The 57,671-nt window shown below is 40.7% G+C and carries 57 protein-coding genes and 3 tRNA genes (1 of these 60 running past the window's edge); 55 read left to right on the forward strand and 5 right to left on the reverse strand.

Annotation, left to right across the window (positions count from 1 at the left end):
• The 19 genes from hisD to KKH91_04015 form a co-directional block, all read left to right on the forward strand.
• A partial coding sequence (gene hisD, locus KKH91_03925; protein MBU0951960.1) for a histidinol dehydrogenase occupies positions 1-1,052 on the forward strand: 1,052 nt, incomplete at its 5' end.
• Between the two features lie 13 nt (positions 1,053-1,065).
• Positions 1,066-1,647, forward strand: coding sequence for an imidazoleglycerol-phosphate dehydratase HisB (gene hisB, locus KKH91_03930; GenBank protein MBU0951961.1), 582 nt, complete (start codon positions 1,066-1,068; stop codon positions 1,645-1,647).
• An 11-nt stretch (positions 1,648-1,658) separates the two neighbouring features.
• Positions 1,659-2,375 (forward strand): 1-(5-phosphoribosyl)-5-[(5-phosphoribosylamino)methylideneamino]imidazole-4-carboxamide isomerase, encoded by a 717-nt coding sequence (gene hisA / locus KKH91_03935; GenBank protein ID MBU0951962.1) that lies wholly within the window; start codon positions 1,659-1,661, stop codon positions 2,373-2,375.
• A gap of 12 nt (positions 2,376-2,387) precedes the next feature.
• Complete coding sequence (gene hisI, locus KKH91_03940; protein MBU0951963.1) at positions 2,388-2,780, forward strand: phosphoribosyl-AMP cyclohydrolase; 393 nt, start codon at positions 2,388-2,390, stop codon at positions 2,778-2,780.
• Between the two features lies 1 nt (position 2,781).
• On the forward strand, positions 2,782-4,278 hold the full coding sequence (gene trpE, locus KKH91_03945; GenBank protein MBU0951964.1) for an anthranilate synthase component I: 1,497 nt from the start codon (positions 2,782-2,784) through the stop codon (positions 4,276-4,278).
• Positions 4,279-4,288: 10 nt separating this feature from the next.
• A complete protein-coding gene (locus KKH91_03950) occupies positions 4,289-4,882 on the forward strand; it encodes an aminodeoxychorismate/anthranilate synthase component II (GenBank protein MBU0951965.1) in 594 nt (197 codons plus the stop codon).
• On the forward strand, positions 4,879-5,898 hold the full coding sequence (gene trpD / locus KKH91_03955) for an anthranilate phosphoribosyltransferase (protein MBU0951966.1): 1,020 nt from the start codon (positions 4,879-4,881) through the stop codon (positions 5,896-5,898). Before KKH91_03950 ends, trpD begins: the two co-directional genes overlap by 4 nt.
• 10 nt (positions 5,899-5,908) lie before the next feature.
• Positions 5,909-6,688 carry an indole-3-glycerol phosphate synthase TrpC gene (trpC, locus tag KKH91_03960; protein MBU0951967.1) on the forward strand — a complete coding sequence of 260 codons (780 nt, stop codon included), beginning with the start codon at positions 5,909-5,911 and terminating at the stop codon, positions 6,686-6,688.
• Positions 6,689-6,909: 221 nt separating this feature from the next.
• Complete coding sequence (locus KKH91_03965) at positions 6,910-7,605, forward strand: phosphoribosylanthranilate isomerase (GenBank protein ID MBU0951968.1); 696 nt, start codon at positions 6,910-6,912, stop codon at positions 7,603-7,605.
• A gap of 99 nt (positions 7,606-7,704) precedes the next feature.
• On the forward strand, positions 7,705-8,001 hold the full coding sequence (locus KKH91_03970) for a nucleotidyltransferase family protein (protein ID MBU0951969.1): 297 nt from the start codon (positions 7,705-7,707) through the stop codon (positions 7,999-8,001).
• 71 nt (positions 8,002-8,072) lie between these two features.
• The gene (gene trpB / locus KKH91_03975) at positions 8,073-9,248 is read left to right on the forward strand and encodes a tryptophan synthase subunit beta (protein ID MBU0951970.1); all 1,176 of its coding nucleotides are present in this window, start codon (positions 8,073-8,075) and stop codon (positions 9,246-9,248) included.
• A complete protein-coding gene (gene trpA, locus KKH91_03980) occupies positions 9,241-10,050 on the forward strand; it encodes a tryptophan synthase subunit alpha (GenBank protein MBU0951971.1) in 810 nt (269 codons plus the stop codon). The genes trpB and trpA overlap by 8 nt, the downstream gene beginning before the upstream one ends.
• On the forward strand, positions 10,040-10,888 hold the full coding sequence (accD, locus tag KKH91_03985; protein MBU0951972.1) for an acetyl-CoA carboxylase, carboxyltransferase subunit beta: 849 nt from the start codon (positions 10,040-10,042) through the stop codon (positions 10,886-10,888). The genes trpA and accD overlap by 11 nt, the downstream gene beginning before the upstream one ends.
• Positions 10,885-12,192 carry a bifunctional folylpolyglutamate synthase/dihydrofolate synthase gene (locus KKH91_03990; GenBank protein ID MBU0951973.1) on the forward strand — a complete coding sequence of 436 codons (1,308 nt, stop codon included), beginning with the start codon at positions 10,885-10,887 and terminating at the stop codon, positions 12,190-12,192. Before accD ends, KKH91_03990 begins: the two co-directional genes overlap by 4 nt.
• Entirely contained in the window at positions 12,189-14,165 is a 1,977-nt protein-coding gene (gene lptC / locus KKH91_03995; GenBank protein MBU0951974.1) for an LPS export ABC transporter periplasmic protein LptC, read from the forward strand. Before KKH91_03990 ends, lptC begins: the two co-directional genes overlap by 4 nt.
• Positions 14,166-14,249: 84 nt before the next feature.
• Positions 14,250-15,470, forward strand: a complete 1,221-nt coding sequence (locus tag KKH91_04000; protein ID MBU0951975.1) for a 2,3-bisphosphoglycerate-independent phosphoglycerate mutase — start codon at positions 14,250-14,252, stop codon at positions 15,468-15,470.
• A 120-nt stretch (positions 15,471-15,590) separates the two neighbouring features.
• Complete coding sequence (locus KKH91_04005; protein MBU0951976.1) at positions 15,591-16,103, forward strand: TlpA family protein disulfide reductase; 513 nt, start codon at positions 15,591-15,593, stop codon at positions 16,101-16,103.
• A 64-nt stretch (positions 16,104-16,167) separates the two neighbouring features.
• A tRNA-Gly gene (locus tag KKH91_04010) sits at positions 16,168-16,240 on the forward strand.
• A gap of 26 nt (positions 16,241-16,266) precedes the next feature.
• Positions 16,267-16,905, forward strand: a complete 639-nt coding sequence (locus KKH91_04015) for a radical SAM protein (protein ID MBU0951977.1) — start codon at positions 16,267-16,269, stop codon at positions 16,903-16,905.
• 1 nt (position 16,906) lies between these two features.
• On the opposite strand, the gene KKH91_04020 is transcribed toward KKH91_04015, so the two are convergent.
• Positions 16,907-17,053, reverse strand: a complete 147-nt coding sequence (locus KKH91_04020) for a hypothetical protein (GenBank protein MBU0951978.1) — start codon at positions 17,051-17,053, stop codon at positions 16,907-16,909.
• A gap of 164 nt (positions 17,054-17,217) precedes the next feature.
• Here KKH91_04020 and nrdR point away from each other — a divergent pair, with 164 nt between their 5' ends.
• The 16 genes from nrdR to carB are packed head-to-tail and all read left to right on the forward strand — an operon-like array spanning position 17,218 to position 35,713.
• Positions 17,218-17,676, forward strand: a complete 459-nt coding sequence (nrdR, locus tag KKH91_04025; protein MBU0951979.1) for a transcriptional regulator NrdR — start codon at positions 17,218-17,220, stop codon at positions 17,674-17,676.
• Positions 17,677-17,729: 53 nt separating this feature from the next.
• Entirely contained in the window at positions 17,730-20,090 is a 2,361-nt protein-coding gene (locus KKH91_04030) for a vitamin B12-dependent ribonucleotide reductase (GenBank protein MBU0951980.1), read from the forward strand.
• A gap of 9 nt (positions 20,091-20,099) precedes the next feature.
• A complete protein-coding gene (locus KKH91_04035) occupies positions 20,100-20,660 on the forward strand; it encodes a dCTP deaminase (protein MBU0951981.1) in 561 nt (186 codons plus the stop codon).
• 19 nt (positions 20,661-20,679) lie between these two features.
• Positions 20,680-21,840: a GuaB3 family IMP dehydrogenase-related protein gene (locus tag KKH91_04040; GenBank protein MBU0951982.1), complete on the forward strand. Its 1,161-nt coding sequence runs from the start codon at positions 20,680-20,682 to the stop codon at positions 21,838-21,840.
• A gap of 8 nt (positions 21,841-21,848) precedes the next feature.
• The gene (guaA, locus tag KKH91_04045) at positions 21,849-23,399 is read left to right on the forward strand and encodes a glutamine-hydrolyzing GMP synthase (GenBank protein ID MBU0951983.1); all 1,551 of its coding nucleotides are present in this window, start codon (positions 21,849-21,851) and stop codon (positions 23,397-23,399) included.
• 9 nt (positions 23,400-23,408) lie between these two features.
• A complete protein-coding gene (locus KKH91_04050; protein MBU0951984.1) occupies positions 23,409-24,305 on the forward strand; it encodes a phosphoribosylaminoimidazolesuccinocarboxamide synthase in 897 nt (298 codons plus the stop codon).
• A 1-nt stretch (position 24,306) separates the two neighbouring features.
• Positions 24,307-24,777, forward strand: coding sequence for a phosphoribosylformylglycinamidine synthase subunit PurS (locus KKH91_04055; GenBank protein MBU0951985.1), 471 nt, complete (start codon positions 24,307-24,309; stop codon positions 24,775-24,777).
• Positions 24,774-27,164, forward strand: coding sequence for a phosphoribosylformylglycinamidine synthase subunit PurL (gene purL / locus KKH91_04060; GenBank protein MBU0951986.1), 2,391 nt, complete (start codon positions 24,774-24,776; stop codon positions 27,162-27,164). The genes KKH91_04055 and purL overlap by 4 nt, the downstream gene beginning before the upstream one ends.
• 55 nt (positions 27,165-27,219) lie before the next feature.
• Positions 27,220-28,005 (forward strand): phosphoribosylformylglycinamidine synthase I, encoded by a 786-nt coding sequence (gene purQ / locus KKH91_04065; GenBank protein ID MBU0951987.1) that lies wholly within the window; start codon positions 27,220-27,222, stop codon positions 28,003-28,005.
• 30 nt (positions 28,006-28,035) lie between these two features.
• Positions 28,036-29,364: a phosphoribosylamine--glycine ligase gene (gene purD, locus KKH91_04070; GenBank protein MBU0951988.1), complete on the forward strand. Its 1,329-nt coding sequence runs from the start codon at positions 28,036-28,038 to the stop codon at positions 29,362-29,364.
• A gap of 22 nt (positions 29,365-29,386) precedes the next feature.
• Complete coding sequence (gene purM / locus KKH91_04075; GenBank protein ID MBU0951989.1) at positions 29,387-30,349, forward strand: phosphoribosylformylglycinamidine cyclo-ligase; 963 nt, start codon at positions 29,387-29,389, stop codon at positions 30,347-30,349.
• A 2-nt stretch (positions 30,350-30,351) separates the two neighbouring features.
• Positions 30,352-30,978, forward strand: coding sequence for a phosphoribosylglycinamide formyltransferase (locus tag KKH91_04080; protein ID MBU0951990.1), 627 nt, complete (start codon positions 30,352-30,354; stop codon positions 30,976-30,978).
• Positions 30,978-32,348, forward strand: coding sequence for an adenylosuccinate lyase (locus KKH91_04085; protein ID MBU0951991.1), 1,371 nt, complete (start codon positions 30,978-30,980; stop codon positions 32,346-32,348). The genes KKH91_04080 and KKH91_04085 overlap by 1 nt, the downstream gene beginning before the upstream one ends.
• The gene (gene purE / locus KKH91_04090) at positions 32,333-32,827 is read left to right on the forward strand and encodes a 5-(carboxyamino)imidazole ribonucleotide mutase (GenBank protein MBU0951992.1); all 495 of its coding nucleotides are present in this window, start codon (positions 32,333-32,335) and stop codon (positions 32,825-32,827) included. Before KKH91_04085 ends, purE begins: the two co-directional genes overlap by 16 nt.
• 19 nt (positions 32,828-32,846) lie before the next feature.
• Positions 32,847-34,151, forward strand: a complete 1,305-nt coding sequence (locus tag KKH91_04095; protein ID MBU0951993.1) for an adenylosuccinate synthase — start codon at positions 32,847-32,849, stop codon at positions 34,149-34,151.
• Positions 34,136-35,713 carry a carbamoyl-phosphate synthase large subunit gene (gene carB / locus KKH91_04100; GenBank protein MBU0951994.1) on the forward strand — a complete coding sequence of 526 codons (1,578 nt, stop codon included), beginning with the start codon at positions 34,136-34,138 and terminating at the stop codon, positions 35,711-35,713. Before KKH91_04095 ends, carB begins: the two co-directional genes overlap by 16 nt.
• Positions 35,714-35,723: 10 nt before the next feature.
• Here carB and KKH91_04105 read toward each other — a convergent pair whose 3' ends face one another.
• From KKH91_04105 to ald, 4 genes are all read right to left on the reverse strand, one after another.
• Complete coding sequence (locus tag KKH91_04105; protein MBU0951995.1) at positions 35,724-36,668, reverse strand: ROK family glucokinase; 945 nt, start codon at positions 36,666-36,668, stop codon at positions 35,724-35,726.
• A gap of 6 nt (positions 36,669-36,674) precedes the next feature.
• A complete protein-coding gene (locus KKH91_04110) occupies positions 36,675-38,252 on the reverse strand; it encodes a GAF domain-containing protein (GenBank protein MBU0951996.1) in 1,578 nt (525 codons plus the stop codon).
• On the reverse strand, positions 38,249-39,349 hold the full coding sequence (gene ugpC / locus KKH91_04115) for a sn-glycerol-3-phosphate ABC transporter ATP-binding protein UgpC (GenBank protein ID MBU0951997.1): 1,101 nt from the start codon (positions 39,347-39,349) through the stop codon (positions 38,249-38,251). The genes KKH91_04110 and ugpC overlap by 4 nt, the downstream gene beginning before the upstream one ends.
• Before the next feature lie 68 nt (positions 39,350-39,417).
• Complete coding sequence (ald, locus tag KKH91_04120) at positions 39,418-40,527, reverse strand: alanine dehydrogenase (GenBank protein MBU0951998.1); 1,110 nt, start codon at positions 40,525-40,527, stop codon at positions 39,418-39,420.
• An 82-nt stretch (positions 40,528-40,609) separates the two neighbouring features.
• On the opposite strand from ald, the gene KKH91_04125 reads away from it, so the two are divergent.
• The 20 genes from KKH91_04125 to KKH91_04220 form a co-directional block, all read left to right on the forward strand.
• The gene (locus tag KKH91_04125; protein MBU0951999.1) at positions 40,610-41,143 is read left to right on the forward strand and encodes a dihydropteroate synthase; all 534 of its coding nucleotides are present in this window, start codon (positions 40,610-40,612) and stop codon (positions 41,141-41,143) included.
• A gap of 77 nt (positions 41,144-41,220) precedes the next feature.
• Positions 41,221-41,292: transfer RNA gene (locus KKH91_04130), tRNA-Cys, on the forward strand.
• A 12-nt stretch (positions 41,293-41,304) separates the two neighbouring features.
• Positions 41,305-41,378 (forward strand) — tRNA-Val (locus KKH91_04135).
• A gap of 50 nt (positions 41,379-41,428) precedes the next feature.
• Entirely contained in the window at positions 41,429-43,138 is a 1,710-nt protein-coding gene (gene thrS, locus KKH91_04140) for a threonine--tRNA ligase (GenBank protein MBU0952000.1), read from the forward strand.
• Positions 43,139-43,199: 61 nt separating this feature from the next.
• A complete protein-coding gene (gene infC, locus KKH91_04145; protein ID MBU0952001.1) occupies positions 43,200-43,730 on the forward strand; it encodes a translation initiation factor IF-3 in 531 nt (176 codons plus the stop codon).
• A complete protein-coding gene (gene rpmI, locus KKH91_04150) occupies positions 43,727-43,924 on the forward strand; it encodes a 50S ribosomal protein L35 (GenBank protein MBU0952002.1) in 198 nt (65 codons plus the stop codon). Before infC ends, rpmI begins: the two co-directional genes overlap by 4 nt.
• 60 nt (positions 43,925-43,984) lie before the next feature.
• On the forward strand, positions 43,985-44,341 hold the full coding sequence (rplT, locus tag KKH91_04155) for a 50S ribosomal protein L20 (GenBank protein ID MBU0952003.1): 357 nt from the start codon (positions 43,985-43,987) through the stop codon (positions 44,339-44,341).
• 18 nt (positions 44,342-44,359) lie between these two features.
• On the forward strand, positions 44,360-45,439 hold the full coding sequence (gene pheS, locus KKH91_04160; protein ID MBU0952004.1) for a phenylalanine--tRNA ligase subunit alpha: 1,080 nt from the start codon (positions 44,360-44,362) through the stop codon (positions 45,437-45,439).
• An 8-nt stretch (positions 45,440-45,447) separates the two neighbouring features.
• The gene (gene pheT / locus KKH91_04165) at positions 45,448-47,835 is read left to right on the forward strand and encodes a phenylalanine--tRNA ligase subunit beta (protein MBU0952005.1); all 2,388 of its coding nucleotides are present in this window, start codon (positions 45,448-45,450) and stop codon (positions 47,833-47,835) included.
• Positions 47,836-47,868: 33 nt separating this feature from the next.
• Positions 47,869-48,105: a hypothetical protein gene (locus tag KKH91_04170; protein ID MBU0952006.1), complete on the forward strand. Its 237-nt coding sequence runs from the start codon at positions 47,869-47,871 to the stop codon at positions 48,103-48,105.
• Complete coding sequence (locus KKH91_04175) at positions 48,105-48,389, forward strand: cell division protein ZapA (protein ID MBU0952007.1); 285 nt, start codon at positions 48,105-48,107, stop codon at positions 48,387-48,389. Before KKH91_04170 ends, KKH91_04175 begins: the two co-directional genes overlap by 1 nt.
• Positions 48,390-48,491: 102 nt before the next feature.
• Positions 48,492-49,823: a replication-associated recombination protein A gene (locus KKH91_04180; protein MBU0952008.1), complete on the forward strand. Its 1,332-nt coding sequence runs from the start codon at positions 48,492-48,494 to the stop codon at positions 49,821-49,823.
• A complete protein-coding gene (locus tag KKH91_04185; protein ID MBU0952009.1) occupies positions 49,808-50,377 on the forward strand; it encodes a 5-formyltetrahydrofolate cyclo-ligase in 570 nt (189 codons plus the stop codon). Before KKH91_04180 ends, KKH91_04185 begins: the two co-directional genes overlap by 16 nt.
• Positions 50,371-51,924 carry a ribonuclease Y gene (gene rny / locus KKH91_04190; protein MBU0952010.1) on the forward strand — a complete coding sequence of 518 codons (1,554 nt, stop codon included), beginning with the start codon at positions 50,371-50,373 and terminating at the stop codon, positions 51,922-51,924. Before KKH91_04185 ends, rny begins: the two co-directional genes overlap by 7 nt.
• Positions 51,924-52,715 carry a TIGR00282 family metallophosphoesterase gene (locus KKH91_04195; GenBank protein ID MBU0952011.1) on the forward strand — a complete coding sequence of 264 codons (792 nt, stop codon included), beginning with the start codon at positions 51,924-51,926 and terminating at the stop codon, positions 52,713-52,715. The genes rny and KKH91_04195 overlap by 1 nt, the downstream gene beginning before the upstream one ends.
• On the forward strand, positions 52,712-53,581 hold the full coding sequence (locus tag KKH91_04200) for a polyprenyl synthetase family protein (GenBank protein MBU0952012.1): 870 nt from the start codon (positions 52,712-52,714) through the stop codon (positions 53,579-53,581). Before KKH91_04195 ends, KKH91_04200 begins: the two co-directional genes overlap by 4 nt.
• A gap of 141 nt (positions 53,582-53,722) precedes the next feature.
• Positions 53,723-54,859 carry an alanine--glyoxylate aminotransferase family protein gene (locus KKH91_04205; GenBank protein MBU0952013.1) on the forward strand — a complete coding sequence of 379 codons (1,137 nt, stop codon included), beginning with the start codon at positions 53,723-53,725 and terminating at the stop codon, positions 54,857-54,859.
• Positions 54,859-56,439: a phosphoglycerate dehydrogenase gene (gene serA, locus KKH91_04210; GenBank protein MBU0952014.1), complete on the forward strand. Its 1,581-nt coding sequence runs from the start codon at positions 54,859-54,861 to the stop codon at positions 56,437-56,439. The genes KKH91_04205 and serA overlap by 1 nt, the downstream gene beginning before the upstream one ends.
• A gap of 5 nt (positions 56,440-56,444) precedes the next feature.
• Positions 56,445-57,173 carry an ABC transporter ATP-binding protein gene (locus KKH91_04215; GenBank protein MBU0952015.1) on the forward strand — a complete coding sequence of 243 codons (729 nt, stop codon included), beginning with the start codon at positions 56,445-56,447 and terminating at the stop codon, positions 57,171-57,173.
• Positions 57,170-57,671: the 5' portion of an ABC transporter permease subunit gene (locus KKH91_04220; protein MBU0952016.1), read on the forward strand. It continues 263 nt past the right edge of the window; only the first 502 of its 765 coding nucleotides appear in the window; it begins with the start codon at positions 57,170-57,172; its stop codon lies off the right edge, out of view. Before KKH91_04215 ends, KKH91_04220 begins: the two co-directional genes overlap by 4 nt.

Raw genomic sequence — 57,671 nt, forward strand, 5'->3', positions numbered from 1 at the left:
ACAAAATAGACACAAATTTAAAACACGCCATAAATCACGCCGCAGAAAATATCGAATTCTTCCACAAATGCGAGCGCAATAAAATCACAAAATCCTGGAAATACTCAAACAAGGGTAAAACTGTCGGGCAGATTGTAAAGCCGGTTGAAACCATTTGTGTTTACATCGCCGGAGGTAAATACGCCTATTACCCTTCTATTGTGCTGATGACAGTAATCCCTGCCAGGATAGCTGGGGTTAAAAATATATACATCGCTACGCCACCGGCGAACATTACCCCGTCGGTATTATATGCTGCAAAAGCAGCAAAAGTTGACAAAGTATTCCGTGTCGGAGGCCCGCAGGCCATCGCGGGATTTGCTTTTGGAACTGAGGCCCTGCCGAAAGCTGACATGATAATAGGGCCGGGCAGCAGTTATGTCACTGAAGCTAAGAGGCAATTATTCGGTAACGTCGGAATTGATTTAATTGCCGGACCCAGCGAGGTTGCATTAATCTGCGATTCATCTTCAAATCCGGTATATATTGCCTATGACCTGCTAGCCCAGATAGAACATGCTCCTGATGCAAAAGGATATTTGTACTGCGACTCAAAGAGAGTAATAGAAAAGGTAAAAAAACTTATCGAGAAAGAAATAAAGAAAAACAAGGAAGATATTCCTCATTTATCCGTTAAAAGACAAATAATCATGGACTGCTGCAGCCTGCAACAGTCTATTGATAAAGTAAATAAAATTGCTCCGGAACACTTGCAGATAATGCACAGAGGAGCAAAAAGTATAGTATCGAAAATAAAAAATGCAGGGGCGGTATTTATCGGCAAATATTCACCGGTTGCCGCAGGCGATTATTATGCAGGGCCCTCTCATACCCTGCCTACCGCAGGAACAGCCAGGTTTTCTTCCGGGCTGTCAGTACAGACATTTATGAAAAAAACCAGTTATATCGAATATGATAACAAAGCCTTGAAAAGAGATTCAAAAGACATTATTCAGCTTGCATACACAGAAGGCCTCAGAATGCACGGAAAGTCTGTAAAAGTCAGAACATAGAAGTAGGGGAATTATGAAAGCAAACATAGAACGCAGGACAAAAGAAACTGCTATAAAGATGCTGCTGAACCTCTCGGGAAAAGGGAAGCATAGCGTTAGAACATCCATCGCGTTTATGGATCATATGCTCACCTTGTTTGCACATCACGGGAATTTTGACCTAATTGTATCCGCAAAAGGCGATACTGAAATAGATGACCATCATTTAGTTGAAGATATCGGCATTGTGCTGGGGCAGGCAGTAAAAAAAGCGCTCGGCGACAAAAAGGGGATTCAAAGGTATGGAAATTTCCTGATGCCGATGGATGAAGCATTATCCTATATAGCAATAGACATTTCCGCAAGGCCCTGCCTGGTTTATAAGGTAAAATTCGCAAAATCCTTCGCGGAAAAATTTAATTACAGTTTGCTGGAAGAGTTTTTTCAGGCATTTGCAAATAACGCAGGGGTCACTCTTCATATCTCCATGAAACATGGAAGGAACAATCATCATATTGCTGAATCAATTTTTAAAGGTTTTGGAAGGGCTCTTGCGCAGGCAGTAAAAAAAGACGCTAAAATAAAAAGAGTGCCTTCAACAAAAGGAAAACTTTAAGAGGTACAAAAATGATAATTATTCCGGCGATTGATATTCATCTGGGCAAATGTGTAATGTTAACCCAGGGTAAAATAGAAAAAGAAACGATTTATTCAAACGATCCTGTTTTCATGGCAAAAATGTGGCAATCTAAAGGCGCTAAAAGGATCCATATAGTTGACCTTGACGGCGCATTCCGCGGCACTCCCCAGCACGTAGATTGTATTGCCCAGATAAGAAAATCTTTCATCGGGATAATCCAGCTCGGCGGCGGAATAAGGGACGAGAAAGCCATCAGTCATTTTATTGAACTGGGCATAGATAAGCTTATTCTTGGAACTTTGATGGTTTATAACCCGGAACTGACAAGAAAAACAATAAAAAAATACGGCGATAAAATCATAGGCGCGGTAGACATAACTGACGGAAAAATAGCCATCGGCGGCTGGAAAGAAATTACGGAAACGAATGCGGTCGATTTTGCAAAGAAACTTAAAGATAACGGCATGAAAGAAATTATAGTAACTGATGTGACAAAAGACGGCACTTTGGAAGGCGCAAATATCGAAGAGATAGGCAATATCGCCCGTACCAGCGGGCTTAGTGTTTTCGCTTCCGGCGGCATCGGCTCGCTTGAAGATGTAAAAAAAGTCAAGGAGATAGAAAAAGACGGAGTTGCCGGGGTAATAATCGGGAAAGCGCTGTATAATGAATCCGTAAAATTTGAAGACTTGTTGAAAATATAAGGGTTTTTAAAAATGAACAACAAAATAGCTGATTCACTGAAATATGACGCAAACGGGCTGATACTAGCCATAGTTCAGGATTATAAAACCGGCAAAGTATTGATGGTAGCTTATATGAACAGGGAATCCTTCCTGTTGACCTCAAAAAACAAAAAAGCCTGTTTTTTCAGCCGTTCCAGGCAAAAACTATGGCTTAAAGGCGAATCATCAGGCAATGTCCAGCTGGTAAAAGAGATATTTGTAGATTGCGACGCAGACTGCATTCTGTTAAAAGTTAAACAAATCGGCGGTGCCGCATGCCATACGGGATACCAGTCCTGTTTCTATAGAAAAATAGATAAAAACTTATTGAAGGTTACCGGAAAACCATTGTTTGACCCGAAAAAGGTTTACGGTAAAAAGTAACATGTTCTACCCTCCCTTAGAAGAATTCAAAAAAATTGCCGTAAACCATAACATTATTCCCGTATATAAGGAAATTCTTGCTGATTGCGAGACCCCTGTCTCTACGTTTGCAAAATTAGCGCTGGAAAAGGATTATTCCTACCTGCTGGAAAGCGTAGAAGGAACCGAAAGGTGGGGGAGATATTCTTTCATTTCCTGGGATCCAAAACTTATATTCAAATCCAAAAATAAAAAGTACGAGATTATAGAAAATAAACAAGTTTTTAAGTCAAACTCTGAAAATCCTTTATCGGAACTAAAAAAACTTATGGCGGCCTATAAGCCCGCGGTTATCAAGGGCCTGCCCAGATTCTGGGGCGGGGCGGTAGGCTATATTGGCTACGAGATGATCCATAACTTTGAAGATATAGCGAGGATAAACCAGAACCTGGAGCAGCTGCCTGATGCTATCCTGCTTTTTACGGACACAATAATTATTTTTGACCATTTCACGCATAAAACAAAAATCGTTGCCTGTGTCGACCTTGCGCAAAAAAATGTAAATTTAAACAAACAGTATTCTGACGCCTGTAAAAAGATAGATTCAATAATCAAAGAACTACGCAATAAACGCAATCTTGATATTTCTAATTTTCTTGATTTCAACCGGGAAAATAAGCATGTTGTCGAGCCTAAATCAAATAACACAAAAACAGAATATATGGATAATGTAAAAAAAGCGAAGGAGTATATCCGGGCTGGTGATATTATCCAGACAGTAATATCTCAAAGGTTTGAAAAGAAAATCAGTGTTCACCCTTTTAAAATATACCGTGTTCTTAGGACGGTCAATCCTTCACCCTACATGTATTATCTCAACTTGAAGGATTTTCAGCTGATAGGGTCGTCTCCTGAAATACTTGTGAGAAAAGAAGACGATATGGCTGAACTCAGGCCCATTGCCGGCACCAAACCCCGGGGCAAAGACGAAGCGGAAGAAAAAAAATACGAAAAAGCGTTATTGGCTTCTCCAAAGGAAAAAGCAGAACATATAATGCTTGTGGACCTTGGAAGAAACGACCTGGGCAGAGTTTGCGATTTTAATTCTATCAAAATACCAGAATTGATGGTTATAGAGAGATACTCGCATGTGATCCATCTGGTTTCATTCATAATAGGAAAACTTAAAAAAGGCATGGACGCTTTTGACCTTTTTGAAGCCTGTTTCCCTGCCGGCACGGTTTCAGGCGCGCCGAAAATAAGAGCCATGGAAATAATTGCCGAGCTTGAGAAAACTCCCCGCGAAACCTACGCGGGCTCAGTTGGATATTTCTCTTATTCCGGAAACATGGATATGGCAATAACGATAAGAACTATTTTATTTAAAGATAAAACTGCATATGTCCAGGCGGGAGCGGGCCTGGTAGCTGATTCAGACCCTGAAACAGAATTTTACGAAACGCAAAATAAGGCAAAAGCGCTTTTTTCAGCCATTGATTTAGCTGAATCATCAAACTAAAGGAATCAATATGATACTTGTAATAGATAACTACGATTCATTTACCTACAATCTTGTCCAGTATTTAGGGGAAATAGTCGCTGGAAAAGCGGGAACCCGGCAGTCTATTGCGGTTTACCGCAACGATAAAATAACGGCTGCTCAAATTGAAAAAATAAATCCGGATTACATAATAATTTCACCCGGGCCTTGCACGCCGAAAGAAGCCGGCATTTCGGTTGAAGTTGCTAGAAAATTCGCAGGTAAAATACCTATTCTGGGAGTATGCCTGGGGCATCAATCGATAGTCTACGCTTTCGGCGGCAAAATTGTAAGAGCCAAAAAACTTATGCACGGGAAAACCTCGCAGGTTTATCATGATAAAAAAACGATATTCAAAGGAATAGCCAATCCTTTTGATGCCGCCAGGTATCATTCGCTTCTGGCAGAAAAAAAATCGCTTCCAAAAATGTTCCAGATAACTGCCTGGACTAAAGACGGTGAGATTATGGGAGTGAGAAGCAAAATACATAAATGCCCGGTTGAAGGAGTACAGTTTCACCCGGAGTCAATTTTAACCATAGAGGGCAAAAAGCTTTTAAGGAACTTTTTGAAACTAAAATGATCAAAGAAGCCATACAAAAAGTAGTCATTGGAAAGAACCTTACGGAAAAAGAAGCATCTGAAGTTATGACTGAAATAATGTCCGGGCAGGCCAGCGAAGCCCAGATTTCTTCTTTTATTACCGCTTTGCGCATGAAAGGCGAAACAATCGATGAAATTACAGGATGCGCAAAAGTAATGCGCCAGTTTGCGGTTCCGTTTGTGTCAACAGTACCCCGTTCAGAAAGAATACTTGATACCTGCGGTACCGGAGGTGATTCCAGCAAAACCTTCAACATATCAACTGTAACAGCGTTTGTTGCGGTTGGCGCGGGCGCATTTGTAGCGAAACACGGAAACAGGTCGGTTTCATCATCCTGCGGAAGCGCTGATTTGATGGAATCATTAGGGATAAAACTTGAGCTTACCAGAGAACAGGCCCAGCAGTGTTTAACAGAAGTAGGTATCGTTTTTCTTTTTGCTCCCGCCTGGCACACAGCAATGAAATATGCTGTCGGGCCGCGCAAACAAATCGGTATAAGGACAATTTTTAATGTATTAGGCCCTTTATCCAACCCAGCGAGCGCATCCGCCCAGCTTTTAGGCGTATATGCTTCTGAACTATGCGAGCCGCTTGCCTATGCTTTAAAAAATATGGGGGCTAGACACGCATTTGTTTTTCATTCAGCGGATAATTTAGACGAAATTTCTATTTGTGATGAAACAAAAATTTATGAATTATCAAACAACAAGATCAAAAGCTACACCATCAGGCCGGAAGATTTTGGCATTGAAAGGTCACAGCTCATCGAAATTGTTGGCGGAGATGTGAATGAAAATACAAAGATAACCATTGAAATACTTTCAGGGCAGAAAGGCGCGAGGCGTAACGCAGTCATTTTAAATGCCGGCGCGGCCCTGGTGGCCGCAGGAAAAGCAAAAGACATTAAAGAAGGGATTAAACTTGCCGAAAAATCAATCGATTCAGGCAAGGCGCTTAAAAAAGTGGAAGAACTTAAACAATTTACAAATAAGTGAAAACATACAAATGGAAGGTTTCCTAACTAAAATATTAACCGAAAAGAAAGAATCTGTTCTGCAAAAAAGAGCAAAGCTTCCGCTGTCAAAACTTCAGGAAATGTTAAAGAGAGTCTCTCCTGCCAGGAATTTCAAAGAATCAATTTCAAAAAAATCAACTTTCAACATAATCGGGGAAATAAAGAAAGCTTCTCCTTCAGCGGGAATTATCCGCCCGCTTTATGACGCAGGCAAACTTGCAAAAGAACTTGCTGACGGGGGCGTTTCCGCTATTTCTGTGCTGACAGAGGAAAAACATTTCCATGGGGATTTATTTCATTTAATAAGGGCTTATGACAGCGCGCCCATCCCTATTTTAAGAAAAGATTTTATTATAGATGAATACCAGATTTTTGAAGCCAGGGCCTATTTCGCTGATGCGGTTCTGCTGATTGCAGAATTACTGAGCGAACAGCAGTTGTGCGACTATTTAGCTGTTTGCAAAAGCATCGGCCTTTCTGCTTTGGTAGAATTGCATAATGAAAATCAGATAGATAAAGTAATCAAAGCAAACCCGGATATTATAGGAATAAATAACAGAAATCTTGATGATTTTTCAGTTGATATTAGTTCTACTTTCAAGATAAAGAAGAAGCTTCCGGAAGGCAAGATTGTTGTTTCTGAAAGCGGTATAAAGACAAAGTATGATATTTTCAAGCTGAAGGATGCGGGGATAAATGCTGCGCTTATCGGCGAAACGCTGATGCGTGCAGAAAACATAAAAAGCAAGTTAATTGAATTGATAATGTGATAAAGGAAATTTGATATGAAAAAACACAATTCCTCTCTCCCCGAGATATTTCCCCTGCACATAAGGGCAGGGACGGTTCAAAAACCTAAAATTGACAAACTCCTCCCTGTGGTCGTCAAACATGTCAATTTTTTAACGGTTTTTTCACCTAAATATCTCAATGTCGTTCGAAATCGTGTTTTTCCATATCAATTCTTAAATGATTCTATAGGAGATATTTAATGACTAAAATTAAAATTTGCGGGATTACCAATTTTCAGGATGCATCCGATGCCGTTATGCTCGGCGCCGATTTCCTCGGATTTAACTTCTACAAAGACAGCAAAAGAAAAATCTCCGTGAAAAACGCCGCTGATATAATAAAGAAACTACCACCAGTATTTATCCCGGTCGGCATCTTTGTTGATGATGTAATAGATAACATCGCTCTGACAGTAAAAAAATCCGGTGTAAAACACGTTCAACTGCATGGCAATGAGCCGCCTGAATATTGTACTGAGTTAACAGCCAAATTGGCCGGCCAGGATATAAAGATTATAAAAGCTTTCAGAGTAAAAGGGGAAGAAACCCTGAATCAAATTGAGCTGTTTAAGGATGTTGTGGATTATTTCCTTTTAGACAGCTATGTTGAAGGCGAACTTGGGGGTACCGGTGTTTCTATGGAGGCCAATATTTCTTCTGAAGAGATTGATTCTGAAGTCAAGCCGGCTGTTTCGGGCTGGGATATTGCAATAGAAGCAAAAAGGTATAATAAGCCTATATTTCTGGCCGGGGGGCTTACTCCGGAGAATGTGGAAGAGGCAATTGAGAAAGTCCTGCCATTTGCGGTGGATGTAGCTTCCGGCGTTGAGCGCCTCCAGCGCCGCAAAGATTACGAAAAATTAAAGAAATTCATCACCTCCTCAAAAGCATATTAAAATTCCATTCCATCCTTAAACCTGTTTAAACCACAGTTCTATCAATTTCATGAATAAATTTAATAAATAATTTGCTATAATATAGCAGAGGGAAATGATATGACAAATAGGTTAAAATATATCACAGAAACGACCGGGAAAATAATACCTGTTTTGAAAGAAAACAATGTAACAAAAGCGGGGATTTTTGGGTCTTTTTCAAGAGGGGATTCCAGGAAAAACAGCGATGTTGATATTCTTGTAGAAATTAAAAAGAACATCAGCCTGCTTGATTTTGTTGATTTAAAGCTAAAACTTGAGTCAAAAATTGGCCGAAGAGTTGACCTTGTTGAGTACGGTGCAATAAAGCCGTTATTGAAGAAACGGATTTTAAGTGAAGAAACGCGAATAATATGAAAAACATCCGGACTAGCTTAAAACGCAAAATCAAAGAAATCCTAAATAAAATCTAACCACAAACAAAAACTATGAATCCTACTAAAAAAGGCTATTTTGGGCAGTTTGGCGGAAGGTTCATTCCTGAAACATTATTCAGCGCAATAGACGAGCTCACAGAAGTCTATTTCCGGATGAAAAAGAACAAAGCTTTCAATAAAAAATTAGCCTATTACCTCGAAAACTTCGTAGGCAGGCCGACCCCACTCTACTTCGCAGAAAACCTCACCAAATACCTCAAAGGCCCAAAAATTTATTTCAAAAGAGAAGACCTCTGCCATACCGGCTCTCATAAAATCAATAACACCATCGGCCAGATACTACTCGCCAAAGAAATTGGCAAAAAACGAATCATTGCTGAAACCGGCGCCGGCCAGCACGGCGTAGCCACTGCCACAGCCGCCGCTTTATTCGGGCTCAAATGCGAAGTATATATGGGCGAAGAAGACATCCGGCGCCAATCAGTAAACGTAGAAAGAATGAAGTTGTTGGGAACGAAAGTAGTTCCAGTCAAATCCGGTACAAAAACCCTAAAAGATGCCATAAATGAAGCTATGCGCGATTGGGTAACAAACGTTGAAGACACCTTCTACGTTATCGGTTCAGCTATAGGCCCACACCCTTATCCTTTAATGGTAAGAAATTTTCAAAGCGTAATAGGAAAAGAAGTAAAAAGACAGATATTTAAAGCCGAAGGCAGATTACCTAATTACCTTCTCGCCTGTGTAGGAGGAGGGTCTAATTCCATCGGTTTATTCTCGCCATTTTATAACGACAAAAAAGTGAAATTTATCGGTGTAGAAGCGGGCGGTTACGGCATTAAAACCGTAAAACATTCTGCAACGCTCAGCGCCGGTTCCGTAGGAATACTCCACGGCACAAAAACATATATCTTGCAGGATAAAAACGGCCAAATCCTGCCGACACATTCAATTTCGGCAGGGCTGGATTATCCCGGAGTCGGCCCTGAACATTCCTTTTACAAAGACTCAAAAAGGGCTGAATATGTATCAGTAAACGATAAAGAAGTTTTGAAAGCTTTCCATTTCTTTTCGGAACTTGAAGGCATCATCCCCGCTCTTGAATCCACCCACGCAATTGCGTATCTTTTAAATAACAAAAACCGGTTCTCTAAAAACGATATCCTGGTAGTAGGTTTGTCAGGCAGAGGGGACAAAGATTCAACAATAGTAAACGAAAATGAATAGATTAGAAAATAAACTGCATCAATTAAAAAGACAGAATAAAAAAGCGCTGATCAGCTATATGACAGCAGGTTATCCTGATATTAAATCTACCGAAAAAATAGTATCATACCTTGAAAAATACGGTTCAGACATAATTGAGCTTGGCTTGCCTTTTTCCGACCCTATAGCGGACGGCCCCGTAATTCAAAACTCTTCCTTCAAAGCACTTCAAAAAGGAATGACCGCAAAACTGATACTGAAAATAATTTCCAACATCAGAAAACGCACGCAAATTCCTATCATAATAATGACCTATCTAAATCCGGTACACCGTTACGGACCGGAAAAATTCTTTGCTGACGCGAAACAAGCCGGGGTTGACGGCCTTATTATCCCTGACATTACTCCCGAAGAAGGCAGGTTCATAATAAATCTCTCAAAAAAATACAACATTTCCGTGATATTTCTTATAACGCCCACAACCGCAAAAAGCAGGCAGAGTTTTATCCTGAATAAAAGCCGCGGGTTTGTATATGTTGTTTCTATCACCGGAGTGACAGGCTCCAAGAAACAATTTCACCCGGCAATAATAAAGTTCATAAAAGAAATACGCAGAAAAACCCATAAACCTCTGATGCTGGGTTTCGGCATATCTGCTGCCGGCCAGGTCAGCAATATAAAAAAGCTTGTGAATGGAATTATAATCGGCTCCGCTATCGTGAAAATTACGGGAGAATCAAAAGCTTCCGAACTGGAAAACAATCTAAGCAAATTTTTAACACCGTTTCGAAAGGAATTGGGAGGAGAACCCCATGGCAATTGAGCAGGAAATAAAAATAACAGCGCCGAAAATACCTACGCCGGTAGCGGTGCACGACGGGTTATGGACAAAATGCAAGAAATGCGAACATATAATTTACAATAAAGCCCTTGAAGAAAACTTCAAAGTATGCCCGAAATGCGGCTATTACTTCAGAATGGGCGCTAAAGAAAGAATCAGCCTTTTATGCGAGCCGAAAACCTTTAAGGAATTCGACGAATCGATGGCATCCGTAAATGTGCTGAATTTCCCGGATTACACAAAAAAACTCGAGTCCTCGCGCAAAAAAATGAAAATGAATGAAGCGGTCATAACCGGCGAAGGCCAGATGGGCCCTCATAATATAGTAATCGGAGTTCTTGATTTTGATTTCAGGGGCGGCAGTATGGGTTCTGTAGTAGGGGAAAAAATAACCCGCGCTGTTGAAACCGCTATAAAGAAAAAATACCCGGTAATTATAGTTTCTGCCAGCGGCGGCGCAAGAATGGAAGAGGGTATATTTTCGCTTATGCAGATGGCTAAAACTTCCGCCGCTTTGGCGGAATTAGCAAAAGAAGGGCTGCCTTACATCTCAGTTATGGTTGACCCTACGACGGGCGGCGTGACAGCTTCTTTTGCCATGCTTGGCGATATTAACGTTGCAGAGCCCAAAGCCCTGATCGGTTTTGCCGGTCCCAGGGTAATAGAGCAGACTATCCGCGAAAAACTTCCTCACGGTTTTCAGCTGTCTGAATTTGTTTTACAGCATGGAATGGTTGATTTGATTGTAGAAAGAAAAGAAATGAAAAATACGCTGATAAAACTGCTTAATTTCCTCTACAAGCCAAAAAATGTGAAATGAACTATATCCCATGGCTTAACAAATTAGCGGAAAAAGAATACACAAACCAGAATCCCGACATTTCAAACATCAAGAAAGAGCTTGCCAGATTAGGAAATCCCCAGGATAAATTCCCAGCCGTACATATAGCCGGCACAAACGGAAAAGGTTCGACGGCCTGCATGATCTATGAAATATTAAAACAGGCGGGATTTTCTGTTGGAATATACACGTCTCCTCATTTGTTAACTTTCCGGGAACGCATAAGAATAAACAATTCCCTGATTACTGAAAATGAAGTCAACGAAATCATCGGATTTTATTTAAAAAAGAATAAGCAATACGAGAATGTCCAGAATTGCCCCCTGACCTATTTTGAAATTCTAACTCTTATGGCTTTTGTTCATTTTAGCTGGCAAAAAGTTGACATTGCCGTCATTGAAACCGGGCTTGGCGGCAAATTTGACGCTACCAATACCATTAAAAAACCCTTGGCCAGCCTTATTACGCCGGTAGATTTTGACCACACAGAATTGTTGGGGAAAACCATTACTGCTATTGCCAAGGAAAAAGCTGGAATTATAAAAAAAGGAGTCCCTGTAATTTCAGCCGCTCAGGAAGATGCAGTACTGCAGACTATCGCTAAAACAGCAAAAAATCATAAAAGCGAGCTTTATGTTTATGGAAAAGATTTTAAATGTTTCTATGTAGATACGGATTGGGCCAATAAATGCCAGTATATATCCTACAACGATAAAAAACATTTTTATACAAACGTTCCTTTAAGCCTTTTGGGCAGGCACCAATTGATGAATGCGGCCATGGCATTAAAATTCATGGGAATTCTCCAGGAAGAAGGTTACGAAATAGCTGAAAACGCTATTCATAAAGGATTAAGGAGCGCTTATTGGCCGGCTAGATTTGAAATTATAAATCAAAGAACAGGCAATACCCTGATAATTGACGGCGCCCATAATCCGCACGGAACGGCTACGCTAGCAGCCACATTGAAAGATTCACCCTTTAAAAAAAGCAGGATAACTTTTGTTATGAGCATTATGAAGGAAAAGAATTACCGTAAAATGATTCAATTGCTTTCAGGGCTTGCAAAAAAAGTTATTTTGTTCAAAATGAACAATCCCCGCGCCGCAGATGTAAACATACTGCGAAATAACTGGAAAAGATACTTGAGCCCGAGCAACATCAGGATAGAAAGCAGTTTTAAAGACATTTTCGGCCTTATTAAAAAAGACCAGGTTGTTTGCTTCACGGGTTCCCTGTATTTCTGCGGAGAATTGTTGAAATACCTGAAAAGGAAAATATGAGAAAGCTTGGAATAATATCGGTTCTTTTATCCATTTTAACTGCCGGATTATTTGCTGATGACAAGGTTAATATAAAAGCGGATAAGCTCGACTACGATGAAAGCACAAAAAACATTTTTGCCCGGGGCAATGTTGAAATCAGTTCCGGAAATTTTAAAATGTCCGGGAAGAAAATGGACATAAATTTAGATCGGCAGTTTGCCCTGGCTGAGGGTTCGGTTTCTATAAAGGACGGGGACTCGCTGATATTAGGAAGCAAATGCGAATATAATTATTCCCAAAGCACCGGGAATATTTATGACGCTTACGGATATTATTACCCCTGGGGTTTTAAAGGCGACAAAATTTTCAAAAGCAACCAGGACCTTTACCTGGGTAAATCAGACTTTACTACGTGCAACGCAAAAGTGCCCCATTACCATCTGAGGGTTAAAAGCGCGTCGTTAAAACCGAATAAAGAGATGGTTGCCAAAAACGTGGTTTTGAAAATTCGCAATATTCCTGTTTTCTATTACCCGGCTTACGCTTATTCTATGAGCGAGAGGGTCAATTCCCTCGAAATTTACCCAGGGTACAACACTTATGACGGAATCCAGATAAAAACAGTCTACGGTTTTCCGGTATCGAAATACACTTATTCAAAGCTTTGCGTGGATTTGTTTCAAAACCAGGGAATCGGCACCGGACTGGAATATAACTACAATAACCCTGATAAAGTAAAAGGAAGTACCTACCTCTATCATATAAAAGAAGACAAAAGCATGCGTGAAAGATATACTGTCAGGTCGTCTCACTGGGAGAAGCTGTCAAAAACATGGTCTTTGCAGGGAAATTTAAATTATCAAAGCGATGAATATTTCAATCAATTCTATTTCGGCGAAAACTGGAACCGACTGACCAGTGACTTCAGGTCTGATATAGCGCTTACAAAACAAACATCTTTGACAAATTTTCAAATTTCAAGCAACAGACGCGATGTTTTTGACCCGGCAGCGAAAAGTTTTGTGTTGGACGAATACGACGCGCCAAAAATGGATTTTACTGTTTTTCAGTTTAAACCCAAATATTCGCCCCTATATGCCGGCTTCAGCACCAACCTATACAGAAATTACTCAAGCAAAGCAGGTACCGTTACCTGGAATTCATCTTCGGATTTTTATTTAACCCGCCAATTCCCAGTATCGCTAAGAACCACGATTACACCAAAAATCGGCGCAATTGAAACCTGGAGATTATTGCTTGATACCCAAACTTTTATTACCAATTATTATTCCGCATTATCCCTAAGACAGCGGATAAACTGGTTCACTTACATGGAATTTACTCATAATTACAAAAACCGGTCAATAATCAATTCCCAGGAAATAGACACTTTCGCCAATGATTATGGTATTGAAGGAAATAATATCGCTGCAATGTTATATGTCTCTCAGATAAGCTCCAGGTACCTGCGCATGAGCACAAGTTACGATTTCAGGGAATTCAAAACACCTGGCTACACAAATAACCTCGCAAGGTATTCTCCTTTAATTACAGAAATAGGCACGCTTTTGAGCAGAAAGGTTAGTATATATTTAAACCATCAATTCAATATAGAATCCTCTTCAACGACTTCTTACCAGACTGAGGTTACATTTACGCCTTCCGCGCGAGCCAGTTATTCGATGGGATTATATTATGTTCAAACCAGCACAAATGGCGTTCAATTAAATAATCAGTTTAGTTTTTGGATAGGCAACAAATGGTTTATAAATTTAACCCTGATTGGAATGGTCAATAACAGTCAATATACAATTAAGGACGAAGGCCTGAAAATATACAGGGACCTGCATTGCTGGGAGACAAGTGTTACTTACAATAAAAGAGGGGAAGTTGAGGAATATTTCTTTAATATCGGTTTAAAAATAGCCAGCAGGGCCCGCCAAGGGCTTTATGATGAAAAATTAGAGAATGAATTTTATCCCTGGAGGTAACCTTAGTAAAAGCCACACAGGATAAAGAAATTAAACGACCCGAAAAAAAATAAAAAAAGGGAATGGGATATTAAAAAGGAACAAATGAACACTCTTGATTTAGTAAAACAAGTGGCGCAAAAAAACGATAAGAAGATTTTAATGGTGGTTATAGACGGTTTAGGCGGCATGCCAAACCCTGAAACAGGCAAGACGGAACTTGATACCGCAAAAACCCCTAACCTGGACGCTCTGGCAAAGAAATCCACAGCAGGACTGACCGTTCCTGTTGAATATGGCATAACACCCGGATCCGGCCCGGCGCATCTATCGCTTTTTGGCTACGACCCTGAAAAATACCAGATTGGCAGAGGTGTTCTTGAAGCCATCGGCATTGGAATTCATATGAAAAACATTGACCTTGCTTTGAGAGGGAATTTCGCTACGATGGATTATTCAAAAAACATGGTTACAGACAGGCGCGCGGGCAGGATTCCTACGGAAAAAAACCAGGAAATCTGCGAGCTTTTACAGGAAAAAATCCCCAAAATAGAGGATTGCGAAGTCATAATAAAATCAGGCAAGGAACACAGGTTTGTTGTTGTATTCAGAGGAGAAGGCCTTTCTGAAAATATTACCGACAATGACCCCCAGAAAGAAAACAATCCTGCAAAAAAAATAATCGCAAGCAAGCCGGACGGCAAAAAAACAGCAGAAATTGTAAACAAATTCATTGAAAGGGTTTCTGAGTTACTCAAAGACAAACCGCCGGCAAATTATTGCCTCTTGCGCGGGTTTTCAAAATATCCTGATATTCCGCAGATGGGTGATGTATATCAGCTTAAACCTGCAGCCATTGCAACCTATCCGATGTACAGGGGGTTGGCGCAGTTAGTAGGCATGACGATTATTCAAACGCCCGGTGAAACTATAGAAGATGAAATAACTGTTCTCAAAAAAGAATGGAATAATTATGATTTTTTTTATGTGCACATTAAAAAAACAGACGCCTACGGCGAAGACGGCAATTTTGACGCAAAAGTAAAAAAAATTGAAGAAATTGATAAGCTGATACCGGAATTTGTCAACATGAAAGCTGATTCACTCATTATTTGCGGTGACCATTCAACACCCGCTATGATGTCAGGCCATTCCTGGCATCCAGTGCCCTTTATGCTGTATTCAAAATATTCCTTCGGAAATGAAACAATCCAGGGCTTTTCGGAAAGAGAATGCCTTAAAGGCGCTCTCGGCATTTTCCGCGCGACAAATGTCATGTCTTTGGCTATGGCCCACGCAATGAAGTTAGGAAAATTTGGTGCGTAATAAAGCAACCTTCCTTAAATATCAAAAACCGTGAAATATATTGAACTTTCCGGGCGGCCTGATTTTCAGAAAGCCTTCGTCGATGCTATGTTGTTTGTTAAAAGTCAGGAGATAAAAAATATGAAATGCATTACTAAAACTTGGTTTATATTTGTGCTGTTAGTAATTAATACAGCAGTTTTTTCCCAGGGGAAAATGCAAATAAAAACAGGGCAGACAATTCCGGATTTTGTTTTAAAAAATCTGGCCGGGGAGAAATATTCTCTAAAGGATTACAAGAGCAGGAAAATTGTATATTTGAACTTCTTTACAATAAGTTCGGCCAGAACCAGGAGGGATATCGCCGAACTGACTAGAATTTATGGTATCTATAAAAAAAGGAATGTTGAAATACTTGGTATTGCAGTCAAGGAGAAAACCGAGAAACTTTCATTTTTTGTAAGAGAATTTAACATTTCCTATCCTATATTACTGGACTCTGAAGGGCTGATAAGATCCGCTTACAACATAAAAACGCTCCCGCAAAGCATTATAATTGACAGGAAGGGACTGGTTCGTTATGTAGGGCTTACGCCGCCTGAAGATTTTGAAGCTTTTTTGAAAGAATTAAAAGCACAAAAGAAAAAGAAATGAATTCAACAAGAAATGAATTCGACTTGACTATATATTAAAAAAACTATATAATTTGGGTATAAATGCGGGTGTAGTTCAGTGGCTAGAACGACTCGTTGCCAACGAGTAGGTCGAGGGTTCAACTCCCTTCGCCCGCTTTTTTACCTTCCAAATTTACAATCCAATGTTAAAAATCAACGAAATTTATAAAAGTATCCAGGGGGAATCAAGGTTTGCCGGATACCCATGTATTTTTATCCGTTTAGCCGGATGTAACCTGCGTTGCTCCTACTGCGATACAAAATATGCCTATAATAAAGGAAGGGAAATGTCCATTAGCGGAATAATGGATAAAATCAGGCATTTTAAAACCAAACTTATCCAGATTACTGGTGGCGAGCCTCTTTTACAAAAAGAAACACCCCAATTAGTAAGAAAACTGCTTTCTAAGGGATATAAAGTCCTGATAGGCACAAACGGAAGCTGGGATATATCAAAAGTAGATAAAAGAGCAATAAAATTAATGGACATCAAATGCCCAGGTAGCAGACAATCAGGTAAAATGTTGCGGGGGAATTTCCGGCATTTAAATAAAAACGATGAAATTAAGTTTGTCATTTGTAACAGAAAGGATTATACATTTGCGAAAGATATAATCAAAAAGCATAATCTCGCCAAGAATACTCTGGTGGTTTTGTCTCCTGCTTTCCAAAAAATAACGCCTAAAATTATTTCAGAGTGGATTTTGAAGGATGGTATCAATCTTAAATTGGGCTTACAAGTTCATAAATTAATTTGGGGCCCAACAGCAAGAGGCGTTTAATTCAAGCAACTACCTTATTACCGCCGGCTTTTTTTATTTCATCTATAAGCCTATTCCCGATATTTATTGAATTTTCTTTATTGAGAGATTGTTTTTCGATGTAGGATTTTACTTTATGCAACAATTCTGCAGGATTTACAGGTTTCAAAATTCGAGAGAGAAAAGCAAGAAAAAAATATTTTTCAAATATTTTTTTGGGCCCCCTTGACAAATTTAACTCAAATATATATATTGTACCTGTGATTGCTGGAAATACAACATGTTGTATGCCTGCCAATAACTAAACCCGTTCTGTTCTTCTTAAAATTAACTATGAAGTGCCCTTATTGCACGCATTTTGACACAAAAATTACCAATTCCAGGCCGCTTGACGAATCAAGTGTTGTCAGGAGGCGGCGTGAGTGCCCTGAATGCGCCAAACGCTTTACTACCTATGAAAGAATTGAAGAAATGCCTCTAATGGTAAGTAAAACGGATAACCAGCGTGAACCTTTTGACAGGAACAAACTTCGTGACGGCATTACGTTAGCCTGCAGAAAGCGGCCGATTGACCAAAACACAGTTGAAAAAGCTGTAGCTGACATTGAAAGGGAACTTCAGGAATATGTGCTTGAGGTGCCCAGCAGGATTATCGGAGAAAAAGTGTTAAAAAAATTACTCGAACTGGATCCTATTGCATATATCAGGTTTGCTTCGGTTTATTATCAATATGCAGACATAGAAACTTTTCTGAACGAATTGAAACGCATAAAAGAAATTAAAGACAAATAAGTCAAAAACAGGACTGGGCCGGAGATATTATTGTCTCCAGGCAGGGGGAAGAAATGGCGGTATTAATAGATGGACTCAAAGAGCAGCTCATCTCGAGAATCAAGCCTCAAATCAATGAGCATTCACTCAAAATTCTTCAAAAACGTTATCTTAGAAAAGATGATACCGGCCAACCGGTTGAATTGCCTGAGGATTTATTTTTCAGGGTAGCCGAAAACATCGCGCAGGCAGACCTGATGTATGACCCGAACAAGGATCTGGCCCCTGTAATCGAAGAATTTTACAGCACTATGGTAAAACTTGAATTTCTGCCCAATTCTCCTACGTTAATGAATGCTGGAAGGGAACTTCAACAACTTTCGGCGTGTTTTGTGCTGCCGATTGAAGACTCCATGGAATCAATTTTTGATACGCTTAAAAACACAGCCCTGATACACAAATCAGGCGGCGGTACAGGATTTTCTTTCACGCGCCTCAGGCCAAAAAATGACCTGGTGCGTTCAACTACCGGCGTTTCCTCCGGCCCGATTTCCTTTATGCAGGTTTTTAACTCAGCCACCGAAGCCATAAAACAGGGCGGTACCAGGCGGGGCGCGAATATGGGGATTTTAAAAGTAGGCCACCCGGATATTATGGAGTTTATTAACTGCAAAGATTCAAATGACGCCCTGACTAACTTTAATATATCGGTTGGTTTAACTGAAGAATTTATGCAGGCGGTTGAAACTGACAGCGAATATTACCTTTATAACCCGCGCGACGGCGAAGTTGCCGGAACCTTGAAAGCCATGGATGTTTTCAATAAAATAATTGACGCGGCCTGGAAAAACGGGGAACCTGGCATTGTTTTTCTTGACAGGATGAACGAAACCAACCCGACGCCGCAGATCGGCGAAATCGAATCAACAAACCCCTGCGGAGAACAGCCTCTTCTCCCTTTTGAGTCCTGCAACCTCGGCTCAATCAACCTTTCAAAAATGCTTATTGAGGATCCGGAAACACTCAAGAAAGAAGTTGACTGGAAAAAAATAGCCAAGACCGTCCAGACAGCAACTCATTTCCTTGATAATGTAATAGACATGAACAATTACCCCATTGAGAAAATAAAAGAAATGTCCCGGGGCAACCGTAAAATCGGGCTGGGCGTTATGGGCTGGGCGGATATGCTCATAAAACTTGAAGTTTCTTATTCTTCAACCGAAGCTTTAAGGCTGGCAGAAAAGATTATCAGTTTTATACAGAAAACAGCCAGAGACACTTCCCGCGATATAGCCAAAGCCCGCGGGCCGTTCCCGAATTTTAGCAAAAGCATTTTTGCCACCGGCGAACCTATTAGAAACGCCACTCTTACCACAATTGCTCCGACAGGAACCATCGGATTGATCGCCGGCTGTTCCAGCGGCATCGAGCCCCTTTTCGCCCTGGCGCACACCCGCTCAAACATATTGGGTGGAGAGAAATTTCACGAGCTCAACGAAGCTTTTAAAAATATGGCGGAAAAAGAAGGTTTCTATTCCGATGATATAGTGAAGGAAGTAACCGATAAAGGCACCATTCAAAATATGAAAACTATTCCTTCCAGGGTAAGGCACATTTTCATGACCGCCCTGGATATTTCTCCTGAAATGCATATCAGGATGCAGGCGGTTTTCCAGAAATACATTGATAACGCTGTTTCAAAAACCGTGAATTTTCCGCATAATGCAACAAAAGAAGACATAGCAAAAGCGTATCTGTTGGCTTACCAGCTGGGTTGTAAAGGTATTACGGTTTACAGAGACCGCAGCCGCGATCAACAGGTTCTTAACATAGGAAAGGGTGGTTCAGCTCCTGTTGCCACAGCAGCAAACCTTACGGGCAGGCCGGAACTTAAACCCAGGCAAAGGCCGCGCAGCATTACCGGCAAAACCATGATGATGAGAACCGGATGCGGAAAAATGTATGTAACTATAAATGAAGACAACATCGGCGTTTGCGAATTGTTCACCCAGCTGGGAAAATCCGGCGGATGCACATCAAGCCAGTCTGAAGCTATAGCCAGATTAATTTCTTTATCCCTTCGCTCTGGTATCAAAGCTGAAGAGCTTATAACCCAATTAAAAGGAATAAGATGCCCAACACCGATGCTTGCTGAAGGTACGGCAATTCTTTCATGCGCTGATGCGGTAGCAAAAGCCCTGGAAAATTATTTGAAAGAAAAAGAAGCGCCGGACTTGTTTGTAGGGCCTGTAGTAAATTCAGCTGCCCCGGTAGCAATACAGTCGCCGGCTCAAGCTCCAGTCGTTCCTGCAAAAACAAAAGGGAATTTAGAACATATCGGGGCCTGTCCTGAGTGCCCGGAATGCGGAACTATGCTTATAATCGGTGAAGGCTGTGTTTATTGCGGAGACTGCGGTTTTTCAAGGTGCTGGTAAATAGGAAACATGGTTAAATCCGATAAATGGATTAAAAGAATGGCAACCGAGTTTAATATGATTGACCCTTTTGAAGATAAACAGGTCAGCAAAGGCGCTATTTCCTATGGTGTATCTTCCTACGGGTATGATATGCGGATCTCTAACGAATTCAAAGTGCTCAAAAACGGTTTTAAAAATGTTGAAATAATGGATCCAAAGAATTTCAATTCTCTACCGTTTGAAGACTTTAGAGGTGAGAATTGCATAATTCCTCCGAACTCAATTGTGCTTGCTAAATCAATTGAATATTTCAAGATTCCGAGGAACATTATCACTATCTGTTTTGGTAAATCCACTTATACCCGGTGCGGCATTTTGGTGAATGTAACGCCTTTTGAACCGGAGTGGGAAGGTTTTGTAACAATATCAATTTCAAATACAAACCCTATTCCGGCAAAACTTTATTCAAATGAAGGCATAGCCCAGGTGCTTTTTCTTGAAAGCGATGAAATCTGCGAAACTTCATACGCCGACAAAAAAGGCAAATACCAGGCTCAGAAAACTATAACGTTATCAAAAATAAATTAAAAAGGAGAAATACCCTACCATGACTTATTTCATCGGCCACAAGAAAGAAGCAAGAAGATCTTACGGTTTTGACGAAGTAGCGATCGTGCCGGGAAACATAACCATTGACCCGGAGGAAGTTGACATTTCAGTAAAATTTGGGCCTCATAAATTAAAACTGCCGTTTTTAGCCAGCGCTATGGACGGCGTTGTTGACCCTGATCTTGCTATCGGTTTTAATAAATGCGGAGGCCTTGCTGTTTTGAACCTTGAAGGTATTTATACCAGATATGACAATTATGAGGACGTTTTAAATGAACTGGTTACCGCCCCCCTGGATAAAACAACCGATGTGATTCAAAGACTTTACAAAGAACCGATAAAGGAAAAATTAATAGCAAAGAGAATAAAAGAAATTAAAAAAGGAAGTTCTATCTGCGCTGTTTCCTGCGGGCCGAATAACGCGGAAAGATTTTCAAAAATTGCCCAGGAAGCCGGCGCCAGCATTTTTGTAATCCAGGTAACAATACTTACAGTAAAGCATATTGCAAAAAATTATAAGCCCGTTGACCTCAAAAAAGTTATTTCCGGAGTAAAAATACCGGTAATACTTGGGAATTGCGTTAATTACGATTCAGCCCTTGAATTGATGGATACCGGCTGCGTAGGTATTTTAGTAGGAATCGGACCGGGTTCAGCTTGTACAACCCGAGGGGTATTGGGAATCGGCGTGCCGCAGGTAACGGCTACCGTTGACTGCGCGCAGGCGCGCGATTATTATTTCAAGCAGACAGGAAAGTATGTAAATATTATTACTGATGGCGGCATGAATACCAGCGGCGATATTTGTAAAGCATTTGTTTCAGGTGCTGATGCGATTATGCTTGGCAGCGCTTTTGCCCGGGCAAAGGAAGCTCCCGGAAGAGGTTATCACTGGGGCATGGCCATGCCTCACCGGTTCCTGCCCAGAGGGACAAGAATTCATGTAGGCACAACGGGAAGCATTAAAGAGATTCTTTTGGGGCCTGCCAGAGTTGATGACGGCACCCAGAATATTGCCGGAGCTTTGCAGACCTGTATGGGAAATATAGGCGCGGCCAGCATAAAAGAAATGCAGCTGGCGAAACTTATTATAGCGCCGGATATAAAATCCGAAGGCAAACTTTTACAGAAAGCTCAAAAAGTAGGAATGGGGAAGTAGGAAAAAAGATGATACTGATTTTAGATTTTGGGTCGCAGTATACTCAACTGATAGCTCGAAGAGTACGTGAGTTAAAGGTTTATTGCGAAATACACCCGTATAATTATGATATCTCGAATTTGAAATCTCAAATTAAAGGGATTATCTTATCTGGCGGGCCATCGAGCGTATATGAAAAAGACGCTCCAAAATGCGACAAAGAAATTTATAATTTGAGCATACCAATATTAGGTATTTGTTACGGAATGCAGTTATTTACCCAGGAATTAGGCGGCAACGTACAACATTCAGTCCAGCGGGAATACGGTTTTGCTCAATTAAAGGTAATTAAAAAAGATAAATTATTTAATGGTTTTACTAATAATCCAATTATCAAATCATCCAATAAGCCAACTACAGTTTGGATGTCACATGGAGATAAAGTAACAAAACTAGCGCCGGGTTTCAGCGTTCTGGCTTCCACGCCAAACACGAAATACGCAGTGGCCGCTAATTTTGATAAAAAAATCTACGGCCTGCAGTTCCATCCCGAGGTCAAACATACGCCTCATGGGAAAGAGCTTATAAAGAATTTTGTTTTCGGCATTTGCAACGAAAAACCTGACTGGACCATGCATTCCTTTATTCAACGCGAAAAAAAGGAAATAAAAGAGAAAGCCGGCAATAATTATGTAATCTGCGCTATGTCCGGCGGAGTGGATTCTTCCGTTGTAGCGGTCCTCTCTTATTTAGCGTTAGGCCGCAGGCTCTACTGTGTTTTTGTTGACAACGGGCTGCTCCGCTGGGGGGAAAAAGAAAGAGTTGAAAAAATATTCGGAAAAATATTCAGGAATAAATTAATAATAAGAGATGCAAAAAAACTGTTTTTAAAAAACCTGGAAGGTGTAACAGAACCGGAAAGAAAACGCAAAATTATCGGCAAAACATTTATAGATGTTTTTGAACAATGCATCAAAAGTCTTAACCCAAAATACCTTATCCAGGGGACTTTGTATCCTGATGTTATTGAAAGTGTTTCTGTTAAAGGCCCTTCGGCAACAATAAAAACACATCACAATGTCGGCGGGTTGCCGGAAAAGATGAAAATGAAACTGATTGAGCCCTTGCGCTTCCTTTTTAAAGATGAAGTACGCGAATTAGGCAAAGAATTAAGAGTTCCAAAAGAAATATTGACCAGGCATCCGTTTCCCGGCCCTGGCCTTGCAGTGAGAATACTCGGAGAAGTAACTGAGGAACGACTAACTATTGTACGCCACGCAGACAGAATAGTCGAAGAAGAGATCCTGAAATATCCCGGATTATATGAAAAACTCTGGCAGGCGTTTGCCGTTCTTCTGCCGGTAAAAAGCGTCGGTGTTATGGGTGACCAGAGAACCTATGAAAACGCTATAGCCGTAAGGATTGTGGAATCAGTTGATGCTATGACTGCAGACTGGGCGAAAGTTCCTTATGAAGTGCTTAACAGGATATCAAACCGCATAATAAATGAAGTTAAACATGTAAACAGAGTTGTTTACGATATTAGTTCAAAACCCCCTGCTACGATTGAGTGGGAATAGGAGGCCGACGTGAACTCGGTAATTGAAACAAATTTACCTTCTTTGAAGGCTTATGCAAGAGGAAAAGTAAGAGACATTTATGACCTTGAAGACAAACTTTTAATAGTAGCTTCTGATAGAATCTCTGCATTTGATTTTGTACTGCCTACGCCTATTCCGGACAAAGGGAAAGTTCTTTCCCAGATTTCTAAATTCTGGTTTGAGTATTTTAGCGAAAGCGTACCCAATCATTATTTAAGCGATGACCTGCAGGCTTACCTCGGAAACGCTCTTTCAAAAGAGGAACTTGAACCTTTGAAGGGCCGCTCTATGATTGTAAAAAAAGCAAAAAGGCTAAATATTGAGTGTATTATCCGGGGCTATCTTTCCGGTTCAGCCTGGAAAGAATATAGAGAGACAGGAAAAGTTTGTGAAATTGACATAGGTAAAAACCTGAAAGAATCAGATAAGCTCAAAGAGCCGATATTTACACCTTCAATAAAATCGATGTCAGGCCATGACATTAATATAACGGAAGAACAGGTAGTAAACAATGAAGGCGCAGAAATTACGAAACTAATCAAAGAAAAAAGCCTCCTGCTTTATGAGAAAGCGTCCAAATATACTGAGAAGCAGGATATTATTCTTGCGGACACAAAGTTTGAATTTGGAATCCTGGATGACAAGATTATCCTTATAGATGAGGCTTTAACACCGGATTCATCCCGGTTTTGGGATAAAAACAAACACGCTCCCGGAAAATCCCAGGAAAGCTATGATAAACAATTTGTAAGGGATTACCTGGAATCCATCAAATGGAATAAAGAACCTCCGATTCCAGAACTGCCGGCCGAAATAGTTGACAGAACAAGAGAAAAATACCTGGAAGCATTTAGAAAAATAACCCTAAAAAAAGACCTGACTTAAAATGCAATACAAAGTAGAAATATTCAACAAGAAAGACATCCATGACGGCGCCGCAGATAACTTTAAGAAAGATATCGCAGACCTAGGGGTCCGCTCGGCCCAAGGCGCGGATGTTAACTCCCTTTATCTGATTGAAGGTAATTTATCCGATAGAGATGTTATAATCATTTGCAATAAATTACTGGCTGATCCTGTAACACAAGATTTCTCATTCAAGCAATTGAAACAGTCCGAAAAACAAATAAAATCATCAGCTAATGTTTTCTCCATTGAAGTCTTTTGTAAACCGGGCGTAACTGATGCGGCCGGGGAAAGCGCAAAAATAGGAATTTCCGACCTGGGAATAAAAGGCGTTGATTCAGTAAGGACAGGGATGAAATATATAGTTGAAGGAATAACAAAAGAGGAAACAGTGAAAATCAGCGAAAAACTACTGGCAAATAAAGTTGTCCATAATTATACAATCCAATGAACGTAACAACACGCATAGAAATTATTAACGCAAGTGAAAAAGAACTAGAATCAATCAGCAGAAAGAGCTTGCTGTCCTTAAACCTGGTTGAAATGAAGGCGGTGCAGGATTACTTTAAAAAGATTGGGAGAAACCCGACCGACATTGAAATTGAAACCATCGCGCAAACCTGGTCTGAACACTGCAAACACAAAACGCTTTCGGCAAGCGTTGATTTTGTAGAAAACGGCAAACGCCGTACTTATGGTAACCTTTTAAAAGAAACAGTTTTTAAAGCTACAAAAGAACTAAACAAAAAATGGTGTATTTCAGTTTTTAAAGATAATGCGGGCATTATCGAATTTGATAAAGATTACGGAATAGCCTTCAAAGTAGAAACCCACAACCACCCCAGCGCATTGGAACCTTACGGCGGAGCGGGGACAGGTATAGGCGGAGTTATCCGCGATATAATCGGAGTCGGCCTGGGAGCCAAACCGATAATGAATACAGATATTTTCTGTTTCGGCCCCATAGATTACCCTCATGACAAAATAAAGGGCAACGTGCTTCATCCCAGGAGAATCATGAAAGGCGTTGTCAGTGGTGTAAGAGACTACGGCAACAGAATGGGAATTCCTACAACTAACGGCGCTATACTTTTTGATGAGGGGTATGTATTAAATCCGCTGGTTTATTGCGGAACGGTAGGTATTATCCCGAAGAGCAAATGTTTTAAAAAGGTCTCTCCGGGTGAAATCATTGTTGCTGTTGGCGGCAAAACTGGAAGGGACGGTATTCACGGGGCGACTTTTTCTTCAATTGAATTGGATAAAGATACGGAAATATCCGCTGTGCAAATAGGCAATCCTATTGTTGAAAAGAAGGTCCTTGATACAATCCTGCAAGCAAGGGACTTGGGCCTTTATACGGCGCTTACGGATTGCGGCGCCGGAGGTTTTTCTTCAGCAATCGGGGAATTGGGCAGCGAATGCGGCGCAAAAGTATTCATAGATAAAGCACCTTTAAAATATGAGGGGCTGCTCCCCTGGGAGATTTGGCTTTCTGAAGCGCAGGAGAGAATGGTATTATCCGTTCCAAAGAAAAACATTAAGAAAATCGTGGAAATATTTGAAAGCGAAAATGTTGAAGCAACAATTCTCGGTGAATTCACGAATACAGGAAAACTCGAAGTTTTTTATAAAAAAGAAAGAATCTGTGATTTATCAATGCAATTCATGCACGAAGGCGTTCCTAAAAGGCATTTAAAGGCAGTCTGGAATGATAAGCCTCAAACAGACAACCGCAAAATCAATATAAAGGATAATTTAGGGACTACACTCAAAAAAATTCTCAGCATGCCAAATGTCTGCAGCAAGGAATGGGTAATAAGGCAGTATGACCATGAAGTACAGGGCCAGACTGTTTTGAAACCATTGCAAGGTAAAAATTACGGGCCGGGCGATGCCTGTGTGATGTGGCCGCAGAGGGAACGAGGGAGTTCTTACAAAGGCTTCGCAGTCAGCTGCGGGCTTAACCCGAATTACGGAAAAATTGATCCCTACGCTATGGCTGCCAGCGGCATTGACGAAGCCTTAAGGAACATTGTTGCGGTAGGAGGAGATTTAGGAAAAACCGCTTTGCTTGACAACTATTGCTGGGGGAGCCCGAACAAAAATGACCAGCTGGCGGGCTTGATTAGAGCATCCCAGGCCTGCTATGATATGTCGAAAATATACGAAACTCCTTTTATTTCCGGTAAAGACAGTCTTTATAATGAATATATCGATGAAAACGGGTTAAGCAAATCTATACCGATGACTTTGCTGATTTCTGCAGTTTCCATTATGGATGATATCAGGAAAGCCGTTACGATGGACCTTAAGAAAACAGGCAATTCGATATATATTCTGGGAAAAACAAAAAATGAATTAGGCGGTTCTCAATTGGCCGAGCTTTATAAAACAAAGTTAAATTCTGTTCCAAGGGTGGATGCAAAAATATCTAGAAAATTGATGAAAGCCCTGGGTTGCGCAATAAAAAAAGGATTGGTTGAGTCCTGTCATGACTGCTCGGACGGCGGTTTAGCGGTAACTTGTGCTGAAATGTGCTTCGCAGCCGGGGATTTAGGGATGGATATAGAAATAGCGCGTATAAATTTAGGCGAAAGAATAGCAGCAAATGAAGTTATATTATTTTCAGAGTCAAATTCACGCTTTATTGTAGAAGTTTCAAGGGAAAATGAAAAAGAATTTGAAAAATTATTCAAAGGCAATGCTATAGCCAAAATCGGCTCCGTTACCAGGACCGGAAATTTCACAGTACGCGGATTAAAAGGCGAAGTTGTAATCGATGAAGACATCGCCGGCCTTCAATCTGCCTGGAAACAAACTTTAGGAAACCTTTAAGGAATATACCCATTACGCTTCCTATCGCGTAGAAATGGGTACTAAGAAGGAAAGAGTGGGAAAATCAAAAGTAATTATACTTAGAACAGCAGGAACAAATTGTGATAAAGAAACCAGCTATGCGTTCAAACTAGCCGGCGCTGATACCGTAGACTTGGTTCACATCAATAAATTGTTCGCAAAAGAGCGCAAACTCTCAAACTATAATATTATCGCAATACCCGGGGGTTTTTCTTACGGGGATGACATTTCAGCCGGAAAAGTTTTTGCAAACAAACTTATTTATCAGCTGTCAAAAGACATTAAGGAATTTATAAATGCAGGTAAACTTGTTATAGGTATTTGCAATGGTTTTCAAGTTCTGGTAAAAACAGGTTTGCTTGATTCCTGGGCTGAGCAGGAACAGACATTGAGTTTTAATGATTCTGCGAAATTTGAGTGCCGTTGGATAAATCTTAAAGTTAACCCGAAATGTGAAAGTATCTGGACCAGGGATATGCCTGATATTATAAAACTGCCGATTGCTCATGCTGAAGGAAAATTTATTCCTAAAGATGAGCTTGTAATAACAGAAATAGAAAAGAATAACAGGATAGCTTTTCAGTATTGTGATGAGGATGGCAACTCTGGAGAATATCCAATAAACCCTAATGGATCGGCTTTGAGTATTGCAGGTATCTGCGATAAAACCGGCCGGGTATTGGGCATGATGCCTCACCCGGAAAGGTTTGTTTCCAGGTATCAATTTGCGCAGTGGACTTCGCAGAAAGAAATGCCAAACGAAGGCCGCGGCCTGCAAATTTTCAGAAATGCTATTAATTATGTCAAAAATGACTTATAACATGAGCCAACACAATTAAGGAGAGTATTTATGGCATCATCAAAAAACGTTAAAAAAAGAGTATTAGTGCTGGGTTCGGGCGGGAGGGAACACGCTCTTGTCTGGAAAATATCTCAGAGCCCTAAGGTAGAAAAAATATTCTGTATACCGGGAAATGCCGGTATTGCCGGTATCGCTGAATGTCCCCCTGCAGGGAGCATTGACCTGAAAGATTTTAAGAAATTAGCCCTATTTGTAAAAGAGAATAATATTGATTTAACGGTCGTAGGTTCTGAAGCGCCTTTGTCAGCCGGCATAAGTGATTTCTTCCAGAGCGAGGGCTTAAGAGTATTCGGCCCAAACAAAAAGGCCGCACAATTGGAATCTTCAAAAGTATTTTCCAAAAAATTCATGCAAAAATGCGGGATACCTACCGCAGATTTTCAGGTCTTCAACAAGTATGACAACGCAATAAAATATATCGACAAAATAAAATCTGATTTACAGCTTAAAAAGTATTCTATTATAAAAGCAGACGGGCTTTGCGCAGGCAAAGGCGTGGTGGTGGCGCAGGATATTGCAGAGGTAAAGGATACAATAGGAAAGATGATGGTGGGTAAAATATTCGGGGAAGCTGCCAAAGAAATTATAATAGAGGAAAGAATTGAAGGTGAAGAAGCTTCTATCATGGCTTTTTGCGACGGCAAGTCAGTATCCATTATGATGCCGTCCCAGGATCATAAAAGAATATTCGAAAATGACAAAGGGCCTAATACCGGAGGCATGGGCGCCTATGCGCCGGCGCCTATTGCAACAAAGAGAATCATTGAAAAAGCAAAAAAAGAGATATTTGATAATTTCCTGAAAGGCATTAAAAAAGAAAAAATTGTCTTTAAAGGTATAATTTATGCGGGCATCATGATTACCCCGGATAAGGAAATTAAGGTATTGGAATTCAATGTGCGTTTTGGCGATCCGGAAACCCAGTGCGTCCTTCCTCTGCTTGAAACAGACCTGATTGACATAATTGATGCCGTTATAGACGGAAAATTAAATAAATTAAGAGTAAAATGGGAAAAGAAAAGCTGTATATGTGTTGTGTTAGCTTCTCAGGGATATCCCGGGAAGTACGAGTCCGGAAGAAGGATAAACGGGCTTGAAGAAATTGCCTCTTTGAAGGATATAGCTGTTTTTCATGCAGGAACAGAATTGAATAATGGGATTGCTGTTTCAAACGGAGGCCGGGTGCTTGGTATAACCGGCTGGGACAAAACGCTTGAGTCAGCAATAAGTAAAACGTATACCGCTGTTAAAGAGATATATTTTGAAGGGATGCAATTTAGAAAAGATATAGGAATAAAAGGGTTAAGGACAAAATAATTTTAAGGAATTGGAGGGTTTAATGGGAGTAACTTATAAAAAGTCAGGCGTAAATATTGATACAGCTAATAAGTTTGTAGAAAATATTAAGAAAATTGCCCCGAAAATAGGCGGTTTTTCAGGGCTCTTCCCTATAGATTTAAAAAAATACAAAAATCCTCAAATTGTGGCAGCAACAGACGGTGTCGGAACCAAACTAAAAATTGCCAATATAGCAAAGAAGCATGACACTGTAGGTATTGACCTTGTTGCTATGAATGTCAATGATATTATTTGTTGCGGGGCAGAGCCGGTATTGTTTCTTGACTATTTTGCTACGGGAAAACTTAAGCTTTCGATAGCTGAAAATGTAATTAAAGGTATTGCCGAAGGATGCCGGCAGGCAAATTGTGTGCTGCTTGGTGGTGAAACTGCGGAAATGCCGGGCTTTTACTCGAACGATGAATATGACCTGGCAGGTTTTGCAGTGGGTGTGGTGGATAAAAACAAGGTAATTGACGGTTCAAGGATAAAATCCGGAGATGTTATGATTGGGTTGCCTTCTTCCGGCCTGCATTCAAACGGATTTTCTCTTGTTCGTAAAACACTTTCAAAGGCTGAACAAAAAAAGTTTGCCAAAGTGCTTCTTACCCCGACTAAGATTTACGTGAGGGAAATACTCGCAATTGTTAAAAAGTATCCTTCTATTATAAAAGGCATGGCGCATATCACCGGCGGCGGGTTTTATGACAATATTATAAGAGTTTTTCCGGCCAATACTCTCGGGGTTATTTATAAAAGCCGCTGGCAGGTACCCATGATTTTCAGATATATTCAGCAAAAGGGCAAGATTGCAGACAAGGAAATTTATAGAGTGCTCAATATGGGAATCGGTATGGTGCTTATAACCACGCCTGCAGATGCAAAGATTGTCCAGAAAATAATAAAGAATGCAATCGTAATCGGCGAAATCTTCAAAGGTAAAAAAGAAATCAGGGTGATATAGCCATGAAAAAATATAAAATCGGGGCGCTGGTATCTGGAGGAGGGACTAACCTGCAATCAATAATTGATGCATGTGAATCTGGTTCTATCCAGGGTGAAGTGGCTGTCGTAATAAGCAGCAAAAAGGACGCTTTCGCATTGGAAAGGGCTAAAAAGCGCAATATTCCAGCAGTTTTCATAGACAGAAAACAATGCAAAGATATAAACGAATTTTCGCAAAAAGTGTCGGCTGAACTTAAAAAAAGGAATGTCCACCTGGTTTGCCTTGCAGGTTTTCTTTTGAAATTATCTCCTTCGCTTGTAAAGGAATACAAGAACAGGATTTTAAACGTTCATCCCGCTCTGTTGCCGGCTTTTGGAGGCGAGGGGATGTTCGGACATCATGTCCATGAAGCGGTGCTGGCGTCAGGCGCAAAATTTACAGGCCCTACAGTTCATTTTGTTGATGAGGACTATGACCGCGGGCCCATAATATTGCAGGCAGTGGTGCCTGTGCTTGACGATGATTGTGCAGATTCGTTGGGTAAAAGAGTTCTGGCTCAGGAACACAAAATATACCCGGAAGCTATTAGGTTATTCTGCGAAAACAAGCTTGAAGTTGTAGGCCGAAGAGTAATAAGGAGACTTTAATGACAAATTATGATATTTTTTCACCAACAGATTTCAGATACTCAGTAGAAGGACTGAAACCGTATTTGACTGAGGAAGCATATGTAAAATATAAGGCAAAAGTTGAGGCCGCTCTTGTCAAAACCTTAGCTAAAAATAGGATATGTTCGGCAAAAATCGCTGATGAAATCATTAAAGCAGCTTCAAAAGTAACGGCCTCAGAAACTTACCGGGAAGAAGCAAGAATAAAACATGACATAAGGGCGCTTGCAAACATGATAAGAAAACGCGTAAGCAATAAAGCCAAACCTTATGTGCATCTGGGCGCAACATCTTATGATATTGTTGATACGGCAAATGTATTGCGTTACAAAGATGCCGCCAGAAATGTAATCATACCGGATATGTTGAAGCTTCTGAAACTCTGGATCGCGTTAGCGAAAAAATACAGAAACACTGTCCAAATGGGCAGGACCCATGGCCAGCACGCAGAACCAATAACTTTTGGTTTTACCATGGCTCAATATATAAACCGATGGGGTGACCGGATAGAAAATTTGAAAAGTTCGACAGAACGCCTCGTAGGCAAGTTTTCAGGCGCTGTGGGAGCCTATAACGCTACATCAATACTATTCAATGACCCTGTGAAATTTGAAAAAGAAGTCCTGGCTGAATTAGGCCTGAAGCCGGCAAATATTTCCACGCAAGTGGTTCCACCGGAACCGGTTACCGATTTCCTGCACAGCTTAACGTCAAGCTTCGGGGTTATTGCTAATTTTTCGGATGATATGCGGCACTTGCAGCGCTCGGAAATATCCGAAGTATGCGAGCTTCAGGAAAACAACCAGGTTGGCAGTTCGACGATGCCTCAGAAGAAAAACCCGATTAACTTTGAAAATGTAAAATCCATGTTTAAAATATTTATGCCACGCATGGTTACAGTTTACCTTGACATGATTTCCGAGCACCAGAGGGACCTGACAAATTCCTGTTCGCAGAGATATATTCCCGAATTGCTGGTAGGATTCGATTCGAGTGTGCTGAGAATCATAAAGGTTTCCGGTAAATTGCAGGTAGATGAAAAAGGCCTGGCAAAAAATTTCAATCAGAGCCGGGACAAGGTAGTTGCTGAACCGCTTTATATTATACTCGCGTATTATGGGCATCCCGATGCGCATGAATATGTGCGCGAGCTTGTAAAAAAATCTACAGAAACCGGAATGACTCTCCTGGGACTAATGTCAGAAGATAATTCAGTCAAACCTTATTTCAAGAAATTCACCAAAAAGCAGAAAGACATCATTTCAAAACCTGAGAAATACATCGGGGCGGCAGATAAAAAAGTCGATGCTATAGTAAAAATTTGGGAGGATAAATGTCACAACCTTTAGTTGGAATAGTTTTAGGAAGCGATTCTGATTTACCTGAAATAAAAGATATGTTGGAAACTTTTAAGGAATTTGGTATAACGTATGAACTTAATATAATCTCGGCGCACAGAACGCCTCATTTGGCGCACGCTTATGCGGAAAACGCAGAGAAAAAAGGTTTACAGGTCATAATTGCCTGTGCCGGCGGAGCCGCCCATCTTGCAGGCGTGATAGCATCACTTACTACACTCCCTGTTATAGGTGTTCCGATGCAAACTGCCAGCCTGGGAGGATTGGATTCGCTTCTAGCAACAGTCCAAATGCCGGCAGGCGTACCGGTCGCTACTGTTGCGATAGGCAAAGCAGGTTCAGTAAATGCAGCGGTGCTTGCTGCGCAGATTATCGGCGTAAAGAGTCCTGAAATCAGAGAAAAAGTAAGGCAGTTTAAGGCAAATTTGGCAAAAAAGGTCGAAGAAAAAAATAAAAATTTAAAGATTTAAAATATAGCGGTAAAAATATATGAATACATTAGTACTTATCGGCGCGCAATGGGGAGATGAGGGGAAAGGGAAAATAGTCCACTTTCTTGGTAAATACGCGGATTATGTTGTTAGATATCAGGGTGGGCCTAACGCAGGGCATACAATTATTTTGGATGGGAAGCCGTTTGTCCTGCATACTATTCCTTCCGGAATGGTTCTTCCCGGCAAAATCTGCCTTATAGCTAACGGGGTTGTTTTCGACCCGGAAATCCTTTATGAAGAAGTAAATCTTCTTAAAAAACAGAAAATCTCAGTAAAAAACAGGCTTTTTATAAGCAGCGCAGCGCATATAATACTTCCTTACCATAAACTGCTTGATGAATTGCGTGAAAAAGGCAATATAAGAATCGGTACTACACGCAGAGGTATCGGGCCGGCATACGCGGATAAAGTTGTCAGGATAGGCATCCGCCTTTGCGATTTTGTCGAAGAAAAAACATTTAAAGATCTTCTTGAAAAAAACTTGCGTGAAAAAATGCCTGTTTTAAAACAAATTACAACGGCAAATAAAATCAGGTCGGAAATAATGAAGAATTATAAGCGCTGGAAAAACTTCCTCAAGCCGATGATGGCCGACACAGCATTAATGCTGGAAGAAGCAGCCGCCAAAAATAAAAACATTTTATTCGAAAGCGCGCAAGGCACGCTGCTGGATATAGATTTTGGCACCTATCCCTATGTCACTTCCTCAAATCCTATAAGCGGGGGAGTTTGTATCGGTGCTGGTTTTCCTCCGACAAAAATCAAATATGTATTAGGAATTGTTAAGGCCTATTGCACCAGGGTCGGCGAAGGCCCGTTCCCTACAGAATTGAAAGACAAATTAGGCGAATTTATGAGAGAAAAAGGGCTTGAATACGGCGCTACCACCGGCAGGCCAAGAAGATGCGGCTGGTTTGACGCAGTTGCTGTCCGCCATAGTGTAAGGGTAAACGGAATAGACAGCTTTGCGGTAACTAAGCTTGATTGTTTGAAAGGCATAAATCCTCTGAAAATTTGCATTGCCTACAAATACAAAGGCAAGATTATCAAGGAATTTCCTTATTCAAGAGAAATTATTGCACACTGCAAACCGGTTTATATAGAAATGCCTGGATTCAATCAGAATATCCGCAACACTGACTTCAATAAAATACCAGAGAATGCCAGAAAATATATCCTGAAACTTGAAGAACTGACAAAAACAAAAATTTCTCTGGTTTCTATGGGAAGAACAAGGGAAGAAACCATTGTAGTAAGCAAACCAAATCCGGCTTATGAAGAAAGATGGGGATTGATTTAATGCAGAAAAAAGAAAAAATCATTATTTTGGGCGGCGGGCCCAATAGAATCGGGCAGGGAATTGAATTTGATTATTGCTGTGTGCATGCTGTGCTTGCATTAAAAGAATACGGTTTTGAAACAATAATGATTAACTGTAACCCGGAAACCGTCAGCACTGATTATGATATTTCCGATAAACTTTACTTTGAACCGCTTACTTTTGAAGATGTTATAAACATTATTGAAAAAGAAAAGCCATTAGGAGTTATTGTTCAGTTCGGCGGCCAGACTCCTCTTAATCTTTCGGTCCCTTTAAAGAACGCCGGGGTCAAAATACTCGGAACTTCATCAGACAGCATTGACCGCGCAGAAGACCGGGAAAGATTTAAACAAATGCTTAAAAAACTTAAACTCCGCCAGCCGAATAACGGGACGGTCGTATCTTTTGACCAGGCAAAAAAAGTAGCAAAAGAAATAAGTTACCCGGTGCTTGTGCGCCCTTCGTATGTTTTAGGCGGCAGGGCTATGGAACTTATATATGATGAAACGTCGTTAGAAAGGTTCATGAAAAATGCCGTTGACGCTTCCCCGGAAAGGCCTATCTTAATTGACAAATATCTGGAAGACGCAATTGAAATAGACGTGGATGCTGTAGCTGACGGAAAAAAATGTGTTATCTGCGGAATTATGGAACATATTGAAGAAGCAGGCATTCATTCAGGCGACAGCGCCTGCGCCATACCTCCGTTTTCACTAAGCGACGAGATAATAAGGAAAATAAAAGAAAACACTTATGCTTTGGCTAAAGAATTAAAAGTGATAGGATTAATGAATATTCAATTTGCTGTTAAAAGCGATTTGGTTTATGTCCTTGAAGTGAACCCGCGGGCCTCGCGGACAGTGCCTTTTGTAAGCAAGGCCACAGGGATACCCTGGGCCAAAGTTGCGGCGAGAGTTATGGCAGGAAAAACTTTGGAAGGATTGCACACAAAAGAAGTAACAATAGATCATGTAGCTGTGAAAGAAGCAGTTTTTCCTTTTAACAGGTTCCCGGGTGTTGATCCAGTCCTGGGGCCGGAAATGAAATCTACCGGAGAAGTCATGGGAATTGACGATGATTTCGGAAGGGCTTTTGCAAAATCTCAGATTGCGGCTAGCGGAGCCTTGCCCAAAAATGGCAAGGTTTTTATCAGTGTAAAAGACAAAGACAAAAGGTCTATAGTCCTGATTGCAAAAAAATTAGTAGATATGGGTTTTGAAATAACTGCAACTCAAGGGACAGCAAAAGTACTAAGTAAGAGCGGAATAAAAACAATTCCTGTTTTTAAGGTTCATGAAGGAAGGCCGAATGTGGTTGATTTAATCAAAAGCAGGGAAGTTAGTTTAATAATAAACACACCGGGCGCGGAAGAAAAACCTCAGTCAGACAATGTCTCGATACGCAGTGTCGGAGTAATGTATAACATTCCATATATAACCACAGTTTCTGGCGCTCAAGCCGCAGTGAACGGTATAGAATCACTTCTCAAAGGCGAGATAACAGTTAAATCCCTTCAAGAATACCATAAGAAGAAAATTTAAAATTTATAATCTATAATTTCTCTAAAACTGTGCAGGCAGCACCGATAACACCGGCGTTGGCGCCAAGCCTGGCTTTTATGATTTTAACTTTATTGGCGGGGTACATTACCCTGGCTTGTACTTCTTTTCTGATAGGCCGCAGGAGTGTTTCTCCGGCATTTGAGACGTTGCCGCCTACAACAATCATGTCAAGATCCAGTAAACTAGCTATGCTGGAAAAAATAATTCCCAGGTATTTTCCTGTATCTGCCATAATTTCAAAGGCAAGTTTATCTTTCTTCAATGCAGCACAATAAACATCTTTGGAAGTGAAATTATTACCAAAAACAGAAAGGATCGATTTTTTTCCGGACTTAAGCGCTTCTTTAGTCCTGCGGACTATACCTGTTGCAGAAGCGTACATCTCTATACATCCAAAATTTCCGCAATTACATTTTATTCCGTCGGGAAACAGGGTCATATGACCGATTTCGCCGCCTGCATCATCCTTGCCAGAGTATAACTGATTATTGATAATGAGCCCGCCGCCTATACCGGTACCCAGGGTGACAAAAAGCATGTTTCTGACACCCTGGCCGCTTCCTTTGCGCCATTCGCCCAAAGCAGCCGCATTGGCATCGTTTTCTATAAACACAGGAAGCCCTGTTTTGGATTCCATTAATTTTTTTAGCGGGACATTTTTCCAGCCTTTAAGATTCGGGCAATTAAATACTATACCATTTTTTATATTTAAGGGACCGGGAGAACCAAAACCCACACCAAGGATGTTGTGTTTTTTTATACGATATTCTTCGATAAGCTTAATTAGGGCGAGTGATATTTTTGTTAATATGTAGTCTATGCCTTTGTCAGCTTCTGTAGGCAAGACATTTTGTTTAATAAGGCCGATATTATTCTTAAATAAAGCTACTGACGTTGTCGTGCCGCCGAGGTCAACACCAATTACATACTTCATGATTATTTAATTTTCTAGAGGCAGGGCTATCGTAAAGCTGGAACCTACATTTAATTTGCTTTCAACACTTATCAGGCCCTTATGTGCTTTCACGATATTCTGTGAAATAGCCAAGCCCAGTCCTGTACCTTTTGCTTTGGTTGAAAAGAAAGGGTCAAATATTTTTTTAATATTTTCAGGAGGTATCCCCGAACCGGTATCATTTATTTTAAGGTAAACATTTTTACTGTCGGAGTAGGTCTTTATTTCGAGCTGCCTGATCTTTTGATTTGCCATAAAATGGCAGGCATTTTGAATAACATTCAAAACCACCTGTTTTATCTGTTCCACGTCAACATTTACCTGCGGCAGGTTTTTATCCAGGTCACCGTGGTATTTGATCTCATGTTTTACAAAGTCGCTTGCCTGCAGGAAAGTACAAAGCAGGTCTACTATTTCATTAATGCTTATTTTTTTCATAATCAGCCTGGGCACTTGGCTGAAACTTAATATGTCGGTAACAATCCTATTTAACCGGTCAACTTCCTGCAAAATAAAATTGGAATACTTTTTATTAGGGCTTTCCGCGGGGATAGTCTCGTCTATTAGTTCTGCCGAACCTCTTATAGTTGAAAGAGGGTTTCTTACTTCATGGCTCACAATGGCCGCCATCTCTCCTAAAGCAGAAAGCTTTTCGCTTTGAATAAGCTGGCTTTGAGTTTCTTCGAGTTTTTTAATAGCCAGGTTTACCTGTTCCTGAAGCTGTTCTTTAAATTGTTTTTCTGTTTCATATAGCCGGGCATTTTCAATAGCCAAACCAGCCTGATTTGTGTAAACAAGCAGTTCTCTTAAATTTCTTTCTTCCAGTATTTTTTTACTTGTAGCGTTGTCTACTATTAAAACGCCGATTATCTTGCCCCGGGCTTCAAGCGGAATAACGGCAATAACGGGTTTATGAAGCAAATCGTTTGTGTCTCCGGCATTAACCGGATGGGCAAAGTCCTGCGTCCATTTTAGTATGCGCGGTTTTTTTTCGAGCATAGACTGGACAATCGGGTTTGTTTTTTCCGTCATGGGTATTGTCATGCGGCTTAAGCTGTTAGAGTCTACACCCAGGCTGTGAATCGGTTTTAAAACCCTTTTTTCTTCATCTACCAGGCAAATTATGGCCCTGTCATAAATCAAATATTTACAAATACTCTCCAAAATTACGTCAAGGATTTTTGTTAAATCCATAGTTTGAGTCATTTCTCTTATAATCTTATGAAGATTTGAAAGCTCTTCATTACGCTGGCTTAACAAGTCATTTTTTCTTTCTGCCTCATCAGTCATTTTTTTCATCAAAATGTTTGTTTCTTCAAGTTCTTCTTCAAAATGCCTCATTTTGAGGTAGAACTGGTTGATAAAAACAAACAAAACGGTAAATGACAAAGCAGTGACTATAAATATACCGGCCACGAAAGAAAATTTAATAAAAGCAAGGGTAAAAAATGATTTTAGCGCCGGTAACAGCAGTTTTCCCGTATAATAAAGGGCTAAAAGCAGGAACGAAAAAATGAGTATTGAAAACCATTTTAGGCGTGATAAATATTTTTCTGCGTTCATATGATTGCTATCTCCGTATCTTTATCAAATATGTGCATTTTGTTCATGTCAAAGGTAATTTCTATGGTCTGGTGGGATTCTATCTGATTGTAGGGGCTTACTCTTGCGACAAACAAACTTTTACCTGTAGTCAAATGCAGTAAAGTCTCGCTGCCTAATGGTTCAATTACGTCTACAGTAACCATTACCGTATTATCAGGCGTGGCTATGCTTGCATATAACCTGTCCAGGCAATCTTCCGGCCTTATACCGAAAACTACTTCCTTGTCAACATAAGGCATGGCGATTTCTTTGTATTCATCAGGAATTTTAAATTCTATTTTACCTTCGTCCAGCCATAAGCTGTCCATTTTTTTAACTATTTTTGCATCTATGAAATTCATGGCAGGGCTTCCGATAAAACCCGCAACAAATTTATTAGCAGGTTTGGAGTAAATATTTAACGGGTTAGCAGTCTGTTGAATGACGCCGTCCTTCATAATAACAATTTTATCCCCAAGAGTCATGGCTTCTACCTGGTCATGGGTAACATATATGCTTGTTGTCTGCAGTCTTTCATGAAGTTTTTTAAGTTCTGAGCGCATCTGGATTCTAAGTTTTGCATCAAGGTTGGATAGAGGTTCGTCGAAAAGAAACACTTTCGGTTTGCGGACTATGGTTCTGCCCAGGGCTACTCTTTGTCTTTGCCCTCCGGAAAGCGCTTTTGGAACACGTTCAAGCAATGTATTTATATCAAGGATATTAGCTGCATTTTGAACGCGCTGCTCAATTTCAGCTTTTGTGTAGCCTCTTAATTTTAAACCAAAAGCCATGTTTTCATATACTTTCATATGCGGGTAAAGTGCGTAATTTTGAAAAACCATCGCAATATCCCTGTCTTTTGGGGGAATATCGTTTACTAACTTATCTCCAATCCAAATCTCGCCTTCGGTTATATCTTCCAACCCTGCTACCATGCGTAATGTGGTGGATTTTCCGCAGCCTGAAGGGCCTACGATTACACAAAATTCTTTATCCCTGATTTCCAGATTAATATTGTTCACGACAAGTGTTTTGTCGAACTTTTTCACTAAATTCTTTAAAATAACTTCAGCCATGTATACCCTCCATTTTGTAAGGCATTATACATTTAAAGTTTATAACTGTCAAATTCGTGCTGGAGAATTTAGATCAAGGTTTCCAAATTGGTAAAATTCATTTTAAAAGTATCGGCTACTGCTTTATAGGTCACCTTGCCTAAATATGTATTTACGCCCAGGGCAATCGAAGGATACTTTTTTACAGCCTTTTTTATTCCTTCGTCTGCTATTTTTTGCACGTAAGGAAATGTAGCATTTGTCAAAGCAAATGTTGAAGTCCTGCCAACGGCTCCCGGCATATTAGCTACGCCATAGTGCACAACCCCGCTGACAATATATACCGGGTCGTTATGAGTTGTAGCATGAATCGTTTCTATACAGCCGCCCTGATCAACTGCAACATCTACAATTACCGATCCCGGGGACATTGAAGCAACCATTTCTTTTGTAACAAGAACAGGCGCTTTTGCTCCTTTAATTAATACCGCGCCGATCACAAGGTCGGCATTTTTTACCTGCTCTCTTATAGTATAGCTGTTAGCCATCAAGGGGGTGACATTTTTAGGCAATATATCGTCAAGGTATCTGAGACGTTCAAGATTAACGTCAAGAATTGTTACGCTTGCTCCGAGCCCGGAAGCCATTTTTGCCGCATTAGTGCCTACTATTCCTCCGCCGATAATCACTACTTTGCACGGAGCCACTCCAGGCACACCGCTTAACAAAACACCTTTGCCCATCATTGGTTTTTCAAGGTATTTTGCGCCTTCCTGAACTGCCATTCTGCCTGCAATTTCACTCATGGGGGTCAAAAGAGGAAGAGTGCCTCTTTCTTCAATTGTTTCGTATGCTACTGCAATACACTTTCTTTCAAGCATTGCTTTTGTCAGGTGTAAATCCGCTGCAAAATGGAAATATGTAAAAACAATCTGGTTTTCGCGAATTAGAGGAAACTCCTGTTTTAAGGGTTCTTTTACTTTTACTATCATGTCAGATACAGAAAATATTTCCTTGGCTGAATTCTTTACAGCTGCACCGGCCTTTTTATAATCATTATCGGTTATTCCACTGCCGTAACCGGCGTTTTTTTCTACTAGAACTTTATTGCCTTTCTTTACCAATGCCTCAACTCCTGACGGAACCATTGAAACCCTGCATTCATTTTTCTTGATTTCTTTCACTACGCCGATTATCATTTTTCCTCCAATTGGTTTTTAAAATGGCGAACATATATCCACCTTTGACCCATATAATAAATTATTTTTGAATAGTTGTCAAATGGTTGAAAATAATTTAAAAAAAATGTATGATGAACAGGCGAAATCACAGTCCACTTTAGGAAGGACGTGGAAAAAATACATGATAATCATTGGTGAAAGAATAAATGCAAGCCGTAAAACCATTTTTGAAACAATTGAGAAAAAGGATGTTAATTTCATTCAGCAGGAAGCAATAAATCAGGTAAATGCAGGCGCGCATTATCTTGATGTAAATTGCGGCACAAATATTAAAGACGAACCCAAAAACATGGAGTGGCTTGTGCCCGTCATCCAGGAAGTTGTTGATGTTCATCTGGTAATTGACAGCCCAAACCCGGAAGCGCTGGATAGCGGCCTCAAACTCTGCAAACATAAACCGATAGTAAATTCGATAACTGCAGAAAAAGAACGGATAAAAAATATCGCGCCGCTGGTTGAAAAATATAATGCAGATGTTATTGCTCTTACTATAATAGAGGAAGGAATGCCGCATACAGCCCTGGAACGTTTAGATATTGCAAAAAAAATCATCGATTCGGTCAAAACTGCATGAACTACATAACCGCTTTTAAAGAAGGAAAATATTGACATTTCTATTGGATTTTGTTATAAAAATGAACCTAAAACAACGGTGCGGTACCCAAGTGGCAAGGGAACAGTCTGCAAAACTGTGATTCGCCGGTTCAAATCCGGCCCGCACCTTTTTATGGAGACGGGCGATTAGCTCAGTTGGATAGAGCACTACCTTGACATGGTAGGGGTCACAGGTTCAAGTCCTGTATCGCCCATATAGGTAAGTATCCCGATCACGTTTAAAGGAAAAATCGGGAAATCATATATGGAAAATTTGGAATTGGAAAAACTCAGGCATTCAACCAGCCACGTGATGGCTCAGTCGGTTTCTGCCCTATTTCCGGGCACAAAATTTGCTATCGGCCCTTCTATCGAAAATGGGTTTTACTACGATTTCGATTCTCCAGCCCGCTTCATGCCAGAAGACCTTTTAAAAATCGAGAAAAGGATGAAAGACATAATAACAAACAAACTCGAATTTATAAAGAAAGATGTAAGTAAACAGGAAGCCATAGATTTTTTTTCGAAAACCGGCCAAAAATATAAAATTGAGCTTATAAATGATATACCCGGGGAGACGGTTACTTTTTACCAGCAGGGAAGCTTTACCGACCTTTGCCGCGGCCCTCATGTAAAATCCACTTCAGAAATAAAATATTTCAAACTGCTTTCAGTTGCCGGCGCCTATTGGCGCGGGGACGAAAAGAGGGAACAGCTCCAACGCATTTATGGAACTGCGTTTCTTACCAAAGAAGAGTTGGATAAATACCTTGCTTTCCTTGAAGAAGCCAAAGCCCGGGACCACAGAAAACTGGGTAAAGAGCTTGATTTATTCAGCATCCAGGATGAAGTAGGCGCAGGCCTGATTCTCTGGCATCCAAAAGGCGCTTTAATGAGAAAGATAATTGAAGACTTTTGGAAAAATGCCCATTTAAAAAATGGTTATCAACTCCTTAATACACCCCATATAGCTCACCTTGAACTCTGGAATACAAGCGGGCATACAAATTTTTATAAAGAAAACATGTTTTCTTCTATGGATGTTGATGGGCAGGATTATCAGATAAAACCGATGAACTGTCCTTTTCATATTCTGGTATATAAAACTCATCTTAGAAGTTACCGTGATTTGCCCATCCGGTACGCTGAGCTTGGAACAGTTTATAGATATGAAAGAAGCGGAGTACTCCATGGATTGATGAGGGTCCGCGGTTTCACCCAGGACGATGCGCATATTTATTGCAGGCCGGGCCAGCTTGAAAATGAAATCAAAGATGTAATCAAATTTGTCATTTATATACTTAAAACTTTCGGATTTGAAAACTATGAAATATTCCTCAGCACCAGGCCGGAAAAATATACCGGTGAACTTTCAGATTGGGAAAAAGCTACGAATGCTTTGAAAATAGCGCTGGAAAATCTAAACCTTCCTTACCGGATAGACCCCGGGGAAGGCGTTTTTTACGGGCCAAAAATCGACTTAAAAATAAAGGATTGTTTAGGCAGGTCCTGGCAATGTTCTACAATCCAGATTGATTTCAATTTGCCAAAAGCTTTCAATATGGAATATATGAATGAACAAAGCCAGCCGGAAAAACCGGTTATGATCCACAGGGCTTTGATGGGTTCATTGGAAAGATTTTTCGGAGTCCTGATCGAACATTATGCCGGCGCTTTCCCTTTATGGCTTGCGCCAGTGCAAGCAAAGGTTATCAGCATAAGCGACAAAGCGCAAGCGTATGCCAATGAAGTAAATAAACAGCTGCTTAATAGCGATATACGCAGTGAAGCAGATACCCGCAATGAAACGCTTGGATATAAAATAAGGGAAGCGACAATGAGCAAAATTCCATATGTTATAGTTGTCGGGGAAAAAGAAATAGAAAATAAAAAAATCTCTGTTAGGACATATGGCAGCAAGGTTTCGAACGAAACCACTGTCTCAGATTTTATTTCTCTCTTGACATCCAAGTAGTATTTTAGTATATATTAAGGCAATTTTATAAACAAGTGAGAGGAGAAAATTTAAACACACTGTGAAACCCGGAGAACATAAAAACTACGTTCGTACCAATGATTACATAAGAGTGCCTCAGGTAAGACTGATTGATGAAACCGAAGGCCAGCTTGGGGTAAAAACGATTCAGGAAGCATTAAAACTTGCCAGGGAAAAGGGCAAAGACTTAATCGAAATAGTTCCTCAGTCGAACCCACCTATCTGCAAAATAATGGATTTTTCGAAGTATAAATACGAACAAAACCAGAAATTGAAGGACCAAAGAAAAAGACAGAGAAACACTTCTATAATCAAAGAAATACGTTTGAGGCCGATGATAAGCGAGCATGATCTGGCGTTTAAGCTTAACCATGCGAGAGACTTTTTCGAAGAGAACCATAAAGTAAAATTTACGATATTGTTTTTGGGAAGGGAAATGTCCCACAATCAAATTGGAAGGGAACTTGCTAAAAAAATCAGGGAACAGCTTAAAGAAGTCGCTGAAGTCGATTTTGAACCAAAACTAGAGGGGAATAGGCTGATAGCGCAGTTTTCGCCTATAAAAAAATGAACAAATTAAAAACACACAGCGGTGCAAAAAAAAGATTTAGAGTAACAGGGACAGGCAAGATCAAATACAAACAGGCAGGACAGAGGCATTTGTTAACCGGGATGTCTTCAAATAGAGGCAGGCGCCTCAGAAGAACCGAAGTATTAAGCGGTCCGGAGAGAAAAATCATAAAACTAACATTGGGAAATCGATAAAAGGGGATATACCCCATAGCCTTCCTAGCGGCTAGCATGGGGTATTAAGAAGGTACTAAAATGAGAATAAAAAGCGGAGTTTATACAAGACAAAGAAAGAAAAAATATTTTAGGCTGGCTAAAGGCAGTTACTCAAACAAGGGAAACCGCTGGAGAATGGTCCACCAGCATGTGGAAAAATCCCTGGAAAAATCTTACATTGACAGAAAAAAGAAAAAAAGAAATTACAAAAAATTATGGATTTCAAGGATTAATGCCATAGCCAGAGAGTTTAACCTACCATATAACAAATTCATGAACGGGCTTGTCAAATCAGGCGTTACCATCAACCGTAAAATGCTTGCAGACATGGCAGTAAATGACCGTGCATCATTTACAAACCTCATGGACCTTGCAAAAAAAGCCCTGGCAAAATAAATTTAGTTTTCCCAGTATATGAAAAAACCTGATTCTTCTTTGGCCCAAAAGACGGCGCTTGATATTAAGAATGTTCAAAAAGAAATATTTGAGCTTGTAAATTCTGCGTCAGATATCAAGCTTCTCGAGGAACTAAAAAACAAATACCTCGGAAGAAAAGGCAAGATAAACGCCATATCACAAAATCTTCCGGAAATCCCTGTTGATAAAAGAAAAGAAATAGGGCAGGCGTTAAACAAGCTGAAAACCGAAACCGAAACATCGATAGACAACAAATTCAAAACTCTCAGCCGGGCTTCTGCCGAAACCTCGGAAGCAAATAAAGAAAAAATCGACATTACCTTACCTGGGAACCCTGTAAATCATGCGCATAAACACCCTCTTACGCAGATTACGCAAGAGATTTCCAAAATCTTTATCTCCCTGGGTTTTCAGACAGCAACCGGCCCCGATATAGAATCCGATTATTACAATTTTGAAGCGCTTAATATACCAGCTGAACATCCGGCAAGGGATATGCATGATACTTTTTACATAAAAACTGATTCACAGCCGGACGGGCCGGGCACTACTCTGTTAAGGACGCACACTTCTCCCGTACAGATAAGGGTTATGGAGAAATTCCAGCCGCCTGTAAGAATTATTGTTCCCGGGAGAGTTTACCGCAATGAAGCGATAGACGCTACTCATTCGGCAGTTTTCCATCAGATTGAAGGCCTTGCTGTAGATGAAAATATAACTTTCGCAGACCTTAAAGCGACCCTTGCTACTTTCGCAAAAAAAATGTTCGGTGAAAAAATAGCAGTTAGATTCAGGCCTTCCTATTTTCCGTTCACGGAGCCTTCAGCAGAAATGGATGTCAGATGTATTTTTTGCGGCGGAAAAGGCTGCAAGATTTGCAAGAATTTAGGCTGGCTTGAGACCCTTGGATGCGGAATGGTAAACCCCAGGGTTTTCGATTATGTAAAATATGACAGGGAAAAGTACACCGGTTTTGCTTTTGGCATAGGTGTAGAACGCATAACAATGCTTAAGTTCGGCGTGGATGATGTGCGTTTATTCTATGAAAATGACTTGAGATTTCTTAAACAGTTCTAAACAGAAAAATGAAAATATCCTATAATTGGTTAAAAGAATTCATTGCAATTGAACAATACGCTCCTGAGCAGATAGCCGAAATTCTTCTTTCTATCGGCCTTGAAGTCGAAGAAATAGTACGCCCCTACAATATTCCGGATACCGTAATAACCGCTGAAATTAAAAATATTGCGAAACACCCAAATGCGGATAAACTCACTGTTTGTATTGTTACAGACGGTTCAACAGAACACCAGATTGTCTGCGGGGCAAAAAATATAAATAACGGCGATAAAATACCGCTTGCACTCCCGGGTTCGAAACTACCTAATGGCCTGGAAATAAAACCAACGGCAATACGCGGAATTGAGTCCTTCGGCATGCTTTGCTCTTCAAAAGAGTTAGGCCTTAATGACGACCATTCCGGCATTTTAATTTTGCCGGCAAACACTGTCCTCGGAAAGACTCTTAATGAAACATTGGGCCTTAACGATATAATATTTGATGTTGCTGTTTATCCGAACCGCCCTGACTGCCTCAGTATATTAGGCGTCGCGCGTGAACTTTCTGCAAAATTAGGTTTGAACCTTAAGCTTCCCGACCTTTATAATCCGAGAAAATCAGAAAATGAACATTTCCCGGTTGAAATAGTTGAAAATAACCTTTGCAGCAGGTATATTGCTTCATATCTAAATGATATCAAGGTTACAGACTCTTCACTAAAAATACAATTACGCCTTTTAAACCACGGCCTGCGGCCTATTAACAACGTTGTAGACATTACAAATTATGTTTTACTTGAAACAGGACATCCTCTCCACTCTTTTGATATGGACAAACTTTCAGGAAAGAAAATTATAGTTAGAAAAGCCGTGCAGGATGAAAACCTGCTTGCGCTGAACAAATTAGAATACAAACTTTCTTCAGACATGCTGGTTATCGCCGACGAAAACAGCCCCCAGGCAATTGCCGGCGTGATCGGCGGAGAAATTTCGGGTGTTACAAAGCATACAAATAATGTTATTCTCGAAAGCGCCCTGTTTAAACCCCAGAGTGTACGCAGCACCAGGAACAAACTGAACGTTTCTACAGACGCTTCTTACAGGTTTGAAAGAGGTTGTTCGTGGGAGGGCTGTGAACTGGCGGCAAAAAGAGCGTTATTTCTTTTATTGCAAAACACGGACGGTAAATTTGTCAGCATAAATGATACATTTAAAGAAGAATTAAGGCCAAAAAAATTGACTCTGCGCACTTCAAGATTAAATAAAGTCCTTGGCATGAACCCTGCCCTGGATAAAAAAGAAATCGGAGATATATTATTAAAGCTGAATTTAAGAGTTGAACCGCAGGATGACAACTTAAACGTTGAAATTCCTACCTACAGGCTCGACCTGAACGAAGAAATTGATTTAATCGAAGAAGTCGCGAGAATTAAAGGATATGATTCAATTCCTTCAGATTTAATAACCGCAAAAATACCGGAATATATCATTGAAGAACCGCTGCTTGATTTACAGGATAAAACCAGGGATTTTCTTACCGGCCAGGGTTTTCATGAAGTTTTAAACTACAGTTTTTACAAAAACAACCTTCCTGACCTTAAGTCAGATGCCAGCGCATTAATTGAAATTGCGAATCCACTTTCACAGGACACCAAATTTTTAAGGCCTTCTTTGCTTCCAGGGATGTTTCAGAATGTACTTCATAACCTGAATAACCGGATTGAAGATATTAAACTTTTTGAATTGGGGAAAATATTTTTACAACAGGCTTCAAACAAAAAAGAAATGAACCATCTTGGCATAATCGCCGTGGGAAACACATTTCCCGTCAGCTGGAAAACTAAAGCGCTTAAAACCGATTACTATGTGATTTCGGGCCTGGTCCAGAAATTACTCACAAGCACTTTCCAGTTTTCCGGATGGGAATTATCCGAAATAACAGAAGAAGCCGGAATTTTTGCTCAAGGACAGTCCGCAGTGGTTTGTCATAATAAAGAAATTATCGCAAAATTCGGCCTTATAAATCCCGCTTACCATCCTGACATAAACGAAGACGTGTTTTTTGCCGAAGTTTACATGGATAATTTAATTGACAAGGTTTCAAGCGACAGAAAATACAGCCATTATTCAAACCTCCCGCTGTCCAAACGAGACCTATCAGTTTTAGTTCCGGCTGAAATAACTTATAGTTGCCTCGCTGATGAGATTCATGGCTGTAAAACAAAGGATATTAATATTGAAATTGAACTGTTTGATTTATATAAAGGAGAAAAAATTCAATCCGATAAGAAAAGTTTAAGTTTTACTTTATATTTCAGCCATAAGTCCCGCACGCTTATAGACGAGGAAATAAATGCCGTAATAAAGCAGATTCTTGAAAAATTGGGTAAAATCGGCATAATGCTTAGAAGTTAATCATTTGACTTACAAAGCTTTTTATTATATTATATGCTCATGGTTGATGAATTGCAGTTGCTTGAGAAAAAATTACACGAATTAGCAAATAAAACAGCCAATTTGAACGCCGAAAACGAGAAAATGAAGGCTGAATTGAAGTTTTTTGAAAAAGATTCCGAAGGTATTAAGAAAACTAAGTCCGATATTGATGGTTTTCAGACCCAAAAAAATCAAATTAAGGAGAAATTGACCAAGCTTCTCAACAAATTTTCAGAGGCAGGGCTTTAATGAGTGAAAAAGTTGCTGTAGGAATCCTCGGAAAAACGTATACTCTAGAAACTGACATAGATCCGCTTGAACTCCAGGCGAGGGCAAAGTATGTTGAGGAGAAATTAAAAGAAGCAAGCCCCAACTCTGACAGGGCCACTAGTTCAGACGTAGCAGTACTTACAGCGCTAATTATCGCAGACGAATTGTTTAATTTAAAAACTAATTATGAAAATCTAAAATCTATGGTTAACAAAAAATCTAATGACCTTATTTCAGTTATTGACAGGGCATTGGAACCCTAGAGTTGTTCTTTGTCTATATTCTGCGATATAATACGCCTTGCGCGCCCTGAAAGTGTTGGCTGGCTTAAAACTTAGCTTTAAAGCTTGGTCTAGTTTTTATTTATGAAACACACTGAAATTGGCGGCAATGATTTATTTGCCATAAAGCAAAACAGCACGGCGCAGCAAGACAAACCATTTGCTCTTAAAGTAGCTCCTGTTGATTTTGACGGTTTTGTAGGGCAGGACGAAATTTTGGGCCCCGGAAAGCTCTTGCGCAGAATCATAGACTCAGACAAAATCAGCTCGCTTATCTTTTTCGGCCCTTCCGGCACAGGCAAAAGCGCACTCGCCAGAATAGTATCAAAGAAAACAAAATCTCATTTTGTTGAAAGCAACGCAGTAATGATCGGCGTCAATGATTTGCGTAAAATAATTGACGAGGCCTATAACCGCAAGCAGTTCAACGCAGTAAAAACCATTCTTTTACTTGACGAAATCCACCATTTTAACCGCACCCAGCAGGATGCCCTGCTCCCTTATGTTGAAAAAGGCATAATAACTCTGATTGGTATAACGACTGAAAATCCTTACTTCTATATTAATTCGGCGCTATTATCCAGGTCGCTGGTATTCCAGTTCAAGGCGCATACGCAGCAAGATATTGAAAAAATAATTCATAACGCTCTAAAAAATCCTGAAAACGGGATTAATGGAAATACTATCGACCTGAAAGATGACGCACTCAAACACATTCTAAAATATGCCGAAGGAGACGCAAGAAAAGCTTTAAATGCTCTTGAAATAGGGATTGTAACATCAGCGCCGTCAAAAGACGGCAAAATCGTTTTTGACCTCAAGCTCGCAGAAGAATCCACTCAAAACAAGTCCATTGTTTATGACAAATCCGGGGATGCTCATTATGACCATATCTCGGCGTTTATTAAATCCATCCGCGGAAGCGACCCCGATGCGGCTCTTTATTGGATGGCAAAAATGCTGGAAGCAGGCGAAGATCCCAGGTTTATTGCCAGGCGGATAATTATTGCCGCCAGTGAAGATGTAGGCAATGCTGACCCCCAGGCGCTTCAGGTAGCTATCTCTGTGCTTCAGGCCATTGAATTTGTAGGCATGCCTGAAGGCAGAATACCGTTAGCCCAGGCAGTAACCTATGTTGCAACTGCGCCAAAATCCAATGCAAGCTATCTGGCCATATCTGCGGCTCAGCAGGAAGTTAAAAACGGCAAATTGCGCGATGTTCCTAATCATTTGAAAGATGCAAGCGTTGACGGGGAAAAATTAGGCCATGGCAAAGGCTATAAATATCCTCACAGTTTTGAAGGCCATTTTGTGGAGCAGGAATATATGCCTGAACACAAGGAATTTTATACGCCGTCTGAAGAAGGATTTGAAGCAATAATTAAAAAGAGGATGGCTGGATGGAAAAAGCAATAATCAGGCAAAGAATAGCTGTTCTTAGGGATAATTGGCCTGAAAAAGAAAGAATCAAAATGAATAAGCTTATCGAAAAGAATGTTTACGGCCTTAAAGAGTTTGAAAAAGCAAAAGCTGTTATGCTTTTTGTTCCATTCCGGTCGGAAGTTGATACGCTTCCGATTATTAAAACAGCCTTGAAACTGAAAAAGCGGGTCATTCTTCCAAGGGTTGAGAAAACACTTGCGGAAAAAAAGCTGTTAGCAATTGAAATCAATGATGTAAAAAAGGATTTAAAAACCGGGGCATACGGAATACTTGAGCCGTTTAAAAAAGCCAAAGAAGTTACTCCGGAAGAAATAGAGCTTGTATTTGTGCCGGGAATAGCATTTGACAAAAAAGGCAGTAGAATTGGATATGGCGGCGGGTATTACGACCGGTTTCTAAAAAACATACCGCTTTCAAAAAGAATCGGGATTGCGTACAGTTTCCAACTGGCCGGAAATATACCGTCAACAAAACACGATTTAAAAGTAGCTAAAGTTTTAACTGAAAAAGGAGTTAAATTATGTTAATTATTGCAGCAGTTGTGAGCGTCGTAATAGGCATTACCGTGGGGTATTTTTTAAGAATACTCTATGGTAAATCGAAATTAAGCGCTTCTGAAACACTGGCAAAGAAAATTCTCGCAGACGCGCAAACCCTGGCTGAAGCAAAGAAAAAAGAAGCTTTGCTGGAAGTAAAAGAAACCCTTGAACGCGACAGGCGCGAGCTTGAAAAAGAATTCAAGGACCGCAAGCAGGAGATAACAAACCAGGAAAGGCGTATCAACCAGAAAGAAGAAAACTTGGAAAGAAAAGCGGACATTATCGAAAAAAAAGAACGGGACCTTCAGGAAAGGGAAAGAAATATGCATCTAAAGGAAAAATCCCTTCAGGATGAACTGCTTGCAGTGCAAAAAACCCGGGAAGAGCAGAGAATAGTTCTTGAAAGAGTCGCCGGAATGACGGCCGAAGAAGCCAAGAAGATTCTTTTTCAGAACTATGAGGATGAGGTAAGAAAGGAATCAGCATTAAGAGCCCGCAGTATTGAACAGGAAGCAAGGGAAACAGCCGAAAAGAAAGCCAAGGAAATTGTCGCTATAGCGATACAGCGTTATTCTGCTGACCATTCTACAGATACGACAACCACAACAATTACCATACAGAACGATGAAATAAAGGGAAGAATTATCGGCCGGGAGGGAAGAAACATCCGTGCGTTTGAACAAGCAACGGGTGTTGACCTTATTGTTGACGATACTCCTGAAACTATTACGATTTCCGCTTTTGAGCCGCTGCGCAGAGAGATAGCAAAAATATCATTGGAACGCCTCATTGCTGACGGAAGGATTCACCCGGCAAGAATTGAGGAAGTTGTGGCTAAAGTAAAAGTAGAAATGGAAGACGTGTTAAAAGAAATCGGCGAGAAGACAGTAGTTGAACTCGGTATTGTAGGAATAAATACTGAATTACTGAAACTTATAGGAAAACTCAAATTCAGGACTTCCTACGGGCAGAACCAGTTACAGCACACTATTGAAGTTGCATGGCTGTCGGCAAATATAGCAGGTGAGCTGGGCGCTGATATAAATATGTGTAAAAAAGCGGCGTTACTGCACGATATCGGTAAAGCTGTTGACCACGAACAAGAGGGAACACATCACCAGATTTCAGCCGAAATAGCCAAAAAGTACGGCGAGTCTGACAAGATGATAAATATAATTCTTTCGCACCATGAAGGATTTGCTCAGCCGCAATCTGTTGAAGCGTTTATTATAGCCGCCGCAGATGCTATTTCCGCCGCGAGGCCGGGCGCAAGAAGGGAATCAGTAGAACATTACATCAAACGCCTTGAAAAACTTGAAAAAGTCGCCACAGATTTCCGCGGCGTAGAAACTGCTTACGCGATTCAGGCGGGGCGCGAAATCCGCATTATGGTGGAGCCGGAAGAAATTGACGATACAAAGGCCTACGCTCTGGCGAAAGATGTTGCGAAAAAGATTGAACAGGAGCTTGAATACCCGGGACAGATAAAGGTGGTTGTTATCAGGGAAATCAGGGCCCAGGAAATAGCGAAGTAATGAACATTCTTAAGGTTTTATTTATTGGCGATATTGTAGGGGAGCCGGGCAGGGAAATCCTGAAAAGAAGCCTGCCTGAGCTTGTAAGTAAAAATAACATTAATTTTGTTATCGCCAATTCGGAAAATGCGGCCAGCGGTAAGGGCTTGACCAAGTCCGTCAGCGATGAGATTTTTTCCAGCGGTGTAAATGTTTCTACTTTGGGCAACCACACCTTTGAACGCAGGGAAATCAATGATATTATTACCGACCCCAGGATTATCAGGCCTGCCAATTATCCTGCAGAAGTTCCAGGCAAGGGATTTGGCATTTACAATGTAGAAACGGCCGGAGGCACAGTTGAGCTTGCTGTTGCAAACCTTATGGGAAGAGTTTATATGATTCAAATAGACGACCCTTTCCGTACGGCAGATAAAATCCTATCAGAAATATCTAAAACTACAAAAAACATTATTGTGGATTTTCACGCCGAAATAACATCAGAAAAGCAGGCGTTTGGCTGGTATCTGGACGGCAGAGCCAGCGCTGTGATTGGGACTCATACCCATGTGCAGACAGCTGATGAACGCATTTTGCCGCAAGGAACAGCTTATTTGACTGATGTCGGAATGACAGGCCCCAGGGATGGAATTATCGGTGTGGATAGGGAAATAATTATCAAAAGGTATCTAACTTCTATGCCTCACAGGTTTTCAGTAGCAGCCGGTGAAACTATGCTCAATGCGTGCATAATTAATATTGATACTGATACAGGCGCTTCTACAAATATTCAAAGGATAAGAGTAGGATGAAAAAGATAGAAGATGTTCTCAATAGCTGGAAAAATTTGATAGATAAGTCTTTAAAATATTATTTGACACCAAAGTCAAAAGACTTTAATCAGCAGATATATGATGCTATGATTTATTCTGTTTTTCCGGGTGGAAAAAGGATAAGGCCTATTCTTACGCTGGCTTCAGCGAAGGCCTGCGGATTGCCAGAGAAAGATGTTCTGCCTGCGGCCTGCGCTATTGAAATTGTTCATAGTTATTCGCTGATTCATGATGATTTGCCTTCTATGGATAATGCGCCTTTGCGCAGGGGAAAACCGACGGTTCATAAGAAGTTTAATGAAGGTTTAGCTGTGCTGGCAGGTGATGCGCTGCTTACAAAAGCTTTTGAGTTATGTTCAGATAATGCTAAGAACACTAAAGTAAAACCCGCCCAGGCAATTAAGGCTATTTCTGCGCTTGCAAGAGCCGCAGGGGATGTTGGTATGATTGGCGGGCAGGTGGCAGATACTTTTGGTGCTCATAAAAATCTGGATAGAAAGAAACGCGAAAGGCTTCTTGATTATATTCATACGCACAAAACAGGCGACCTGATAGAAGTAAGTGTTTTGCTTGGGGGGATTCTTGCAGGGGTAAACGAGAAGAAGCTTAAGGCGCTTAAAAGTTATGGACGCAAGATTGGGCTGGCGTTTCAGGTGGTGGATGATATTTTTGATAGCGAAGAAGACGCAGATAAGTTGACCTATCCAAATTTCTACGGTTTAGATAACTCCCGCAAACTTGCCTGCCAATTAATTTCCGATGCAAAAAAAGAACTAAAACTATTTGGGCCAAAAGCTAATATACTTTCTTCTCTTGCTGACTTTGTCATCCAAAGAAAAAGCTAAGGAATTAGGGGTGAGATTGCAGAGGAAAACGAATACCGTATTACCTAACTACGTCCCCAATATGTACAGATGGACTTTTGTCCGGCTTGTTAAATTATAAAAAAATTGATAAAATAGCACTACAAATTTAAGGAGAAAATTGTGAAAAAACATTTTTTAGTTACTCCCGGGCCTACACCGATACCGCCCCAGGTTGCGCAAAAAGAATCGCTGCCGATATTGCATCATAGAACTGAAGAATTCGGTAAAATATTTATTGAAGCTATTGAAGGCATGAAGTACATATTCCAGACAAAAAATGATACGTTTATTATGGCAAGCTCAGGCACCGGCGCGATGGAATCCGCTGTGGTGAACCTTTTATCTCCAGGCGATGAAGTTCTTGTAGCCAGTTCCGGCGTTTTTGGCAATAGATGGGGCAAAATGTGCGAAGCTTACGGCATAAAACCAATTTTAATAGAATCAGAATGGGGAAACTGTATAAAACCAGAACAGATTGAAAGCGAATTGAAAAAAAATCCGAAAATAAAAGTTGTATTTGCTTCTCATACCGAAACATCTACCGGAGTGGTTTTTGACCTTAAAGCAATCGGTGAGATAGTAAGCAAAACACCTGCAATCCTGGTAGTTGATGCAATCAGCGGGCTAGCCGGTCAGCCGTTATACACAGATACCTGGAAACTTGATGTTGTTGTATCAGGTTCGCAAAAAGGGCTTATGTGCGCCCCCGGGCTGGCTTTCGTTGCCGTAAACCAGAAAGCTTGGCCTGTCGTAGAAGCGGCAAAACTTCCAAGGTTTTACTGGGATTACCGCAAAATGAAAAAATCAGTAGAAAACAAGGAAACGCCGTTTACGCCTGCAGTGACTTTGATTGTTGCGCTCAATGAGGCGATAAACATGATAAAAACCGAAGGAATAGAAAATGTTTTTGCGAGGACCGAAAAACTTGCGAAAGCCACCCGCAGCGCTCTTGAAGCGATGAACCTGCAGCTTTTTGCCGACAAATCCTGTGTTTGTAATGTGTTAACCAGCGCAAAAGTCCCGGAGGGCGTTGACGGCGGGAAAATCGTTAAAACATTAAGGCAGGAATTTGGTATTTCCATTGCCGGCGGTCAGGATAAATTAAAAGGTAAAATTATCCGCTTGGCGCATATGGGCTACATTGACCAGTTTGATTTAATAGCGGCATTTACAGGGCTGGAAATAGTTTTGTCAAAACTGGGCCACAAACTGGAACCCGGAAAATCCATAGCTGTCGCTGAGAGGAACCTGGCATGATTAAATTACTGATGACCTATTCGAGCAGTGATGGGCTTGATAAATTACTTAACCATCCCCAGTTTAAAGTTGAAGTTCATTCAAAACCAACGCCAGAAAAGTTTGCTGAACTAATCCCTGCTTACGAAGGGCTTCTTATCCGTTCGGAAGTAAAGGTTACGAAAGAAATAATGGATGCGGCAAAAAATTTGAAACTCATTGTGCGCGCCGGTACTGGCGTCGACAATATCGATAAAGCTTATGCAACGCAGAAAGGCATAGTTGTTATGAATGTCCCCGGGGGCAATACTGTTTCTGCATGCGAGCAGGCTCTCTCTTTACTGCTGGCTACCGCAAGAAATACCCCCCAGGCGCATGCTTCCGTCAAAGCAGGCAACTGGGAAAAAGAAAAATTCATGGGAACGGAACTCCATGGCAAGACTCTCGGGCTTATAGGCATGGGCAGAATCGGAAAAGAAGTAGCCCTGCGCATGAAAGCTTTTGAGATGAAGGTTATTGCTTATGACCCGTTTCTCACGCAGGAATACGCAAAATCAATCGGAGTTGAGCTCTCTACTCTTGAAGAAATCTACGCTAATGCGGATTTTATCAGCCTGCATACGCCTCTAAACGAACAGACGAAGTACCTTATAAACAAAGATTCTTTGGCTAAAATGAAACCCGGGATGAGGATTATCAACTGCGCCCGCGGCGGCATTGTCGATGAAAAAGCTTTGTATGACGCGTTAAAATCAGGACATATAAAAGCTGCGGCTTTGGATGTATTTGAAAAAGAACCCCTGGCGAAGGATTCCCCTTTGCTTGAACTGGAAAATATAATTCTTACTCCGCACCTGGGCGCATCGACCGAAGAGGCGCAGGTTAAAATAGCTACTGAGTCCAGCGATATGATTATTGATTTTTTTACCAAGGGCATAATCCGCAACGCCGTAAATATGCCTTCGGTTGACATGGAAACTTATAAAAAGATCAACCCTTACCTAGACCTGGCGGAGAAAATCGGGTCGCTTCAGTGCCAGATGATTGAAGGCGGGATAAAGGAAGTAGAAATTTTATACGCAGGCGAGGTTGCGAACTTTAATGTGGGCACTATCACGCCGGCATTTTTAAAAGGGTTGCTTTCACCGGTTTTGGATGTGAGAGTGAATTTTGTTAACGCGGCATTCATTGCAAAAGAACGCGGTATAAAAATAAAAGAAACGAAAACTTCGGAAACACAGGATTATTCCTCGTTGATAACTGCAAAAGTAATATCAGAAAAATCCCAGCTGGTAATTTCAGGTACCGTATTTTCACGCCAGTTTCCGCGTATCGTAAGCATGAAAAACCTTGGGATTGACGTAATCCCGCAGGGATGTATGATTATTCTTGATAATATGGACCGGCCTGGAATGGTGGGAAAATTGGGCATGCTTTTAGGCAGCAACGGAATAAATATTGCAAGCATGCAGGTAGGCAGGGATAAAGTCGGCGGCAAAGCGCTGACCATTATTAACATAGACGTATGCGCATCGGAAGAAATCTTGAAGAAGATAGCAGAAATTGACGGAATTGCAAACGTAAAGATGGTAGAATTATAAAAGTTATGAGTTCTGCAATAAAAATTGAAAATCTTACCAAAATATACCGCAAGAGCCACCTGGGCAGAGTTACAGCCTATGTTGGCGTAAAAAACCTCAGCCTGGAAGTCAAAGAAGGAAGCATTTACGGTTTGATAGGCTTGAACGGCAGCGGTAAAACAACCACAATAAAACTTATTTTAGGCCTGTTATTTCCAAACGGAGGCAAAATTTCTCTTTTCGGCAATCCTATGCCCGACAGAAAAAAACTGTCATTGGTAGGGTATCTGCCTGAAATGCCTTACTTTTATAAATTTCTGACGGGAAGAGAAATCCTTAATTTTTACGCTGAATTATCCGGCAGCGTGCCTGCAGCGCGCATTGATGAAGTCATTAAAATTGTGGATATGGTTCCCAACGCAGGTAAAAGAGTCAGCGAATTTTCAAAAGGCATGATGCAAAGGCTGGCTATAGCCCAGAGCCTTTTACATAACCCGCCCTTACTAGTGTTCGACGAACCAGTCAGCGGTTTGGACCCTCTTGCCATCAGGGAAATGAGAACCCTGATACTCAAACTTAAAGAAGAAGGCAAGACATTATTCTTTTCTTCCCATTCCATATCGGAAGTTGAAAAAATTTGCGACACGGTGGGCATCCTGCACAAAGGCGAGTTTATTAAGGTTGTTGAACAGAAAGAATGGCAGGAAAAAAATAACCTTGAAGAAATATTTATAGAGGCCATAAAAGACAAATGAAACAGATATTATCCATCGTCAAATATACGCTCAGGCAAAATATACGAAACAGAGTTTATTACATACTTGTAGTTTTCGCGATAGCGATAATTTTCGTTACAATGCTTCTTTCAGTGCTGGGCGGTGAACAGCCGGTAAGGATTTTGCTTGATTTCGGCCTTGCGTCGATAGAATTCTTCGGATTACTGCTGGTTATTTTTGCCGGAGTAAGCCTGCTACTTGAGGAGATAGAATCAAAAACAGTGTATTTGATGCTCATCAGGCCTATCCCTAAGTGGTATTATGTTATAGGAAGATATTTAGGCTTGCTGGTTTCAGTTTACCTGGCGATGCTGTTCATGTATGCGATGCATTTTGGGATGTTAATGCTTAAGGGCTGGGTTTTTGACCCTCTTTACCTGATAGCAATTTTTTCTTCAATGACGAAAATAGCTATTATCGGAGCTCTCGCGGTTTTCTTTTCGCTCTTTTCAACTTCCCAGTCATCATCGCTTATTT

This window comes from Elusimicrobiota bacterium, assembly GCA_018816525.1.
GTDB lineage: Bacteria > Elusimicrobiota > Endomicrobiia > CG1-02-37-114 > XYA2-FULL-39-19 > OXYB2-FULL-48-7.

Bases quoted from the DNA above. Each gene is read 5' to 3' on its own strand.
- lptC (MBU0951974.1), top strand. From the start codon at position 12,189: ATGAGAAAGCTTGGAATAATATCGGTTCTTTTATCCATTTTAACTGCC.
- KKH91_04000 (MBU0951975.1), top strand. From the start codon at position 14,250: ATGAACACTCTTGATTTAGTAAAACAAGTGGCGCAAAAAAACGATAAG.
- KKH91_04105 (MBU0951995.1), bottom strand. From the start codon at position 36,668: ATGAAGTATGTAATTGGTGTTGACCTCGGCGGCACGACAACGTCAGTA.
- KKH91_04085 (MBU0951991.1), top strand. From the start codon at position 30,978: ATGACAAATTATGATATTTTTTCACCAACAGATTTCAGATACTCAGTA.
- KKH91_04030 (MBU0951980.1), top strand. From the start codon at position 17,730: ATGGCGGTATTAATAGATGGACTCAAAGAGCAGCTCATCTCGAGAATC.
- thrS (MBU0952000.1), top strand. From the start codon at position 41,429: ATGGAAAATTTGGAATTGGAAAAACTCAGGCATTCAACCAGCCACGTG.
- ugpC (MBU0951997.1), bottom strand. From the start codon at position 39,349: ATGGCTGAAGTTATTTTAAAGAATTTAGTGAAAAAGTTCGACAAAACA.
- rpmI (MBU0952002.1), top strand. From the start codon at position 43,727: ATGAACAAATTAAAAACACACAGCGGTGCAAAAAAAAGATTTAGAGTA.
- KKH91_04040 (MBU0951982.1), top strand. From the start codon at position 20,680: ATGACTTATTTCATCGGCCACAAGAAAGAAGCAAGAAGATCTTACGGT.
- purL (MBU0951986.1), top strand. From the start codon at position 24,774: ATGAACGTAACAACACGCATAGAAATTATTAACGCAAGTGAAAAAGAA.
- trpE (MBU0951964.1), top strand. From the start codon at position 2,782: ATGTTCTACCCTCCCTTAGAAGAATTCAAAAAAATTGCCGTAAACCAT.
- KKH91_04015 (MBU0951977.1), top strand. From the start codon at position 16,267: ATGTTAAAAATCAACGAAATTTATAAAAGTATCCAGGGGGAATCAAGG.
- accD (MBU0951972.1), top strand. From the start codon at position 10,040: ATGGCAATTGAGCAGGAAATAAAAATAACAGCGCCGAAAATACCTACG.
- rny (MBU0952010.1), top strand. From the start codon at position 50,371: ATGTTAATTATTGCAGCAGTTGTGAGCGTCGTAATAGGCATTACCGTG.
- trpA (MBU0951971.1), top strand. From the start codon at position 9,241: ATGAATAGATTAGAAAATAAACTGCATCAATTAAAAAGACAGAATAAA.
- KKH91_04200 (MBU0952012.1), top strand. From the start codon at position 52,712: ATGAAAAAGATAGAAGATGTTCTCAATAGCTGGAAAAATTTGATAGAT.
- KKH91_04180 (MBU0952008.1), top strand. From the start codon at position 48,492: ATGAAACACACTGAAATTGGCGGCAATGATTTATTTGCCATAAAGCAA.
- trpD (MBU0951966.1), top strand. From the start codon at position 4,879: ATGATCAAAGAAGCCATACAAAAAGTAGTCATTGGAAAGAACCTTACG.
- KKH91_03950 (MBU0951965.1), top strand. From the start codon at position 4,289: ATGATACTTGTAATAGATAACTACGATTCATTTACCTACAATCTTGTC.
- KKH91_03990 (MBU0951973.1), top strand. From the start codon at position 10,885: ATGAACTATATCCCATGGCTTAACAAATTAGCGGAAAAAGAATACACA.
- trpB (MBU0951970.1), top strand. From the start codon at position 8,073: ATGAATCCTACTAAAAAAGGCTATTTTGGGCAGTTTGGCGGAAGGTTC.
- rplT (MBU0952003.1), top strand. From the start codon at position 43,985: ATGAGAATAAAAAGCGGAGTTTATACAAGACAAAGAAAGAAAAAATAT.
- KKH91_04175 (MBU0952007.1), top strand. From the start codon at position 48,105: ATGAGTGAAAAAGTTGCTGTAGGAATCCTCGGAAAAACGTATACTCTA.
- KKH91_04005 (MBU0951976.1), top strand. From the start codon at position 15,591: ATGAAATGCATTACTAAAACTTGGTTTATATTTGTGCTGTTAGTAATT.
- KKH91_04080 (MBU0951990.1), top strand. From the start codon at position 30,352: ATGAAAAAATATAAAATCGGGGCGCTGGTATCTGGAGGAGGGACTAAC.
- ald (MBU0951998.1), bottom strand. From the start codon at position 40,527: ATGATAATCGGCGTAGTGAAAGAAATCAAGAAAAATGAATGCAGGGTT.
- pheS (MBU0952004.1), top strand. From the start codon at position 44,360: ATGAAAAAACCTGATTCTTCTTTGGCCCAAAAGACGGCGCTTGATATT.
- pheT (MBU0952005.1), top strand. From the start codon at position 45,448: ATGAAAATATCCTATAATTGGTTAAAAGAATTCATTGCAATTGAACAA.
- trpC (MBU0951967.1), top strand. From the start codon at position 5,909: ATGGAAGGTTTCCTAACTAAAATATTAACCGAAAAGAAAGAATCTGTT.
- KKH91_04215 (MBU0952015.1), top strand. From the start codon at position 56,445: ATGAGTTCTGCAATAAAAATTGAAAATCTTACCAAAATATACCGCAAG.
- purM (MBU0951989.1), top strand. From the start codon at position 29,387: ATGGGAGTAACTTATAAAAAGTCAGGCGTAAATATTGATACAGCTAAT.
- guaA (MBU0951983.1), top strand. From the start codon at position 21,849: ATGATACTGATTTTAGATTTTGGGTCGCAGTATACTCAACTGATAGCT.
- purD (MBU0951988.1), top strand. From the start codon at position 28,036: ATGGCATCATCAAAAAACGTTAAAAAAAGAGTATTAGTGCTGGGTTCG.
- KKH91_03970 (MBU0951969.1), top strand. From the start codon at position 7,705: ATGACAAATAGGTTAAAATATATCACAGAAACGACCGGGAAAATAATA.
- hisB (MBU0951961.1), top strand. From the start codon at position 1,066: ATGAAAGCAAACATAGAACGCAGGACAAAAGAAACTGCTATAAAGATG.
- carB (MBU0951994.1), top strand. From the start codon at position 34,136: ATGGGGATTGATTTAATGCAGAAAAAAGAAAAAATCATTATTTTGGGC.
- KKH91_04055 (MBU0951985.1), top strand. From the start codon at position 24,307: ATGCAATACAAAGTAGAAATATTCAACAAGAAAGACATCCATGACGGC.
- KKH91_04125 (MBU0951999.1), top strand. From the start codon at position 40,610: ATGGTTGAAAATAATTTAAAAAAAATGTATGATGAACAGGCGAAATCA.
- hisA (MBU0951962.1), top strand. From the start codon at position 1,659: ATGATAATTATTCCGGCGATTGATATTCATCTGGGCAAATGTGTAATG.
- KKH91_04185 (MBU0952009.1), top strand. From the start codon at position 49,808: ATGGAAAAAGCAATAATCAGGCAAAGAATAGCTGTTCTTAGGGATAAT.
- purE (MBU0951992.1), top strand. From the start codon at position 32,333: ATGTCACAACCTTTAGTTGGAATAGTTTTAGGAAGCGATTCTGATTTA.
- KKH91_04095 (MBU0951993.1), top strand. From the start codon at position 32,847: ATGAATACATTAGTACTTATCGGCGCGCAATGGGGAGATGAGGGGAAA.
- KKH91_04110 (MBU0951996.1), bottom strand. From the start codon at position 38,252: ATGAACGCAGAAAAATATTTATCACGCCTAAAATGGTTTTCAATACTC.
- KKH91_03965 (MBU0951968.1), top strand. From the start codon at position 6,910: ATGACTAAAATTAAAATTTGCGGGATTACCAATTTTCAGGATGCATCC.
- KKH91_04170 (MBU0952006.1), top strand. From the start codon at position 47,869: ATGCTCATGGTTGATGAATTGCAGTTGCTTGAGAAAAAATTACACGAA.
- KKH91_04195 (MBU0952011.1), top strand. From the start codon at position 51,924: ATGAACATTCTTAAGGTTTTATTTATTGGCGATATTGTAGGGGAGCCG.
- KKH91_04035 (MBU0951981.1), top strand. From the start codon at position 20,100: ATGGTTAAATCCGATAAATGGATTAAAAGAATGGCAACCGAGTTTAAT.
- hisI (MBU0951963.1), top strand. From the start codon at position 2,388: ATGAACAACAAAATAGCTGATTCACTGAAATATGACGCAAACGGGCTG.
- nrdR (MBU0951979.1), top strand. From the start codon at position 17,218: ATGAAGTGCCCTTATTGCACGCATTTTGACACAAAAATTACCAATTCC.